62 protein-coding genes and 1 tRNA gene (1 of these 63 running past the window's edge) are annotated in these 55007 nt (G+C 69.8%); 28 read left to right on the top strand and 35 right to left on the bottom strand.

The window, feature by feature from the left end:
• The 8 genes from FIP57_RS22600 to FIP57_RS22565 form a co-directional block, all read left to right on the top strand.
• On the top strand, nt 1-20 hold the end of the coding sequence (locus tag FIP57_RS22600) for a hypothetical protein (RefSeq protein WP_148576074.1). The gene continues 283 nt to the left of window position 1, outside the view; only the last 20 of its 303 coding nucleotides appear in the window; its start codon lies off the left edge, out of view; its stop codon occupies nt 18-20.
• Between the two features lie 11 nt (nt 21-31).
• A complete protein-coding gene (locus tag FIP57_RS23470) occupies nt 32-187 on the top strand; it encodes a hypothetical protein (protein WP_162529942.1) in 156 nt (51 codons plus the stop codon).
• Nucleotides 188-368: 181 nt separating this feature from the next.
• A complete protein-coding gene (locus tag FIP57_RS22595; RefSeq protein ID WP_148576071.1) occupies nt 369-1193 on the top strand; it encodes a hypothetical protein in 825 nt (274 codons plus the stop codon).
• A 48-nt stretch (nt 1194-1241) separates the two neighbouring features.
• Complete coding sequence (locus FIP57_RS22590; protein WP_148576069.1) at nt 1242-1520, top strand: hypothetical protein; 279 nt, start codon at nt 1242-1244, stop codon at nt 1518-1520.
• Nucleotides 1521-2140: 620 nt separating this feature from the next.
• Nucleotides 2141-2746: an NYN domain-containing protein gene (locus tag FIP57_RS22585; RefSeq protein ID WP_148576067.1), complete on the top strand. Its 606-nt coding sequence runs from the start codon at nt 2141-2143 to the stop codon at nt 2744-2746.
• A gap of 138 nt (nt 2747-2884) precedes the next feature.
• A complete protein-coding gene (locus FIP57_RS22580) occupies nt 2885-3082 on the top strand; it encodes a helix-turn-helix domain-containing protein (protein WP_148576096.1) in 198 nt (65 codons plus the stop codon).
• Nucleotides 3027-3311, top strand: coding sequence for a hypothetical protein (locus tag FIP57_RS22575; protein WP_148576066.1), 285 nt, complete (start codon nt 3027-3029; stop codon nt 3309-3311). Before FIP57_RS22580 ends, FIP57_RS22575 begins: the two co-directional genes overlap by 56 nt.
• A 1961-nt stretch (nt 3312-5272) precedes the next feature.
• Nucleotides 5273-5470 (top strand): hypothetical protein, encoded by a 198-nt coding sequence (locus FIP57_RS22565; protein WP_148576064.1) that lies wholly within the window; start codon nt 5273-5275, stop codon nt 5468-5470.
• Here FIP57_RS22565 and FIP57_RS22560 read toward each other — a convergent pair.
• The 11 genes from FIP57_RS22560 to FIP57_RS24595 all read right to left on the bottom strand — a co-directional run bounded on the left by FIP57_RS22560 (nt 5467) and on the right by FIP57_RS24595 (nt 13692).
• Nucleotides 5467-6654: a hypothetical protein gene (locus FIP57_RS22560; protein ID WP_148576062.1), complete on the bottom strand. Its 1188-nt coding sequence runs from the start codon at nt 6652-6654 to the stop codon at nt 5467-5469. The genes FIP57_RS22565 and FIP57_RS22560 overlap by 4 nt on opposite strands.
• A gap of 81 nt (nt 6655-6735) precedes the next feature.
• On the bottom strand, nt 6736-9483 hold the full coding sequence (locus tag FIP57_RS23465; protein WP_162529941.1) for a phage tail tape measure protein: 2748 nt from the start codon (nt 9481-9483) through the stop codon (nt 6736-6738).
• 1 nt (nt 9484) lies between these two features.
• A complete protein-coding gene (locus FIP57_RS22550; protein ID WP_148576060.1) occupies nt 9485-9736 on the bottom strand; it encodes a hypothetical protein in 252 nt (83 codons plus the stop codon).
• A complete protein-coding gene (locus tag FIP57_RS22545; RefSeq protein ID WP_148576058.1) occupies nt 9729-10088 on the bottom strand; it encodes a hypothetical protein in 360 nt (119 codons plus the stop codon). Before FIP57_RS22545 ends, FIP57_RS22550 begins: the two co-directional genes overlap by 8 nt.
• 213 nt (nt 10089-10301) lie before the next feature.
• Entirely contained in the window at nt 10302-10919 is a 618-nt protein-coding gene (locus FIP57_RS22540; protein WP_148576055.1) for a hypothetical protein, read from the bottom strand.
• 2 nt (nt 10920-10921) lie between these two features.
• Entirely contained in the window at nt 10922-11236 is a 315-nt protein-coding gene (locus FIP57_RS22535) for a hypothetical protein (protein ID WP_148576053.1), read from the bottom strand.
• The gene (locus FIP57_RS22530) at nt 11233-11604 is read right to left on the bottom strand and encodes a helix-turn-helix domain-containing protein (protein WP_162529940.1); all 372 of its coding nucleotides are present in this window, start codon (nt 11602-11604) and stop codon (nt 11233-11235) included. The genes FIP57_RS22535 and FIP57_RS22530 overlap by 4 nt, the downstream gene beginning before the upstream one ends.
• Before the next feature lie 309 nt (nt 11605-11913).
• Complete coding sequence (locus tag FIP57_RS22525; RefSeq protein ID WP_203231421.1) at nt 11914-12996, bottom strand: AAA family ATPase; 1083 nt, start codon at nt 12994-12996, stop codon at nt 11914-11916.
• Complete coding sequence (locus FIP57_RS22520) at nt 12993-13211, bottom strand: hypothetical protein (protein WP_148576049.1); 219 nt, start codon at nt 13209-13211, stop codon at nt 12993-12995. Before FIP57_RS22520 ends, FIP57_RS22525 begins: the two co-directional genes overlap by 4 nt.
• 11 nt (nt 13212-13222) lie before the next feature.
• Nucleotides 13223-13495 carry a hypothetical protein gene (locus FIP57_RS22515; RefSeq protein WP_148576046.1) on the bottom strand — a complete coding sequence of 91 codons (273 nt, stop codon included), beginning with the start codon at nt 13493-13495 and terminating at the stop codon, nt 13223-13225.
• Nucleotides 13492-13692, bottom strand: coding sequence for a DUF6011 domain-containing protein (locus FIP57_RS24595; RefSeq protein ID WP_420846725.1), 201 nt, complete (start codon nt 13690-13692; stop codon nt 13492-13494). The genes FIP57_RS22515 and FIP57_RS24595 overlap by 4 nt, the downstream gene beginning before the upstream one ends.
• A gap of 106 nt (nt 13693-13798) precedes the next feature.
• On the opposite strand from FIP57_RS24595, the gene FIP57_RS23460 reads away from it, so the two are divergent.
• Nucleotides 13799-14071: a hypothetical protein gene (locus FIP57_RS23460; RefSeq protein ID WP_162529939.1), complete on the top strand. Its 273-nt coding sequence runs from the start codon at nt 13799-13801 to the stop codon at nt 14069-14071.
• Between the two features lie 431 nt (nt 14072-14502).
• Here FIP57_RS23460 and FIP57_RS22505 read toward each other — a convergent pair whose 3' ends face one another.
• The 7 genes from FIP57_RS22505 to FIP57_RS22475 all read right to left on the bottom strand — a co-directional run bounded on the left by FIP57_RS22505 (nt 14503) and on the right by FIP57_RS22475 (nt 19369).
• Nucleotides 14503-15519, bottom strand: a complete 1017-nt coding sequence (locus tag FIP57_RS22505; RefSeq protein WP_203231420.1) for a tyrosine-type recombinase/integrase — start codon at nt 15517-15519, stop codon at nt 14503-14505.
• Nucleotides 15488-15561, bottom strand: a tRNA-Ile gene (locus FIP57_RS22500). The genes FIP57_RS22505 and FIP57_RS22500 overlap by 32 nt, the downstream gene beginning before the upstream one ends.
• A 4-nt stretch (nt 15562-15565) precedes the next feature.
• Nucleotides 15566-15982: a tyrosine-type recombinase/integrase gene (locus FIP57_RS24590; RefSeq protein ID WP_420846726.1), complete on the bottom strand. Its 417-nt coding sequence runs from the start codon at nt 15980-15982 to the stop codon at nt 15566-15568.
• Nucleotides 15983-16096: 114 nt separating this feature from the next.
• The gene (locus tag FIP57_RS22490) at nt 16097-16465 is read right to left on the bottom strand and encodes a hypothetical protein (protein ID WP_148576042.1); all 369 of its coding nucleotides are present in this window, start codon (nt 16463-16465) and stop codon (nt 16097-16099) included.
• A complete protein-coding gene (locus tag FIP57_RS22485) occupies nt 16462-16950 on the bottom strand; it encodes a hypothetical protein (protein WP_148576040.1) in 489 nt (162 codons plus the stop codon). Before FIP57_RS22485 ends, FIP57_RS22490 begins: the two co-directional genes overlap by 4 nt.
• Before the next feature lie 420 nt (nt 16951-17370).
• Complete coding sequence (locus FIP57_RS22480; RefSeq protein ID WP_162529938.1) at nt 17371-18912, bottom strand: signal peptidase I; 1542 nt, start codon at nt 18910-18912, stop codon at nt 17371-17373.
• 70 nt (nt 18913-18982) lie between these two features.
• Nucleotides 18983-19369 (bottom strand): hypothetical protein, encoded by a 387-nt coding sequence (locus FIP57_RS22475; RefSeq protein ID WP_148576036.1) that lies wholly within the window; start codon nt 19367-19369, stop codon nt 18983-18985.
• A 931-nt stretch (nt 19370-20300) separates the two neighbouring features.
• Here FIP57_RS22475 and FIP57_RS22470 point away from each other — a divergent pair.
• Complete coding sequence (locus tag FIP57_RS22470) at nt 20301-20957, top strand: hypothetical protein (RefSeq protein ID WP_148576035.1); 657 nt, start codon at nt 20301-20303, stop codon at nt 20955-20957.
• Between the two features lie 131 nt (nt 20958-21088).
• Here FIP57_RS22470 and FIP57_RS22465 read toward each other — a convergent pair whose 3' ends face one another.
• The 5 genes from FIP57_RS22465 to FIP57_RS22445 form a co-directional block, all read right to left on the bottom strand.
• Complete coding sequence (locus FIP57_RS22465; protein ID WP_148576032.1) at nt 21089-21856, bottom strand: hypothetical protein; 768 nt, start codon at nt 21854-21856, stop codon at nt 21089-21091.
• 609 nt (nt 21857-22465) lie between these two features.
• Complete coding sequence (locus tag FIP57_RS22460) at nt 22466-23167, bottom strand: hypothetical protein (RefSeq protein ID WP_148576030.1); 702 nt, start codon at nt 23165-23167, stop codon at nt 22466-22468.
• Between the two features lie 7 nt (nt 23168-23174).
• Nucleotides 23175-23354 carry a hypothetical protein gene (locus tag FIP57_RS23835; protein ID WP_203231419.1) on the bottom strand — a complete coding sequence of 60 codons (180 nt, stop codon included), beginning with the start codon at nt 23352-23354 and terminating at the stop codon, nt 23175-23177.
• Nucleotides 23355-23868: 514 nt separating this feature from the next.
• A complete protein-coding gene (locus FIP57_RS22450) occupies nt 23869-24183 on the bottom strand; it encodes a hypothetical protein (protein WP_148576028.1) in 315 nt (104 codons plus the stop codon).
• 2 nt (nt 24184-24185) lie between these two features.
• A complete protein-coding gene (locus FIP57_RS22445; RefSeq protein WP_148576025.1) occupies nt 24186-24491 on the bottom strand; it encodes a hypothetical protein in 306 nt (101 codons plus the stop codon).
• An 83-nt stretch (nt 24492-24574) separates the two neighbouring features.
• Here FIP57_RS22445 and FIP57_RS22440 point away from each other — a divergent pair, with 83 nt between their 5' ends.
• The 3 genes from FIP57_RS22440 to FIP57_RS22430 all read left to right on the top strand — a co-directional run bounded on the left by FIP57_RS22440 (nt 24575) and on the right by FIP57_RS22430 (nt 26624).
• A complete protein-coding gene (locus tag FIP57_RS22440) occupies nt 24575-24781 on the top strand; it encodes a hypothetical protein (protein WP_148576023.1) in 207 nt (68 codons plus the stop codon).
• 350 nt (nt 24782-25131) lie between these two features.
• Nucleotides 25132-25965 (top strand): aldo/keto reductase, encoded by an 834-nt coding sequence (locus FIP57_RS22435; RefSeq protein WP_148576021.1) that lies wholly within the window; start codon nt 25132-25134, stop codon nt 25963-25965.
• A 107-nt stretch (nt 25966-26072) separates the two neighbouring features.
• Nucleotides 26073-26624, top strand: coding sequence for a hypothetical protein (locus FIP57_RS22430; protein WP_148576018.1), 552 nt, complete (start codon nt 26073-26075; stop codon nt 26622-26624).
• Between the two features lie 75 nt (nt 26625-26699).
• On the opposite strand, the gene FIP57_RS22425 is transcribed toward FIP57_RS22430, so the two are convergent.
• Both FIP57_RS22425 and FIP57_RS22420 read right to left on the bottom strand, forming a co-directional pair.
• Nucleotides 26700-28658, bottom strand: coding sequence for a vWA domain-containing protein (locus FIP57_RS22425; protein ID WP_148576016.1), 1959 nt, complete (start codon nt 28656-28658; stop codon nt 26700-26702).
• A gap of 2 nt (nt 28659-28660) precedes the next feature.
• Nucleotides 28661-30043, bottom strand: coding sequence for a magnesium chelatase ATPase subunit I (locus tag FIP57_RS22420; RefSeq protein WP_148576014.1), 1383 nt, complete (start codon nt 30041-30043; stop codon nt 28661-28663).
• A gap of 83 nt (nt 30044-30126) precedes the next feature.
• Between FIP57_RS22420 and FIP57_RS22415 the strand changes: the two genes are divergently transcribed.
• The 3 genes from FIP57_RS22415 (at nt 30127) to FIP57_RS22405 (ending at nt 32701) form a co-directional block, all read left to right on the top strand.
• Complete coding sequence (locus FIP57_RS22415; RefSeq protein WP_148576012.1) at nt 30127-30888, top strand: PIG-L deacetylase family protein; 762 nt, start codon at nt 30127-30129, stop codon at nt 30886-30888.
• A 62-nt stretch (nt 30889-30950) separates the two neighbouring features.
• On the top strand, nt 30951-31184 hold the full coding sequence (locus tag FIP57_RS22410) for a superinfection immunity protein (protein ID WP_148576010.1): 234 nt from the start codon (nt 30951-30953) through the stop codon (nt 31182-31184).
• A gap of 77 nt (nt 31185-31261) precedes the next feature.
• The gene (locus tag FIP57_RS22405; protein WP_238993683.1) at nt 31262-32701 is read left to right on the top strand and encodes an aldehyde dehydrogenase family protein; all 1440 of its coding nucleotides are present in this window, start codon (nt 31262-31264) and stop codon (nt 32699-32701) included.
• Here the strand turns inward: FIP57_RS22405 and FIP57_RS22400 are convergent.
• Genes FIP57_RS22400 through FIP57_RS22390 form a run of 3 tightly spaced genes read right to left on the bottom strand, consistent with a single transcriptional unit; the run spans nt 32698 to nt 35820 of the window.
• Complete coding sequence (locus tag FIP57_RS22400) at nt 32698-33555, bottom strand: glycosyltransferase family 2 protein (RefSeq protein ID WP_238993682.1); 858 nt, start codon at nt 33553-33555, stop codon at nt 32698-32700. The genes FIP57_RS22405 and FIP57_RS22400 overlap by 4 nt on opposite strands.
• A gap of 1 nt (nt 33556) precedes the next feature.
• On the bottom strand, nt 33557-34516 hold the full coding sequence (locus FIP57_RS22395; RefSeq protein ID WP_148576007.1) for a glycosyltransferase: 960 nt from the start codon (nt 34514-34516) through the stop codon (nt 33557-33559).
• Entirely contained in the window at nt 34513-35820 is a 1308-nt protein-coding gene (locus FIP57_RS22390) for a UDP-glucose dehydrogenase family protein (RefSeq protein WP_238993681.1), read from the bottom strand. Before FIP57_RS22390 ends, FIP57_RS22395 begins: the two co-directional genes overlap by 4 nt.
• A 163-nt stretch (nt 35821-35983) precedes the next feature.
• Here FIP57_RS22390 and FIP57_RS22385 point away from each other — a divergent pair, with 163 nt between their 5' ends.
• The 8 genes from FIP57_RS22385 to FIP57_RS22350 are packed head-to-tail and all read left to right on the top strand — an operon-like array spanning nt 35984 to nt 45270.
• A complete protein-coding gene (locus FIP57_RS22385) occupies nt 35984-37630 on the top strand; it encodes a carbamoyltransferase family protein (protein WP_148576003.1) in 1647 nt (548 codons plus the stop codon).
• On the top strand, nt 37627-39123 hold the full coding sequence (locus tag FIP57_RS22380; protein ID WP_148576000.1) for an HAD-IIIA family hydrolase: 1497 nt from the start codon (nt 37627-37629) through the stop codon (nt 39121-39123). Before FIP57_RS22385 ends, FIP57_RS22380 begins: the two co-directional genes overlap by 4 nt.
• Nucleotides 39120-40184, top strand: a complete 1065-nt coding sequence (locus FIP57_RS22375) for a glycosyltransferase family 9 protein (protein ID WP_203231418.1) — start codon at nt 39120-39122, stop codon at nt 40182-40184. Before FIP57_RS22380 ends, FIP57_RS22375 begins: the two co-directional genes overlap by 4 nt.
• On the top strand, nt 40172-41431 hold the full coding sequence (locus FIP57_RS22370) for a glycosyltransferase (RefSeq protein WP_238993680.1): 1260 nt from the start codon (nt 40172-40174) through the stop codon (nt 41429-41431). Before FIP57_RS22375 ends, FIP57_RS22370 begins: the two co-directional genes overlap by 13 nt.
• Nucleotides 41428-42078, top strand: a complete 651-nt coding sequence (locus FIP57_RS22365; protein ID WP_148575996.1) for a D-sedoheptulose-7-phosphate isomerase — start codon at nt 41428-41430, stop codon at nt 42076-42078. Before FIP57_RS22370 ends, FIP57_RS22365 begins: the two co-directional genes overlap by 4 nt.
• Nucleotides 42075-43532 carry a PfkB family carbohydrate kinase gene (locus tag FIP57_RS22360; protein ID WP_148575994.1) on the top strand — a complete coding sequence of 486 codons (1458 nt, stop codon included), beginning with the start codon at nt 42075-42077 and terminating at the stop codon, nt 43530-43532. The genes FIP57_RS22365 and FIP57_RS22360 overlap by 4 nt, the downstream gene beginning before the upstream one ends.
• Complete coding sequence (locus FIP57_RS22355) at nt 43529-44263, top strand: SDR family oxidoreductase (protein WP_148575992.1); 735 nt, start codon at nt 43529-43531, stop codon at nt 44261-44263. The genes FIP57_RS22360 and FIP57_RS22355 overlap by 4 nt, the downstream gene beginning before the upstream one ends.
• 20 nt (nt 44264-44283) lie before the next feature.
• Nucleotides 44284-45270, top strand: coding sequence for a glycosyltransferase family 9 protein (locus FIP57_RS22350; RefSeq protein WP_238993679.1), 987 nt, complete (start codon nt 44284-44286; stop codon nt 45268-45270).
• Here the strand turns inward: FIP57_RS22350 and FIP57_RS22345 are convergent.
• The 4 genes from FIP57_RS22345 to FIP57_RS22330 all read right to left on the bottom strand — a co-directional run bounded on the left by FIP57_RS22345 (nt 45215) and on the right by FIP57_RS22330 (nt 49950).
• On the bottom strand, nt 45215-46168 hold the full coding sequence (locus tag FIP57_RS22345) for a UDP-glucuronic acid decarboxylase family protein (protein WP_238993678.1): 954 nt from the start codon (nt 46166-46168) through the stop codon (nt 45215-45217). The genes FIP57_RS22350 and FIP57_RS22345 overlap by 56 nt on opposite strands.
• A gap of 167 nt (nt 46169-46335) precedes the next feature.
• A complete protein-coding gene (locus tag FIP57_RS22340) occupies nt 46336-47457 on the bottom strand; it encodes an L-dopachrome tautomerase-related protein (protein WP_203231417.1) in 1122 nt (373 codons plus the stop codon).
• Nucleotides 47454-49013 (bottom strand): alpha/beta hydrolase fold domain-containing protein, encoded by a 1560-nt coding sequence (locus tag FIP57_RS22335; RefSeq protein ID WP_148575986.1) that lies wholly within the window; start codon nt 49011-49013, stop codon nt 47454-47456. The genes FIP57_RS22340 and FIP57_RS22335 overlap by 4 nt, the downstream gene beginning before the upstream one ends.
• Nucleotides 49014-49203: 190 nt before the next feature.
• Entirely contained in the window at nt 49204-49950 is a 747-nt protein-coding gene (locus FIP57_RS22330; protein ID WP_148575984.1) for a sulfotransferase family protein, read from the bottom strand.
• 589 nt (nt 49951-50539) lie between these two features.
• On the opposite strand from FIP57_RS22330, the gene FIP57_RS22325 reads away from it, so the two are divergent.
• Together FIP57_RS22325 and FIP57_RS22320 are read left to right on the top strand one after the other, a co-directional pair.
• Nucleotides 50540-51151 carry a TetR/AcrR family transcriptional regulator gene (locus FIP57_RS22325; protein ID WP_148575982.1) on the top strand — a complete coding sequence of 204 codons (612 nt, stop codon included), beginning with the start codon at nt 50540-50542 and terminating at the stop codon, nt 51149-51151.
• Nucleotide 51152: 1 nt separating this feature from the next.
• Nucleotides 51153-51641 carry a PaaI family thioesterase gene (locus tag FIP57_RS22320; RefSeq protein WP_148576078.1) on the top strand — a complete coding sequence of 163 codons (489 nt, stop codon included), beginning with the start codon at nt 51153-51155 and terminating at the stop codon, nt 51639-51641.
• A gap of 128 nt (nt 51642-51769) precedes the next feature.
• Here the strand turns inward: FIP57_RS22320 and FIP57_RS22315 are convergent, their stop codons facing one another.
• The 3 genes from FIP57_RS22315 to FIP57_RS24375 form a co-directional block, all read right to left on the bottom strand.
• Nucleotides 51770-52744, bottom strand: a complete 975-nt coding sequence (locus FIP57_RS22315; RefSeq protein ID WP_148575980.1) for an IS481 family transposase — start codon at nt 52742-52744, stop codon at nt 51770-51772.
• Nucleotides 52745-52852: 108 nt separating this feature from the next.
• Nucleotides 52853-53674: an IS21-like element helper ATPase IstB gene (gene istB, locus FIP57_RS22310; protein WP_148575978.1), complete on the bottom strand. Its 822-nt coding sequence runs from the start codon at nt 53672-53674 to the stop codon at nt 52853-52855.
• Nucleotides 53674-53802 (bottom strand): hypothetical protein, encoded by a 129-nt coding sequence (locus tag FIP57_RS24375; RefSeq protein WP_275266194.1) that lies wholly within the window; start codon nt 53800-53802, stop codon nt 53674-53676. The genes istB and FIP57_RS24375 overlap by 1 nt, the downstream gene beginning before the upstream one ends.
• Between FIP57_RS24375 and FIP57_RS22305 the strand changes: the two genes are divergently transcribed.
• Both FIP57_RS22305 and FIP57_RS22300 read left to right on the top strand, forming a co-directional pair.
• A complete protein-coding gene (locus FIP57_RS22305) occupies nt 53801-54121 on the top strand; it encodes a transposase (RefSeq protein WP_162529937.1) in 321 nt (106 codons plus the stop codon). The two genes, FIP57_RS24375 and FIP57_RS22305, sit on opposite strands and share 2 nt — an antisense overlap.
• 8 nt (nt 54122-54129) lie before the next feature.
• Nucleotides 54130-55007: IS3 family transposase (locus FIP57_RS22300; protein ID WP_148575973.1), on the top strand; the 878-nt coding region annotated here is incomplete at its 3' end.

Below are 55007 nucleotides of genomic sequence, written 5' to 3'. Positions count from 1 at the left end.
TGAACGAGGCCCGGTCATGACGCGGCACAGAGTGTCGCTCGCGGAGCTCGAGCGCCTGGCGGTGGAGACAGGCGGCGTGATCACTATTGGCCGGCTGCAGGCCACACTGCGCCTCAGCAGCAAGGACGAGGTCGCCGCCCCCCTCGCGAAAGACCAAGTCGCCTCGAGCCAGGACGGATCGGCATGACCACCCGCCATCGCGCCGGCCGCTCCCCACCATCACCGCCCGCCCCGGGACGCCGGGCCGGGCACATCCACTATTCCCGAATCCGGGAATAGCGCGCGCTAGTGGAGGAATCTCCATTACCGCGCCGATCTTTCGGGCCGAAAGATCGGCAATCGGCCCGCCGACCAGCAGAGAGAAACCCATGACCACCACCACCGACGCCCCGGCCGTCACCGTCGAGATCATCGACGTCTCCCCCGCCACCGCCGAGGACTGGTTGTCCCGGAACGCCCGCAACCGGAACCTGCGGAAGTCGGTCATCGACTCCTACGCGCGCGACATGGTCGCCGGCCACTGGCACCTCAACGGGGAGACGATCAAGATCGACACCCGCGGGCACCTTCTCGACGGCCAGCACCGCCTCAACGCCGTGATCGTCGCGGATGTGACGGTGCCGATGATCGTGGTCCGCAACGTCCCGGAGTCGGTGATGCCGACCGTCGACGCGGGCGCCAAGCGCACCTACGCCGACGCGCTACGGCTACAGGGCGAGGAGAACACCTCCGTCCTCGCCGCGGTCACCCGCCGGGCGCTGCTATGGGAACGCGGATACCGGACCAAGGTCGGCAGCCTCTCCCCCACCCCGCTCGAAATGAACGAGTTCCTCACCGACAACCAGCGGATCCGCACCTCAGCCGACGTCGCCACCAAGCTCGCCTCCAAGGCGATGCTCCCGGCCAGCATCTTCGGCCTCTGCCACTGGCTGTTCTCCGACCTCGACACCGACGACGCGGCCTGGTTCCTCGCCCGCCTCGCCGACGGCGACGGACTTGCAGCCGACGACCCGATCGCCACGCTCAGGGCGCGCATCGTCAAGATGCGCGTCGGCGGTGGCCGAGTCAGTGAGACCGAGGCGCTGGCGCTCGCGATCCTCGCCTGGAACGCCCACCGGGCCAGCGAGCCCCGGACGAAGCTACAGCTACCGCGGGGCGGGCTGACGCAAGCGAACTTTCCGGAGCCGCGGTAATGACGGTCGCCGCGGCCGTTGTCGGTGGTCGCGATTACGGTCGAACGCATGATCATCGAGAGCCGTAAGTGGATCGGCGGGCACGAGATTAAGACCGGCGCGCGGATCCCGGTTGCGTCGAACCACAGCGAGATTCGCTTCGCTATCTATGCGGTCTGCGAGGACGCCGGGCAGCCCGAACGGTGGCACGGAGAGGTGTTGCTCGCCGGACGCCCGGTGCTAACGACGGCGCAAGTCGCGACCCACGACGAGGCGGGCAGGTTGGCCGAGCGCGGACTCGTCGACCGACTTGTCGAACTCCTCAGTGCGAGCGTCCCAGTTTCCTAAGCACCTCTGCGAGTTGTTGCTCAAGCACCTCTACCCTGTCGTCGGCAGCCGCCCACTCAGCAGGGATCGTCGGCAGCGGGTGCCCGGGCTGGGTCGGCCGCCCCATGCCGAACTCTTTCCAGATGCGCTCGCGCTTAACGATGGCGGCATCGTGTTCGCGAGCCAGCCGGTCTGCAAACTCGTGCCAGTTTTCGCCTCTACCTCGCTCTAGGATGTGCGGCCAGCAGGTACGAAGGTGCTCCGCCGCGGCGTCGTGAGGGCCGCCGAGGTCAGCGTCCTCACGGTCTCAGGACCACCCGCACCGACAGAAGGCTCGGGTGGGCGAGACGTTGAGCTGATGTCCCGTCACCCGTGTCCCCGGATACACCTGACGCGGAGGCGGACCTTCATGAGGGGCTGACGGGTCCACGGCTACCTCCCTGGTACGTCCGGAGAGACAAAAACGGCCCCCACGAGTGGGGGCCGTCGGGCCATCACCGTTGGCGCGGTGGTGGCGGGGTTGGTGTAAATATAGGCACACCGCTCAACTGGTGTCCACCGAATGGGGCGTGTCGAAGGTCATGACCTCCGACTTAAGTTACTCGTCAGTAGCACGGGGGGTGCACGCCTTGGTACAGCGCATGACCATGTACGTCGACGGCTTCAATCTGTACCACGGATTGCATGACTGGGCGCGTTGCAAGTGGCTCTGGCTAGACCTTGAGGCGCTCGGCACGCTTTTGCGCCCTCAGGCGCAACTCACCCGGGTCAAGTACTTCACGGCCCCGGTGCTTAACGACCCCGGAGGGGCGTCACGCCAGCAGACGTACCAGAACGCGCTGACATCGCATTGCCAGAACGTCACGATCATCCAGGGCCGCTATCAATCCAAGCTTCGGACATGCCGCAAATGCGGGCACACCTACACCCTGTACGAGGAGAAGGAGACCGATGTCAATATCGCCTCAGAGTTGATCTCTGACGCCGCTTCTGGCTCGTGCGACACCGCGCTGATGGTCACCGCAGACAGCGACCTGCTTCCAGCAGTACGAGCCGCAAGGCGGATCAACCCGAAGCTGTTCGTGCTCTTCGCCTTTCCGCCGAACCGACACAGTCAAGACATCAAGACGCAATTCCCCGCCTCCTTCAGCATCGGCAAGGGGCGGATCCGACAGGCCCAACTGCCGCAGTCGGTCCCGGGCAAAGCGTCAGGAAAGTCCTTCCACCGGCCCGACAAGTGGAAGTGAGCTGCCGCTAGCCCCCGGCTCTTGTCTCAATCATGATCGACTCACCCACCCGCTTTCTCACGATCCCTCAGGTCGCCGAGGAGCACGCGCACCGCGGCAGCCTGTCCGTGTCCGGCGCGCGCCACCAGCGAGGCCCAGATCACCGCCCTCGTCCGCCGCGGCGACCTGCCGGCCATCAAGCTCGGCGGCCGGGGTCAGTGGCGGATCGAGCGATCGCCGCTCGAGGAGTTCATCCAGCGCGCCTACGAGGAGACCGAAAGGGAGTTGCGAGAGCGACGCGATGGCCGCGATGGTGAGAGCGACGAGCCGAGCGGAGGCGTCGATGAGGAACAGTGAGCCCGACGTCGACCAGCTGCTTGCTGAGGAGGGCGAGGCGTCCGAGCTGAACAAGGATGCGCCGATCACCGAGCGCACCGAGGTGTCGCAGCCGAACCAGCACGCCGCCGACGTGCTACCCGTGCGGCTTACTGCCGACGAGATGCGTCGCCTGCGAGGAGCGGCCAACCTCGCCGGCCTCCCTCCCTCAACGCTGGTCCGATCGCTGATCCTCAGAGCGCTCGACTGACCTCCGAGGACTGACTGCTTCGACATCGAACCGCTCGCGCGCGGCCTCCGCGGAGGTCCCGAGCGCGGCCCCGATCACGAGCCACGAGTCGCCGGCTTTGCGGGCAGCGATGACCGCAGACCTCAGTTCCGCGTCGGCAGTCTCCCACGACTTGCGGGCGGCGATGATGCGCCGGAAGTGGCGCGCGTCCCGACCTTGGTGCGTCGATTGAGCGAGCTCGTCGAGGTCGGCGACCTCGTCCAGCAGCTCGACGGCGGGATCTCCACCTAGTTCGTGCCCCACGCATGGAGAGTAGCCGCCGGCGTCCGTGGTCCGCCCGCCGTATGCTCAGTCGGCGAAGTCGCCGAGGTCACCACGCCGGAGACGGCGCTTCTTCCCGACCTTGCGAAGGACCGTCCAGGGTTCGCGGGCTGCGCGGCCGTTGCGGCGGTTCTTGTGGGGCTTACAGAGCTGGCAGCCCTTGCGCTGCCGGTGAGGTGAGTGAGCCATCGAAGGCGCTCTCCGTCCGTGACCACACCCGCCACGGGGGGCGGGGTGGGAGCGCTCGGAACCTCACGAGTGCATCGTTGCAGAGTGAGCGCCGATGCGCGAGGTCCGGCGGAAGCGGTTTGGGCTGGCCGCTCCGGGACACCCCTACCCCACCCCACCCACCCGGTCGACTGCCCCGGGCAGGTCCCGGATGTTCGGGACTTCGCTCCCTTACGCCGTCAGCGTGCACGGACGCAATCTCAGCGGTGTTGAGGACGACCCCTGCCTGGGGGTGAGTGGGGTGGCAGGCAGGGGTCGTCGCGCACCAGCTCATGGCGTTCCTGGTCCTCCCATGCCCAGTTGAATCGAGCAGACCGAAGCCGCCTGTGGCGCGTGTGACTGATGTTTGCGGCTACCCGTCGGTAAGGCCAGGGGGCTATTGGGCGGATCACGCCCGATGGATTCCCGCACACGGGGACCGGTGCGGGAATCCATGGCGGCTCATCCCGCTGGGAGACGCAGATGCGCCATCCCCCCGGTGGCTGCACCCGCCGAGACTCACCACATCGCCCTCTTGGGGCGCTGCCGTCATGTGTACCGAAATTGGTGGGGGTATGCAACAAAGTTCCGTTGACGGACATCAGGCGTACTCAGTTCAGGACTATCGGCTCCTAGAAGCCTGCAAGCCGGTCCTTTACCTTCGAGGTCGGAAGCGGCGCCCGACCCCCCACGGCGCTGTTCTCACGGGGGCGGACGCTTCGGCGCACCCGAGAGCGCCGAGGCGTCCGCCGACCCAGGGATCGAAGGGGAGACCCGCCTCGAAGCCGGACGCCCGCGGCGGTGACGTCCGGTCGCCATCCTCTGCGACTCAAGCAGCGAACGCCGAGGCTCTGGCGAGCTTCAAGTCCCATTGCGCGGCATCCGACACTGGACTGTGAGCCCCGCGTCGTCTCCCCCGTCGGCGTGGGGCTCGCTCATGCCTGTCTAGACGCGCCCTTTTGCACGTCGCCGCTGGTGCCACCAGTGCACTAATGCGCCGTCATTACCCCGTGCTCGGGCGGGTTGCGAGCGGTGATCCGCCCATGAAGGGTTGTTGACATGACGAGGAAACCCCCGCCCATGTGGCTGCCCGCTGAAGACCTGGCAGTGGTTCGCGACGCGCTTGCCGAAGTCCTAGCGAGGACGAGTCGAACATCTCTCACAGGGCAGAACCGCAGGCACTTCCGGGCTCGCGCCGATGCCTATCTGCCAATCGTTGTGCCTCCGCTGGCCCGAATGATCGCCGGGCGATACTCGCCGAAGCCCCCGAAGGGCGACGGAACGTGGACCCCTTGGGAGGCGCCAGACGGGGGGGACTGGCTGTGGGACGCGCACGGCTCACAGTGGTTCGGCGGCCAACCGTTCGAACAGTTGTCTGACGCAGATTTCCGCGCTCGCTACCCATCCGCTCCCAAGCACCTCTGACCGTCGAAGCTGGGCCCTACGCTCCCGCTATGACCTACGTCGACCTCCGCCCCGACAACGTCCGCCCCGTCCAGGTGCAGCTCGACGACGGCCTCTGGGTCGAGGGCACGCTCGAGGTGGAGCGGAAGGTCGAGGGCGTCTGGCAGGGCTGGGTGCGATACACAGTCGCCGTCTCGGAGACCTATGTTGGGTGGTTCGAGGAGCCGAGGATTCGGTCGGGCGCCTAGTCGTCCGGCCAAGCCTCACCCGGCGGCCACGGTTCAGGGAGCCGGAAGAAGTCATAGCCGCTTCGGGGCTCAGTCTCGGTGATCACTCCGTCAACGAGCTCGACCGTCACTCCCGGCGGGCTGAAGTCTGCAGGCAGGTCATGGTGCGGGTCGGGATGCCGCCAGAAGGTCACATCCGCACGGGGCACTGAGTACGGCTGCAGCTGGTTCACCAGCAGAACCCCCGAGACGTTCCGGTGCGCCCACATCGGAGGAGCCCCGAAGAAGCCGTTTGGCTCCCTCACCAAGCGACTAATACGGGCACCCTCCAGCGTTTCCCCGAACTGCACGCCTTCGTGGCCGTACAACGCATTGGTCGAGTGGTGGTGGTCCGTGTCCCAGATGTACATGCCCACGACGATGCAGAAGGGCGCTCCGACGTCTCCATAGGCGCTCTGCTTCGTTGCCAGCGCGTCGCGGATCGCTGGCGCGTCGTTGATCATCCGCACGGGTTCGTGCGCGTAGACACCGATGGCTCGGTCACCCGGCTCAACAGGGCCCCTTGCATGCTTCGCCTTCGGCATCGCCTTGAAGGTTGCAGCCCAGTCGTCCCGCTGCCAGCGATACTCCGGCGCTTCCTCCAAGCGCGGGTAGTCGTCCGGGTTGAGTTGACTCAACCACTTGCCGAGTTCCTGGCGGAGCTTCGCTGCCGAGGGTGGGCTGGCGCCTTCCACGAGGTCATCGAGCCACAGATTGAAGTTCGGGTCGGCGAGCCGGTTGACGGTGTCGAACAAGACACCTCGCCGAGACGCGGCAGCTTGGTCTGCCGGCGCCACGCCTGGCGCTATGGCCTCGAAGTAGATCCGCTCATCGCCGCGAACGGCGAGGAAGTCAGGGCGTCGGCTTGTGCCCTCAAGCTGGGGATGGACCGTTACGTCGTATCCGGCTTCGAGCAGGCACTCATGCACATAGAGCTCAAGGAACGCGCTGCGGAACTGGTAGTCGTCCTTCGAGCGGAGCCGGGCCCGCAAGTCGTGATAGTCCTCATCGGTAACTACGCGGTCGGCCCAAGCCTGCATGAGCTCGCGTGCGGCTGCCCAGTGCTGTCCAGCGATTCGGTCGAGGAACGCATACGTCGACTCGCTATGACGTCCCGCCTCAGTGCTGGTGCGTTCCTTGGCATCGAAGATTGGCAGTCGAGTCACGAACTGCAGGCTGCCAGGCGTGTCAAGGCAGCCGTTCGCCGCATCCGCCCGGCTCTGTCCGCTGCGCTGCCGGGGCCCCGGTCAGACGCTCATCAGCGCGACCGCGTCACGCTGCCTCTCCTCGACCGCGCGAGCAACGGCGAAGGGGTCGTAGGTCGGCCCGTTGAAGTTGTTGACCACCGACACGGGGCGCGAGTTGTCGATGGTCGACGTCGAGCCGCCCGAGATCCCGCCGTTCGCGTACCGACGAAGCCCCAGGCCGAACCACGACGCCGCCTCGTTCAGGATGGCGATGTTGCGCTCCTCCATCCCGCGCTTCGCGCTGATGTACGCCTCCTTGCCTGTCTCCTGCTCGGCCCAGAGGATGTTCGCGCCGCCCCTGACGATCTGGGGTACGCGGTCGTAGTAGCGGCCATCGGACCCCCAGCCGCCATCAGCGAACGTGCGGAGGCCGTCCTTGTAGATGCCGCCATTCGCGTTCTCACCCACGACCGGCCCTCCGATGGGGGCAGCGTTAGGCGAACCGCTCGTCGTGAAGCGCGTCTCGCGGATCGTCACGATGCGCGCCGTGGCGACGTCGCCGTCGACACGGTCCAGCGCGTTCTCGACCGCGTTGACGCTGGAGATTGCCTCCGGGACGCCCTCGACCTTCACCTTGGGCTTCGGCTTCTGGTTGCCGAGGTTCTTGAGCTCACGGATGACATCGAGAACCGCCTGCTTGGCCGGCCCGTTTAGTTGGCTCGCCATCTGCTGCAACTGGCCGACGACATTGTCGACGAACCGAGCGCGGCGGATGCCGGTCAGGTTCTGAGCAACCTGGAGCGCTGACTGCCCGATGGCGTCGAGACGCGCTTGATTCTCGCGGCCCTTCGCGGTGGTGACGTCGAACGACCGGCCAGTCTCGCGCAGCCCCTTGCGGAAGTCGTCGAGGGCGGCCTCGTAGTTGCGGATCGCAGCGCGCTTGTCGAAGAAGCCGCTCAGGGCCTCCATCGCTGCGTTCAGCGCGGCGACACGATCCCTGGCCCGCTGGGCGGCCGAACTGACCTCCATCATCCCCTCGACGGCGTTGGCCGAGGAGACGTTGACGTTGCTCGCGGAGTCCCCGGCGTTCTCGAGCGCGATGCCGTACTGCTCGAGCTGGCCCATGAGCTGCGTCGCGCTGTTGCCGCCCTCGGCCGCCTTGGAAGCGAGCTGGTCGAAGATCGCGGCGGCCTGGTCGGCGTTGCCGCCCTCGACGAGGCTGGCGAGTGCCTCGTCGAGCTTGCGGAAGTTGCTCTCGGCCTGCTCGGTGGCGGTGCCGTCGCCGGGCAGCGGACGGGCGAGGGTGTCGAAGAACCGGACGTAGTTGTTGTCGAGGGTGTCGAGGTCGTTGTTGAGCCCGGCGAGATCCGCGCCCCAGACGTCTCGGATCGTGCCGAGCACTTGGCCGCGGGCCGCGAACGCCTCGAGGCTGCGGCTCAGGGTCGAGGTGTCGAGGTCACGGTTGAACAGGTCGTCGAAGGCGTCGTCGAGGAGCCCCAGCGCCGCCAGGACACCGCCGGCCATCAGCCCCTTGCCGATCAGCGACAGGGACCGGCTCGTTCGGTCCGCCTGGGTCGCCAGGGAAGCCGCGGACTGGCGCGCCCGGTCCTGGGCAGTCGTGACCTCGGTGAGCGACCCGACGACTCTGCCGAACTTCTGACCGAAGGCAGATGCCGCGACCGCCTTGTAGGACTCGACCGCCCGGGTCAACACGCCCCACGCCAGGACACCGGCCATGATCGGGCCGCCGAGGTCGGAGTCGGCGATCGTGGCGACGACGTTGGCGACCGCCTCGAGCCCAGCGAGAACAGGTCCGCCGAGAGGGGCGGCGGCCTGGGCGATCTGGATGACGGCCTCGGCCATCGCGCCGAACGTCTCGGCCACCTGCGGACCGGTCTCGCGGACGTAGGCGACGAACTCCTGGAAGCCCTCAGTCTGCGAGAGACCAGCGGCCCACTCGTCGAAGCTGCGAGAGGCGTCGAGCATCCAGTTGGAGAAGTCGTTGTTGAGCGGCGTGAAGGCCATCCACAGTTCGGCGAGCCCGTGCGTCAGGTTGCCGATCGTCTGACCGAGCGTGGTGAGCGTGCGGGGAGCCTCGGTCGCCAGGAACTCGAAGAACGCCGTCCAGCGCTCGGAGGCGAGGTCGGCGCCCGCGTCGGCTGCGAGCTCGCCGGCCGCGGAGGCGATGTTGTGGAAGATCGCCGTGACCTCGTCGCCGCGTGTCTCGAGGGAGTCGAACATCGCGATGATCCCGGGGAACGCGCCCTCTGCCGAGGCGTCCCTGAGCGCCTGCATCGCGGGGCGGAGCTCCTGCAGGCGCGTCACGAGATCCTGCGTGGCCGGGGAGAGCTGCTGCATGGCCTCGCGCGCCTTCTCGAGGTTCTCGGCCGTCGGGTTGATGGACGCCTCGTTGACCGCCTCGAGCGCGTCTCCGACGCCCTGGAAGGCCAGGACGAGGGAACCGCCCGCCAGCGCGGCGACACCGAGCTGGTTGGCGAGCCCGGTTACGGCCGGGATCCCGACGGCGCCGATCGGGAGGAGGCCGGGGCCGAGCGCGGCCGCGGCCTGCGCCATGAAGCGGAGCCGGCCCGTGAGCTGGTTGATGCTCGTGTCGGCCTTGTTGGCTGAGCGCGCGATGCTGTCGGTGTCCCGAGCGAAGTTCTTGGACACTCGCGCCGTGACGACCGACTGGCCCGAAAGGCTGTTCAGCTCGCGGTTGAGGAGCGCCGTCTGAGCGACAGCCTTCGCCATGCCGCTACTGAAGTCGTCGATGAGGCTGAGCCGCACCGCCTCGTTGCGAACGCCCATGTCAGGCCACCTGCCTTGTTGCGGCCAACGCGTCGGCCGTGGTCACGATCTGACCCAGCGCGCCGACCATCTCGGCCGCCGGGATCTGGTCATCTGGTCCTGCGACGGCCCACTCGAGGACGAGCGCGGCGAAGAACCGGCGCGCCTCGGACTTCTCGGTAGCGCTCATGCCGGCGGCGAGTCGGGCGATCCGGTGGAGTTGGTCGAGGATGGGTTCGGGGTAGGCGCTGAGCGCCTCGAGCGGGTCAGCCATGCGCCCGCGCCCATCGTGCGTGGCCGCCTGCGCGCTGGTGGTTGATCTGGGCGCCGGTGCTCTCGTCGGGAAGCTTGAGCTGCGCCAACGTGCGGTTGAGGTGTGCGCGCTGCTGGCGAGCCTCGGACAACAGCGGGTTCTCCCGCTCCTGCCCCATCGAGCCCTTAGTGATGAGCGGCTGACCGTCCATCGCCGCCTCGAGGTCGTCGAGAAGGTCAACGGTCTTGCATGCGGTTTCGAGCAGAATCAACTCGTCGAGCCGCAGTTCGTAGGTCGAAAGGACCTGTTTCCAGAGCCTCCGACCGCGCTTCTTGAGCCCCGGCGGAGGCTGCTTCGCGCGTGAATCGGTCATGGTGGGCGCCTCCTTGGGGCGTCGAAAACGGCGCTCGGAACCTGCCTCAGTGGCGATTGCTAATCGCCCCGGTCCCTTTGGAAACGGACATAGGGGGCACTCCCCACCCCTCGCGACAGTCATCGGACGCAGCCGGGTCTAGGGCTGGAGGTCGCGTGCCTCGGCGGCTTCGATCCGGCACTGCAGCCGGAGACGTTGACGCCCGAGTGACCATCACTGCAAGCCGTTCGCGTAACGGAGCCGATCGAGGCGCTGCTGCTCCGCCTCACGCTCGGCCCTCTGTCGCTCAAGGTCGGCAAGACGTTGACGCTCGTTCTCCTTCGCCACCGCGCGGCGTCGTGCGTCATCCTCCTCGGCTTCGGCCCGATAGTCCGCATCGACCAGGCGAGACAGCGTGAACAGCCCGACGCGGTGCGGCCGGTCGGTCTTCGCCTGCTCGGCTAGACGGCTCATCTCGTGAGCGACGTCGAAGGCTCGCGGGGTGTCCACGTCCGAGGCCCCTAGCTTCTTGGCTATGCCGGCGATGGCACCGGCCTCAGCGTTGTACGTCTCCATGCCCGCCCGGAGCGCACGCAGCGCCTCGAGCGCCTTGCGGTACGCGGCCTGCATCTCGCTCAAACCGCTGGTCTGCGCAACCTCGGCCCTGCCGCGCAGCACCTCGATCGCCGCCTGTCGCTGCTGCTCGGCGGTGCGCTCCGTGGCTGCCTCAGCAGCCTGGCGCTGCAGCTCCTCGAACTCCGCATCACGTCGCGCCTTGTCGAGCTGCGCGGCGGTGATGGTGTCGTCACCGTCCAGCATCCGCTGACGGAGATCCTCGTAAGTCGTCGTCATGGTCACCTTCCGAACATCCGCGCGCCGATCTCGGCGAGGGAGGTGTCGTCGTTACGGCCGGCTGGGATCGGCATCAACTGCTCGAACTTCGCCAGGTAGGCGGCCTGGGCTTCATCGGCCAGCTTCCGCGCAGCACCGTTATTGCCCTGCTTGCGGAACGCGGCGATGCGGCTGGCAGTCGAGCGGATCGATGCCGCGAACTGCTGCGGATCCTCTCCCGCTGGAACCCGAACCTGAGCGACGTCGGAGTCGTCGGGCTCCAACCCCGCCTGCACCGCAGCGAACAGCACCTCGTCGTAGGTGTTCTCGATCTTCACGCCGGCTTCCTCTCGGTCTCGAGCCCGGCCACGTAGGCATCGAGGTCAACCACGCGAATGCGAGGCATCTCCCCGACGCGAACCACCGGCAGCACGGCCTCCTGCACCAGCCGCTTCACCGTCCGCACCGAAACCGACAGCACCGCGGCAGCGGCCTCGTACGTCAGCAGTTGCGGGCTCATGACCCGAGCCTCACGGAACTCCCACAACCGCTCCAGCGCTGTCCCGCCCTGACCCTCAGTGGCCCGCAAACTGAACATCCGCTCCACATCGAGGAAGCCTTCCGGCACACGCACCGCCTGGCGTGCGGCCCACTGCCGATGACGCCGCAGCGCAACCGCCAGGTGTCCGGCGAGTTCGCGGTCCACGCAATGCACCGAAGTCATGGGGTCACCGCCCGTCCGGGACGAGGGACGAGGTACAGCTCCTCGCGGTCGCGGCTGTCACTACCTCGTCCTCGTCCCCCCTTAGGGAGGGGGACGAGGGACGAGGGTGGGTGACCCCCGTCCGGGACGAGATGGGACGAGGTCGGGACGAGGGGACGAGGTGACGTTCTGGCCAGCGAAAGGCCCAGAAGAGACGCTTGGCCGAAAGATTTGCGGCGTAGGGCGTCGGACTCGGCTTCCACACCTCGTCCCTGCGCGGGGACGAGGTCGCCAACCGCAAGATTTCCCGTTTCACGCATCACCGATGCCACCGCCATCCCAAGGTCGCAACAGAGCGTGCGGCGACCCGTCAGACACGTAGCCGTCGACTTGGAGCAGGGTCTTGGCGGTCCTGATGCTGGACGCCTTGCCCTTGACGAGCGCCTCGATCTTGGCGCCGGAGAGCGGTCCGTGCTTCTCGAGGACCGCGCAGATCTCGCCCATGAGATGGGTGGGCCGGAACTCGGTCGACGTCGTCTCGATCGGTGCCACGATCTCCACCTCGGCGAACGCCTCACTGTGCGAGGTCAGGACTAGGTCACCCATCCAGTGCAGACCACCCGACGACGCCAGTGCGTGCTTGCGGAGCTGCCCCGGACGGTCCTTCGCGATCCGGACCGTCGAGCGGCCGGTCAGCCCGACGCCGAACGAGGTGCGGTTCTCCAGCACGTAGGCGGCGCCGTCGAGGCCGTTGAGTTTGTGCACCGCTCCGAGGCTGTAGCGGCCCCGCGTCTCGTTCGACTTGGTGACGTGGTCCAGCGACACCGACGCGGCCCCTGCCGCTGCGAGCCGGCGCGGCAGCATCCGGCCGAACTTCGCCACGTCCGAGTTGTCGTTCGGCGACCACCCATGCAGCGTCATCGCCTCCGTGACCCCGTCGACCACACCGAGTGTTGGCCGGGTGTCTCGTAGCAGCGTGACGAAGTCGTCGAGATGCACTCCCCCGCCGAGGGCGTCGTCGGGACGGACGTAGTGGAACCGCCGCAACAGGGCGTCACGGTCCGCGCCGAGGGTCAGTAGCCGCCCGACGATGCCGCCCTCGTCGTCCTCGAAGTCGACGTAGACCACGTTGTTGCCGCGGCCGAGCTCGTCGAGGACCACCGAGAGCATGAACCAGGTTTTGCCGCCCTCGGACTCGCTGGAGACGGTATGCAGCTTCCCCGGGTAGAACAGCCCCACGCCGTCCGCCCTGCGCCCCACAGTGGGCGCTGGGGGCCGCCAGGACCCCTCAAGCACCTCACCCAGGTTCACCGGACGCCAGGAGCGGCGAAAGACCGGCTCTCCCGGTGGTGAGACCTCCACGTCGGGGAAGTCGTCGTAGCCCACGCCAGTCATGCGGCATCACCCGGGCCACCGGGGACTTGAGGCACGATGGCGACCGGCAAGTTGCGGTACTCGAGCGCGGCCACGACGTCAGGCAGCCGATCGGCGTCCAACACGAACCCGCCTGCAATCCCGTTGAACACGGGACGGAGCCCGGCCTCAGTCAGTAGGTCACCGACGCGCCACCCGCGGACGACGATCGTGCTCCCGCGCTCCAGGACGGTCACTCGGCGGCGGCTCACGCGACCACCGACCAGTCGCCTGCGCGCGCAGCCGACACGAAGCGCCGGATGGCCTCAGGACTCTCCCCACGGATCTCGATCGAGAGCCGGTGGTCGTGGTTGTGGAGCCAGAGAGCAACGTCCTGCGTCACGAACTCGCGACGGCCGATATCCACCACGACGCGGGCGCCGTCCGGGCAACGCTCGAGGACGTCGAGCGCTTGGCGATCGCCGCTGCCGTAGACGTCCGGCTCGCGGGTGAGGTCTACATAGAGGCAGCCGGCGATCATGCGACCACCGCTTCAGCGATTTCGAGCCGGCGGCAGACGGGACCGACGCCCAAACGAATCGACGACTCGACCACCAGGACATGGCCGCACCGGCGGCATCGCTCTAGAATGTCGTCGTCCGCTTCGCCAGCAGTGACATCCAGCGCCTCGGTTGCCCGACCGGGGCGCTCACTGTTTCCTGGGTTCTCAGGCAACATCGGCGTCACCCGCCTCGGCGAGCTCGGCCTCGGCCGCTTCTGCAGCTTCGGTCAGCTCACGAGCCTTTCGCCGCGCGGTCCGTGCGGCTAGGGACATGCGTAGCATGTGAGCACGCACGAGCTGGTCGACGCGGCGCTCGACTTCGGCTGGATCGAGGACGCCGTCTGGGTCTATCTCTCGAGCGAACTTGGCTCGGAGGCCAGCACGCGCGGGCGCGGTAGCGGCTGTGCGGTCGTGGGTTCGCCCCCACCGCTCGGCGGCGGCGATCTGAGCAACGAGGGAGCGATCCTCGGCGGTTCGAGCGGCCATGCGGAATCAACCTCACTTCGAGGTCCTCCGTGGCGCTCATCTCCACGGTTCCGCGGCATTGCCGACTAGCCGTTGTGCCTCACACTAGTGCATAGAGGACGCGAATGCGCTCTAGGTGGATTGCGGAGCGTCGCCCGACTTTCGGAAGATCGTCATCTTGTGCGGCAAGATCCACGACACTCGTCGCTCCAGCTGCGAGAGCAGTCGGTCTCGAGGCAGAGACCAGGATCCGCATTTGCTTCGCAACCACTCTTCCCGGAAATCCTCGGGATCGTCGATATTGACCAAAGCGGCGTGAACGGGGGTCGCTCCATAGCCGTAGATGTGCCGGGGCAGGCAGAGGACCCTGTGGCCGTCGATACTGAACACCTTCGCAAGACGGTGCTTGTGGTCTGCGCACCACACCTCGCTGACCGTGGGTCGAGATGACTTCCAGAGCGCAACGGCCAAAGGGGAGTCCCCAGGGCACCCCTCGTCGCAGGTTTCGAAGCAGCCCGCGTTCACAACTGGTCCCCAAGTGCCATGCGACGGTGGGCATCACGCGCACGCTCATCCGCGGCGGACGCGGCGTAGCGGCCGACCATCTCGCGAGAGCGCCAACCGGCGAGTCGCATGAGGTCGGTTTCCTGGCCCCCGGCGGCGAGCCAGCGATGGGCCATCGTGTGCCTGAACTGGTGAGGGTGGATGGGATCGAGACCGGCGTCCTTGCAGCGCCGCTCGAGCATCTGCCGCACGCCCGAGTCGGTCATCGGTCCCTTCTTTCCGATCCAGAGCGCGTCGGCGTGCTTGCCGGCCGGGTGACGGGATCGCTCCCGGAGGTAGCGGCGCAGAGCGTCGGCGGTCTTGGCGCCGTAGGGGCAGGCTCGACCGCGGCCACCCTTGCCCATGACGAAGGCGACTGATTGTTCACGGTCGATGTCGTCCACCCGGAGTCCGATGAGTTCACCCGCGCGCATTCCCGTGTCGAGAAAGAGACGGATGATCGCGGTGTCACGGCGGTTCTCGAAGGTGTTGCCAGCCGCGCTCTTGAGGAGCTTGCCGAGGTCGTCGACGTCCAGGACCGGGACGGGTTGGTCGGGGACGGACGGCGGGCTCATGTTCTCCATCGGTGAGCGGTCGAGTTCTCCGTCGACCACGAGCCACCGGAACAGTTGTTGCAAGGAGCGGTAGTGCTTAGCGACCGTGGCGGGCGAGACCCGCTCGTGCATCTCGGCGAGGTACTGCTCGAGAGTTGCCTTGGTGATAGCGGTGTGCTCGCTCGGACGGCCGCTGACGTCGAGCCAGGCACAGAGTGCGCGCCCCACCGTCAGGTACGACTCGATCGTGCCGCGCGAGCGGTTCCGCGCTCGAAGATGGATCGCCCAGTCGTCGAGGAAGCCGCTGAGTGGTTCCCCCTCGGCGGGTGGTTGACGTGGTGGCACAGAGCCAGAATACTCCTCTGTGCCACCGTTGTGCGGGATCGAATCCCCGCGTTTCCGCAGGTAGTAGGGCGGGTGGGGCTCGAACCCACGACCCAAGGATTATGAGTCCTCTGCTCTGACCGGCTGAGCTACCGCCCCTTGTTCACTGTTTCCGCAGGTCAGGGCCGTTTCCGGCCCCTCCGAGGGGCACAGTCTGGGGAGCATTCGCGCCGTCAGTCCTCATCCAGTCCGCACGAGCTGCCAGAGCGACCTCCCCAAGCCGGTCGACGTACTCATGCGCGTCGCCCGGGTAGGGGTGACCATAGCGGTCCAGGGTGATGGCCACAGATGCGTGTCCCAGCATGGAGGACAAGACCTTCGGCGGAGTCCCGTGCTTGATGTGCAGTGATGCACACGTGTGCCTGAGATCGTGGGGACGGAGCAGGTCCCCCGGCTTCTGCTCGGCGATGCCTGCCCGTCGTACGGCTGGGTCGACGACCCTCCCTCGCCAGTTGCCGAGACGAAGCGGCCCTCCCTCAGCGGCAGTGAACAAGCGGTTCACTGGGCCCTTGCCGCCCATCAGTGGCGCCATTTCGTCGAACAGCCACGCGGGCACGGGGAAACGTACGGACGGAGCCCTCTGTCTTCGGTGGCCCTTCCACAAGCCGTCCACCAAGCTCGGACAGCGTCGCTGTCACGCGAAGCTCTCGACGCAGCATGTCGAAGGAGCGCACACGCAATGCCGCGAGTTCGCCGAACCGCCGGCAGCGACGGCGAGGATGCGCCTCTGTGCGTTCCTGATCCGCTCTGGGGCCGTGCCGAGGTGACTGGCGTCCTCCAGGAGCGAAGCGATGGTGCGGCCTGCGTAGGAGCCACTCAGTTCGGGCGAAGCGGCGTAGATCTCGGCGGTGTTGAGTCGCCGGCCGAGAACGTTCTCCCCACCGATGAAGTTGAGATAGCCGTCAGTGCGGGACTGGATGCCAGCCCTGCTGGCAGCACCCGGGATGACGAAGCGCAGAGGACGAACCAGCCCGGTGAGCCGGTCAGCTTCCTGACCGGTCATCTTGTCGATGATGTTCTCTCGAGACGCCTCGTCAAGCTTGCGATAGTGAACGCCTGCCTATAGGCCCCGGCCGCCTTGCCGATGACGATGTCGGGGTCCAGGTACCAGCGTGCGCCCAAGTCCGAGGTGCCGGACCTGAGACTCGCCAGCATCGGCGAGGACTCGCGGAACTCCTTGTAGGCGTCCGGGTCCAGCGGGTCCATCGTGCCGCCGATGATGCCGCCGACACCCCACGACTCGGCGGTGCGCTTGACCTGGCGGTTGACATCGTCGCCAGCGAGGCCACGGAAGGCGTTGGAGCCGGTGAGCGCGTACGCCTGACCCGTGCTGCGGGTCTGGGCGATCTCGTACGCCTGAGCCCAGGTCTCCTCGTCAAGCACGTGCCCGATGTTGCGGGGGTCGTAGGTGGCCTGACCAAGCACCGTGCCGGTGGTGGACAGCGACTCAGAGACACCCTCGCGGTAGAGCCACTCCAGGCCCTCCATCGTCGTGCCGAAGGTGTAGCCGGTCCAGGTCTCCTCGTTGCCGAGGGGTCCAGGATGCCGCCGCCGCGGCGAGCAGCCTGGCGATCAGCCTCCCGGGGTCGTCGTGTTGTCATCGAATGGTGCGGTGGAAAGGTCGAATACGAGTCCCGCTGGCGCCGCCACGGCGCCACCCAGGCTCATGGGGGTCTCGGAGAGACCGCGCCAGAAATCAGACATGAGCAGCCCCTCGATGAGTGGCGGGTCAGTAGGCGAAGAGAAGGCCCCTCATCATTCACAACCTCTTAGTTGATGGTTCCTCCTGGACACACGCTCCACGAGCTGCCGCTGCCAGTGTGCTAGCAGCGATCCCGATCTCGTCGCTGTGCTCTTCGACTGGACGACGGAGCCCTGGGCTGTTTCCAGCCTTCCCGTGCGCACCGATCAAGTGGCGGGACGGCCATGACTGAACGCTTCTTCCTGAGACGACGGATCTGGTTCGGGAGCGGTGCCGCAGCGGTAGCGGTAGGTGACACCTTGGTCCTGCACCACGTAGGTATCGACGTCACTGCGCAGCCAATGCAGCACCAGCAGGTCATACCGTTCAGCCAGGCGAGCCAAGGTCGCGAAGTCGACCACGTCGATGACCGGCCGCCCCGTTGGAGTCGGCATGGGACCAACTTCGACCAGCATCCGACCATAGCGACGGTCGATGGCGGACCTGTCGCTGATCGGGCGGCGGAGTCGGCCGCGCGTGACGATGAGCACCAGGCCTGCCAGGGCTGCAAGCACCAGGAGCACCGAGGCGGTGCGCGCCGATGCCACTGACAGCTGCAGACCAGCGACGTCGAGGCTTCGTGCGTCCGGAGCCGTGCTCGTGGCTTCCGTGGTGCTGGGGTTGGTCTTCTCTCCGGTCAATGAGAGCTGGAGCGGCGTCAACGTGAGGTTCATGGCTGGAGAGAAGGTCGGAAGGCCGTCGGAGGTGACCTCCGGGATGACCGCGATCTCGGTCTGGCTGGCCGGAATGCCGGTCGCAGCCGCGGCAGCATCGGCCCGGGCCTCTAGAGCGTCCAGGTCTAGGCGTAGCGTCCCGGTGTAGTCGGAGTCCACGACGTCCACGGGCGGCCCTAGAGGCACGGTGGAGTGCCATCCGCTGGCGGTGGAGAGCTTCGCGACCGGCGTAATGGTGGCGGGAGCAGCGCCCGTGTAGGTGTAGTTGATCCGGAGGGTGTCGACCAACTTCCGGAAGACGGTGTCCGGAGAGGAGACGGTCGTCCCGTCATAGGCCGGCGACCGGGGCACCGTCGCGCTGTAGGAGAAGGACATCCGCTGACCCGAGTCCTCACCTGAGCTCGCCTTCTCGGTGGTCGGACTGGCCCAGGCCGCGACGCCGAGGCTCATACCCACCAACGCCAGGACTGCGCAAGCAGCGATGGAACCCTGGACCCGTGCTGGGAGCTGGCTGAGCGAGGAGCTTGCTCGGCGGGCCACGGAGGGGGAGGACATAGTGCGTCTCCTGTGACGGTGTCGTGCGTGCGTGGTAGCGCCGCCGGCCAACAAGGCAACAGCGAACAAGGCAGCGAGGAACATCGGCTCCGTCATCCGCTGCAGCCAGTGGCCGCCTTGCGGGACGCGCAGAGCGAGCTTGCCGATGAACTCGGATCGGGTGGGGTGTTCGGGGTCGAGCCACGAGTTGTTGTCGCCGCGCAACGTGTAGCGACCGTTCTGCACCGCGACGATCCGGTGCATGACAACGGTGTCGAACATGTCGCTGCGGTAGGCCGCCACGTCGCCGGCGTTGTAGTCCTCGACCGGACGGAGGACGGCCAGGTCTCCCGTCCGGAACCCGGGCTCCATGCTCGTGCCGTGGGTGGACACGTAGGCCGTCGCACCGCCCAGCTGGGTCGGCCACAGAAAGAAACCGGCAGCCAGAAGCGCGAGCAGGAAGAATCCCAGCGAGGCGGTTCGCTTGGTGGACGCTGTCATCTGGCCTCCGAGCGAGCATGGACGGCCCGACCGGGCGAAGCCAGGCCGTCCATCGGATCCAACCCTGACGTCAGTCGACGAAGACCGCGGTCTTGGCCAGGTCGCTGACGGCGAAGCCCCCAGCCGCGCAGGTGTACGCCGTCTGGGTCTCGACCTCGTCATAGGTACCGACGCCGCAGGTGGTCGGCGCCGCGTCGTTGAAGGCGAACTCGACGGTGGCGCCGGTCGTGTCACCGTCCAGCACGAGCAGGACGTTGTCGATGCCGCTCTTCGGCACGTCGTAGTCGTAGGACAACGAGTTCACCACGGCTCCAGAAACTGTGGTCGCGCCATACCCGACCGTGTCGGTTGCGGGCAGGCCGGTGTTGCTGGCGGTGAACGCGGTGCCTCCGGCGACAACGGCGAGACCGGCGACAGCCAGGACGCCGGCGAAACCCTTGTTCGAACGCTTGCGCATGAGAAGGATGCCTCTCTATCGGGTGAGCCTTCGGGACGCCTCGGTCCCGACCGGCGCAACGGTCCGCGGATGCGGACCTATCGGAGTGATCGATAGGGATTTCGGCCCCGCAAGGGTGGGACTTAAGACCCATAAAGGACTATTTGATGTGAGCTGCGCCACCTCCGTCTCGTGCGCCAAGGCCGCCCGACTCACGGCGGCGACGACGGGGCGGACGTGGCTGCGTCTCGACTTCGGCGCCTCGCCCGGCTCAGATCGCGAAGGCCAGTTGAGATCGGATTGCAAGCCTTCGTGAGACCTCGGCCGTTCTCGACATACCGTTGGGAGTAGTACTGGCGCTTCACTCAGCGAGCTGCGTCACAGCACCAGCGCTCAAGCTTCGTCGCAGGATGCCGATCACTACCGACGAGCTTGGGTCACACCGCTCGCGTGCTCATACCGGTGGTCCTGGAAGCCGACGGATCGGCGCCGCCGAGATGGGACGACACACACAACAAAGCCCCGCGTGGTCACGACCACGCGGGGCTTGCGTCGCGGTCAGGGCGCCGCCCGGACGCCGCCACCTCCACGGGTCTGCCGGTGGTACACCGTCTGTACAGCAGGTGGATTCGGCACGCAAACGGCTTGATGCGCATGTCTCGAGGGGCGGGGGAGACTGTTTAGCACCGGAGGCCCGCGAGGATGACATCCGGTCGCCATCCTCTGTGGTTCAAGCAGTCGGACGCCGAGGCTCTGGCGAGTCTCAAGTGCGGCCGCGCGGGTGCCGATACTCGTCTCAGAGCCCCGCGTCGTCTCCCCCGTCGGCGCGGGGCTCGTCACGCCAAGACCCGACGATGACTAGCCAGCGAGGAACGGCGGCGATCCACCGCCACTGCTGTGACGAACCTCATCCGAGACGAGACCTTCTCGCTTCGCGAACCTGGAGGTTCCCATGCACCGACTCGCACCACGCCCAACCTTCGTCGGCAGCGCCTTCCTGGCGTCAGCCGCTCTGACCGTCGCCTTCCTTCCCAGCAGCGCCACGGCGACCGACGACGACCGGCACCACGAGGGAACACGAACCCTCGCCTACCTGAACTCCCTGAACAACTCAGGAGCGACCGGAATGGCTTCCGCCACCGTCAAGGGCCGCAAGGTCCGCGTGAAGGTGAAGGCCCACGGTTTGGCCAAGGGATTGCCGCACGCTCAGCACATCCACTTCGGCGAGCAGGCACGAAACGAGTGCCCCACGGCCGGCAAGGACGACAAGAACGGCGACTTCCGCATCGAGACTGGCGAAGGGCAGCCCGCCTACGGTCCGATCAGGGTGTCCTTGACTAAACGAGGCGACACCAGCCCCGCCAGTGGTCTGGCCGTGAACCGGTTCCCAACAGCACCCCAGGGCCACGTCCACTACAAGCGTTCCACCCACACGAAGCAGGACGTCGCGAGGGCCATCCGCCGCGGCGAGGCCGTGGTCGTCATTCACGGCATCGACTACAACGGCAACGGCACCTACGACTTCAAGAGCGCCGGGAAGAGCGACCTCGACCCGAACCTCCCGTCGGAGGCGACCGACCCGGCAGTCTGCGGCGTCCTTCACCGCTGACCATCCCCTGGACGGGACCCCGCGCCACCTCCCAGTCGGCGCGGGGCTCGCTCATCTTCTGGTGCCGGCCGGCTGATCGCCGTTCTACGCCCCTGCGTCTGCGGCAGCTGTCGGCAATCGCCCCGGCGCGATCAGTTCGCACTTCTCCCGGGCGCATACTGCCGCGGCGGCTTGTAGGGCGTGCCCTGTCGCACGATCGTCTGCAGCAGGAAGTCCTTCGCTTCGGACCGGCCGCTCTCGAAGCGCAGCTGGACGAACGTACGGCCCCCTTCTGAGCGGACGGTCTCCACAACTGTGCCGAAGGTGACGGGGCGGTAATCGAGTGTCAGCGTCACCGAGACCGCTACTCCGACGCCGGGTCCCTCGAACGGTGCGGCGTCGCGAGTGATGCACCCGACGGCGCTTGTGCTCAAGTGCACCGAGTCCAACCAGGCATCGTGGTGAGCCCATTGAAGCCGGGCGAAAGATCGAAATTCGACGGTGCGTGTCAATCGGCGATCGAACAGGAGCATCGAGTTGTCGCCCATCGACGCGGTGGAGTCCATCCCCAAGTCCGGCGCCGCCGCCTTGGCCATCGACACGCCGTGCGGATCGGCCGTACAGTCAGCAGCGCCCTTCGGCTCCGCACTGTCGGTCCTCCCCTCGGAAACGAAAGCTCGGAGGTCTTCCACGGACCGCCCATCTGCGGCATCAAGGTCGAGGGAGTCGGCCCCGGATGAATCCGTTACCTCATCCGGTTGCTCCTGATCCGGTTGCGCTTGGCGAGCCACACCCTCGCCGGAGGCGACCCCCGCCTCCTCTTGTTGGGGCGCAACCTCACCGGCTGGCTCGCCGACCCCGTCCGACTCCGGCGAGGCACCGCTGCGGCGCCGAAAGTGCAGCACGTAGGCGACGAGCACGAGGGCCATCATGGCGATGAGGGCGACCGCGATCAGGGTGCCGCTTACCGTCTCTGCGTTAGTGCTCCTCCGCTGAGATCCGGCCGCCCGAATTGTGCCCCCGATGGTGCCCCGCTGAGGGCCGGCCGCTGGGTGCCCGCCAGGCTGCTGAACCAGATCAGCCCTGACTGCCGGCCGCGGCTCGCTCAATCGAAGCTCCTCGCCGCCTAGCTGCGCCCATACTCCGAAGGACCACAGGATCAGAGCAGTTAGCAGGAACCCCAATTCTGCTCCCATGTGGAAGACGTCACGTTGGAGCCAAATGGATCGCGCCGCGAACAACCGACGCAGGCGGCCTTCCGACCCGCCGCTACCGCGGCCTGACAACGGCATGCCTCCCAGATCAGTCGACGGAAGTGGCGCGGGCGGAGTGGCCGCTTACGGTGTATCGACCAAACTCTGTCGGGACTTTAGTCCCGAGTCAGACATGCATTGATCAGCCGTCCGTACAAGTGCGGCTCGACGACGGTTCAGGACAGGGCCAGCAGCGCGACGTCCCGCTTCCCGACCCGAAAACCTGCGTCTGCGACCACTGCTGAGCAAGGGAACCCCCGGGGGGGCGGGCACAGGTCAACCGCAGTAGGACTCCCACAGTCCCTCAGACTTCAGGTAGTCGCGAAGCTCAGGTCCACACAGGATGCTCGTCGATTCACTTCGCCCCTTGCTCTTCCGGCGGTGCGGGGTCCCGAAGGCGCCGTACGTCGCATTCAGCTCGGCCTCGTACTCCCTGGCGGACTCCATGATCTCGTCAGGCGTCACGTAACTGTCCCACGCCCTCAGGTAGGGCCGCTCGCTTCGAGTCCCGTCCGTGCAAACGACGTCGTTGTGCCAGTCGTTGTCGTACGTGGGCGAGTAGGTGCACGTCCACAGAGAAGACATCTTGATCTTCGGCACCCGATGACGGGCCTCCCGCGCTGGGTTCACCTCGACCGGCTCTCGGATCGGAGGCTCGTTGCCATCCACTTCGCCGGTGGCGATGCACCCGCTGGTCGTCAGGGCGACGCATGCGGCGGCGACGATAGTGACGCGCAAGCCCCCGATCATGGCCGAACGATAGAGCCTGCCGCTGGACTGGTCGACCTGTGTCAGCCCCGTCCAGGTGTGGCCGTTGCTGTCCGAAACCCCGAAGGACACGCCGGAAGCGGCTCCGGCCGCGGCTACCAGGACCAGCGCCTCTCCGGGGACGGTCGTGGCAACTGCTATGGCGCGGGAACTTGTGACGCCAGCGGAGGACTCGTACTCGCAGACGAATGTCGGCGCGAAGACTGCCATCGAAGGCTCAGACGATGGCCACCGTGGCGATGCCACCGGGGGCCCAAGTGATCTGGAACGTGCCGTCCGTGGTCGACACGTCCTGGCCGAAGTCCACGTAGCACAGCAGCGGGCTGGTGGAGCTGGTGCCTGTGCTGACGTAGATCACCGCGTAGCGGGCCGTGATGGTCGAGCTCGACCACGACACGTCGGCGGCGTCCAGGGCGAGGGTGTTGGTGCTCCCGGTTGTAGGTGAGGGTGGGCGAGGTCAGCGTGGCGCCACCGGCCGTGTAGCCAGGGCCGGTCACCTCGTCGGTGACATCGTTGAAGTAGTCGTGCGAGTCCTGGTCAGGGGTGTAGGACGACGTGCAGAGCGCCACCTTGACGGTGTCGCTGTTGAAGTCCACCTCCTTGTTGAACGCCGCCTTGAAGGCGTTGCCGTACCACTTAGCGGAGACCGCCATTACTGCTCCTTCTGAGGATGGGCGAGGATCGCGGATCACCGCGACGATCTGCTCGGGGCGCTTCCCGCCGCTCCTGCGGCTGGCGCTGCGCAAGAGGGCTCTGGATGTGCCTAAGAGCGCGAGACGGAAGACCGCCTCACTTACTCAAACCCCTTTAGGTGGCACGCCCTCAAAGGTTGAGCAGCCGGGCTTCACTGGGCTGTAGCCCTGAAACCTCGACAAGAGGCAGCCGAGCGACCACCTCCGACCGACCGCTCCTCAGCGTGCCGGCACCACCCTCAACATCTCGTGCTCGAGGGCCGAAAGTGCTAGAGCCTTGAGTGGATGCTTCGCCGTGTCGTGCCCGTCCCGAGAACGTGCCGCTCGCTCGGTGAGTCTGCGGATGTTCTTGTCGGCGGTCTCCGCCTTCGTGACGAGAGCGGCCACGTTCTTCTCCAAGCGACCCTCTTCCACCACGAGCTGTCGAAGCCGCGTGTCCGAGCCAGCGTCGTCGCTGCGGAGCTCGTCCGCCAAAGTCATCGCCTCGACCACCGAGGGCAGGTTGAGTCGCGTTGAGATGGCCTTGTGGAGCACCGTCAGCGTCTCCCAGCTCGCTTCTGGGTCAGCAGTTCGTGCGCGATCACAAGCAGGCACCGCTGCCCGGTCACGGTCACCTCTACCTCGGCGAGGAGCCCCTCAAAGCTGTCCGTCAGGTACTGCAGGAAGGCGTCGGCCGCCGCTACGTAGGCGGACCGACGTGTCTGCTCGACCAGGCCCTGGGAGAAGCAGCCTCGGCACGTCTCCCGGTCACCCCTGCTTGGGACGTAGGCCCATCCGAGCTCGTCGCCGGGGCAGTCGACGTTGTGCTCGTACCGCCCGAGATCGTTGGGCCGGTCCGCCAAGCTCCCCCAAGGGTTGGCCAGCGAGGCACGGGCATCCTGCTGCGCTACAAAGGCTCGGTATGCCTCGGTGCTCCAGACCGCCCTTGCGCGGTCGCCCGGACGCGTTTCGACTCCTGCGCCGTGCGCTCAAGCCGAAGAAGACCAAGCGTTGGGTGCGGCACTACGAGCTGCTTCCGTACGGGGATGTCTACCCGGGCGACGTCCGCGAGGGTCACACCGCCGGCGTCCTCTGGTTGTTCCGCATTCCCGAGGGGCCCGAGGGGCTCGAGGGGCTCGAGGTGCTCGAGTAGGAGCAGCACCTACCGGCAGAGGGCTCAGGGCTACGACCCTGCACGGCGCTCCTTGGCCGCTCCGGTGCATCGAGAACGCCTCTTGCCGGCCAGCGGGACCTCAGTCCGCAAATAGTCCGCAGGCGCACCGGAACAGGCGCGAACGGACCGCATCGAAATCCGCACCATTCTGCTCAACTGAGGGGCCCCACGACCTCGACCTCGGACCTTCCGAGAGGACTGACGAAACTGTGAGTCCTTCGCTCTGACCGGCTGAGCTACCGCCCCCAGGTGCGGCACGACCCTAGCGGCCCCGGCCGGCGCCGCCGTCACGGGTCGCCGCGGGTGGCCACCGACGTACGTTGGGGCCCATGATCCCGACGCACACCCTCAACGACGGCCGCACGATCCCCGCCATCGGCTTCGGCACCTACCCGTTGACCGGCGACGACGGCACGGCGGCGATCGTCAGCGCGATCGATGCCGGCTACCGGCTGATCGACACCGCGGTGAACTACGGCAACGAGCGCGAGGTCGGCGAGGCGCTGCGCCGGTCGGGCGTCCCGCGCGAGGAGCTGTTCGTCACCAGCAAGCTGCCGGGCCGCCACCACGGGTACGACGACGCCGTCGCCAGCACCCGGGAGTCGCTGGAGCGGCTCGGGCTCGACTACCTCGACCTCCACCTCATCCACTGGCCCAACCCGTCCGTCGGCAAGTACGCCGAGGCGTGGCGGGCGCTCGTCGACCTGCAGCGCGACGGGCTGGTCAGGTCCATCGGCGTCTCCAACTTCACCGAGGCCCACCTGCGCCGCGTCGTCGACGAGACCGGTGTGGTGCCGGCCGTGAACCAGCTCGAGCTGCACCCCTACTTCCCGCAGCGCGAGATGCGCGAGGTCAACGCGGGGCTCGGCATCCTCACCGAGTCCTGGAGCCCGCTCGGGAAGCGGCAGGCGCCGTTCGACGAGCCGCCCGTCGCCGAGGCGGCCCGGGCCCACGACGTCTCCCCGGGCCAGGTGATCCTCCGCTGGCAGGTCCAGCTCGGCTGCATCCCGATCCCGAAGTCGTCCACCCCGGAGCGGCAGCGCACGAACCTCGACGTCTTCGGCTTCGACCTCACCGCCGACGAGGTGGACGCGATCACCGCGCTGGGTCGGCCGGACGGCCGCCTCTTCGGTGGAGATCCCGACACGCACGAGGAAACGTAGACGCGACAAGAAAGGATGCAACCTCCCGTGCAGGGGCTGCGTCTTGGGAGGGTCCGGCACTCGCCGGAGCACGGCACCACCGGTGCCCCGACCCAGGAGAAGAGACCATGCCCCGCACTGCCGGACACGCCCCTGTCGCTGCCATCGCCCTCGTCGCCGCCGGCCTCACGCTCGGCGCCGCCGTCGTCCCCGCGCACGCCGAGGCGGTCGTCTACGAGACCAAGAACGTCGAGGCCACGCACCCGGAGGGCGGTGTCGAGTGGGCCTCGCTCGACATCCCGACCGGATACGAGAAGCAGCGGCTCAACCGCCACTCGGTCGCGTTCGTCGAGCAGAACGGCGCGGGCCGGACCATCAGCATCCACCTCGACCCGAAGGTGGACACGCTCGGCGAGCTGAAGAAGGAGCGCGCCGCGCTCAAGAAGCGCTACGCCGACAGCTACCGGGAGTTCGCCTTCCGTGTGAAGGACCGCGACTCGAAGGTGCGGGCCACCTGGGTCTACACGTTCGAGGCGGAGGGCACCGACGAGACCGAGCCTTGGATCAGCGTCTCGCTGGTGCGGCACAACCAGGTCCGCGTCGTCGGCAAGGTGTCCGAGCGGCAGCACGTGCGCCGCATCCGTGACCACGTCGTGCGCTCGGTGCAGGTCCCGAGCTGACGACCTTCCCCGGACCGCCCCGTCCGGTGGCGCAGCCGGTCTCTCCCCCGAGGCCGGCCGCGCCTCATGTCCGGGTCAGCGCCGCCCGCGCCGGGCCCTGAGGTAGTCGGCCACGACGTACTCCCCCAGCCGCCCGATGTCCGGGGTGAACGTCCGTCCCCCGGCCCGGCGTGCGATCGCGTCGACGAACCGGGCCAGCCCCGGGTCGTCGCCCAGCATGAAGAAGTTCAGCGTCGCGCCCCACCGCACCAGCTCGTCGACCTGACCGACGGTCGCGCGCAGCGTCGCCGGCCGCGTCGGCCAGTCGAAGAACGGGGTCCCGTCGCTGAGCAGGTGGGCGGTCGGCTCGCCGTCGGTGACGACCATGACCACCGGTTCGGCGTCCGGGTGCCGGCGCAGGTGGCGACCCGCGATCATCAGCGCGTGCTGGAGATTGGTGCCCTGCACCCACTCGGGCTCGACCTCCGCGAGCTGCACCGGGGCGAGCCGGCGGGCCACGAGGTTGAACCCGATCACCTCCAGGGCGTCCTGCCGGAACCGGGTCTGCACCAGGTGGGACAGGGCCAGGGCGGTCTGCTTCATCGGGCCCCAGCGCCCCTCGTGGACCATCGAGTAGGAGAGGTCGACCAGGAGCGCCACCGCGGCGCTGGTCCGCCGCTCGGTCTCCACCACCTCGAAGTCCTCGACCAGCAGCGTCGGGGCCGACCCGCCCCCGGGCCGCACCCCACCCCGGCGTACGGCGTTGGAGATGGTGCGCACGGCGTCGAGCGGCAGGTCGTCGCCGAACTGCCAGGCACGGCTCCCGCCGGTGCGCTCGTCGGCCGCGCCCGTCCGCCGGTCGTCGTGGTCGCCGGTGCCGGCGGCCTGCATCTGGTCGAAGACCCGGCGCAGCGCCGTCTCGCCGAGCCGGCGCACCGCCCGCGGCGTCAGCCGCAACCCGTCGTCGCCTGAGGTGACGAACCCCTGCCGCTCGAGCTCGCGCTCCAGCTCGCGCAGCGCCTCCAGGTCGGCCGCCGCCTCCCCGCCGAGGTGGCGCTCCAGGGTCTCGACGTCGACGTCGTCGAGCGGCGAACCGGCCGACGACTGGGCGAGCTGCTGCTCGAGCGCCTCGAGATCGGCCACCTCCGACACCGCCTCGACGGCGGCGCTGTAGCCGAGCTCGTCCTCGCCCTGCATCCGGACCGGGCCGCGCTCGAGCCCGGGCCGCAACGCTCGGAGGTTGTCCGAGAGCTGCGCCATCTGCGAGGCGAGGTCCGGGTCGCCCAGCGCCTCGCTCATCAGCTGGGCCAGCTCCTGTCGCTGGTCGGGCCGGAGCGAGCTCATCATCCGGTCGGCGGCCGCCTGGCGCCGGGCGAGCGCGTCGATCAGCTCGTCGACGTCCTGCGGGTCCTCCGGGAACAGGTCGCCGTGCTTGTCCATGAAGTCGGCGAACCGGTCGGTGGTGTCCTCGCCGCGGGCGTGGGCGGCGAGCAGCTCGTTGAGGTCGGCCAGCATGTCCTTGACCGCCTGCATGGCCTCCGGGTCCCCCTCCTGGAGGAACCGCTTCATCCCGGCGAACTGCGCGTCGAGGACCTCCTGCTGGAGCAGCTGCCGGACCGCCTCGAAGGTCGCCCGGGCCTCGGGCGAGCGCCACTCGTACTGGTCCAGCGCCCGGATCGCCCCTGCCGGGTCGTCCGGCACGGTGTCGAGCTCCATCTCGGCGAGCCGGGCGCCGTCGCCGTCCATCCCCGCCAGCGTCTCCCGCTCCGCGGCCATCGCCTGGTCCAGCGCCGCGCGCACCTGGTCCAGCGCGCCACCGAGGTCGCCCCGCCGCTCGGCGGCCTTGCGCAGCTGCCGGGCGCGCTGGCGCAGCGCGTCGATGCCGCGGCGACCGTCGAACCCGCGCCGCACCAGGTCACGCAGCGCCTCGCGCAGCGAGCCGCCCGCGAGGACGTCCTCGCCGACCTCGTCGAGCACCTTCCGCAGGTCGTACGGCGGCTTGAGCGGGTCGGGCCCTCCCCGCCACGCGCCGTACCGGAACCTCGGGTCGACCACGGTCAGCTCCCGTAGACCGTCCGGCCGCCGATGCTCTCCTTGTCGATCCGCCGGGTCAGGTGCATCCCCTCCAGCACCAGCTCGACGGCCGACGCGACGTGGCCGGGGCCGGCGCCGTCGGCGAACCCGAGCCGGTCGAGCACCTTGGCGAGCCCCGCCACGGTGCCGAGCTGGCCGAGCACCTCGCTCGCGGGGACGAGCTCGCCGGTCTCGACCGTGCCGCCCTCGGCGAAGACGGCGGCGAACCCGGACAGGTCCAGCCCCACCAGCCGCTCGCGGAAGGTCTCGGCCACGGCGACACGGAGCAGGTGGTGGACCACCTCGACCTCACGCCCCTCCTCGCCCATCTCGAACTCGAGCTTGCCGAGCAGCGTGGGGATCACCGTCGGGACGTCGCACACCCGGGCGACCGCCTCTTCGTCACCGGTGCGTGCGGCACGGCGCAGCGCTGACGCCGCGACCCCCTCGGCGGCCGCGATCGCGAAGCGGGCGGAGACACCGGCCCGCTGGTCGACCGACGAGGAGGCGCGCAGCCCCCGGGCCAGCCGGGCCAGGACCTCGAGGAGGTGCTCGGGGACCTCGGCGACGAGGTCGGCCTCCTGGGCGATGACCGCGACCTCTTCGGCGACCTCGACCGGGTAGTGGGTGCGGATCTCCGCGCCGAACCGGTCCTTGAGGGGCGTGATGATCCGGCCTCGGTTGGTGTAGTCCTCGGGGTTGGCGCTGGCCACCAGGAGCAGGTCGAGCGGGAGCCGCAGGCTGTAGCCACGGACCTGGATGTCGCGCTCCTCCAGCACGTTGAACATCGCCACCTGGATCCGCTCGGCGAGGTCGGGCAGCTCGTTGATCCCGAAGATGCCGCGGTTGGTCCGCGGGATCAGCCCGTAGTGCACGGTCTCGGGGTCGCCCAGCGTCCGGCCTTCGGCCACCTTGATGGGGTCCACGTCGCCGACCAGGTCGCCGACGCTGGTGTCGGGGGTGGCCAGCTTCTCGACGTACCTCTGGTCGCGGTGGAGCCATGCGACCGGCAGCGCGTCGCCGAGCTCGGCGGCGAGCCGGCGGCACCGGGTGCAGACCGGGGTCGCCGGGTCGTCGTTGATCTCGCACCCCTCGACCACCGGCAGCCACTCGTCGAGGAGAGCGACGAGGGTGCGCATCAGTCGGGTCTTGCCCTGACCGCGCTCCCCCAGCAGCACGAGGTCGTGGCCGGCGAGCAGCGCTCCCTCGAGCTGCGGCAGGACCGTGTCGTCGAACCCCACGATCCCGGGGAACGCCGGCCGGCCGGACCGGAGGGCCGTCAGGAGGTTGTCGCGGAGCTCTTCCTTCACCGAGCGCGAGCGGTAGCCCTGCTCGCGCAGCTCACCGAGAGTGGCAGCGCGCGTCATGCGCTCACTGTAGGTCGGTGCTCCCAGGGGGCTCCGCCGCCGTGGCAAGGTGACCGCAGAGCCGAAGCCACCAGGAGGTGCCCGTGGAGAAGCCGCCGCCGCTCAAGGCGTTGCCCGAGGACTGGTCGAAGGCGCTCGCGATCGTCGCCCACCCCGACGACATGGAGTTCGGCGCCGCCGCTGCCGTCGCGCGGTGGACCGGTCAGGGCAAGGACGTCGTCTACGTCATGGTCACCAGCGGCGAGGCCGGGATCGACGGCCTCGCCCCCGACGAGTGCCGCGTCGTGCGCGAGCGCGAGCAGGTCGAGTCGGCGCGGATCGTGGGCGTCTCCGAGGTCGAGTTCCTCGGGTTCCCCGACGGCACGGTGGAGTACGGCCTGCCGCTGAGGGCGGCCGTCGCGCTCGCCGTACGACGTCACCGGCCGGACGTCGTCATCACGGGCAACTTCCGCGACACCTTCGGGCCGGGAGCTCTCAACCAGGCCGACCACATCGCCGTCGGCCGCGCAGTGCTCGACGGGGTGCGCGACGCCGCGAACCGGTGGATCTTCCCCGAGCAGCTCACCGACGGGCTCGACCGCTGGGACGGCGTACGCGCGGTGTGGGCGGCCGGCTCCCCCGACGCGCGCCACGCGGTCGACACCACCGACACCTTTCAGGTCGGCGTCGAGTCGCTGCGCGCCCACCGCGCCTACATCGACGGGCTCGGGTGGGAGGACTTTGACGAGGAGGAGATGCTCGAGGGGTTCAGCCGCCCGGTCGGTGCCCGGATGGGCGTCACCTACGCCGCACCGTTCGAGGTCTACTCGCTGCGCTGGGGAGGCGGCGACGAGGACGAGCTCTGACCTCGCCTCGTCAGGCGACCGCCTCGCCGCGCGGGCCGCCACGCCCGACGTACGCTGCACGCATGACCAGCTACCTGACCGACCAGCGCGATCGCCCGGTCAGCGCCTTCGTCGCCGTCGTCGTGGCCCTCCTGACCGGCGGTTACATGCTGCCGTGGGCGGTCGCCGCCCTTCGCGGCAAGTCGAACCACTGGACGATCTTCTGGATCAACCTGCTGGGCGGCTGGACGGTGGTCCTGTGGATCGTCGCGCTCGTCATGTCCTTCAGCGCCCACAAGCCGATCTACCGCTACTGATCGCGCGCCCGCGAAGACGCTCATCGTCTGGTACGACAGCAGGGCGCACCGCGTCCCAACGATGCCCGGAGGCTCACGTGCCCCTGACAGACCTCACCAGCATGCCCACCGAGGAACCCACGACAACCAACGCGAACCCGAAACTGGTCCGTGTCCTGGACCCCGCCGACGGCAGCCTGGTCGGCGAGCACGAGGTGGCGGGTGAGGACGAGGTACGCGCCGCGGTGGAGGCCGCGGTGCGCGCGGCGCCCGGGTGGGCCCGGACGGCGCCGGCCGAGCGCGCCGCGATGGTCGCCGCGGCCGCCGACCGCGTGGCCGCTGCTGCCGACGACCTCGCCCTCCTGACGACGCGCGAGATGGGCAAGCCGCTCGCGGACGCCCGCGGCGGAGTCGACGCCGGCGTCGGAGCGCTTCGGCAGTACGCCGAGCTGGGACCGCTGCACCGCGGCCGGTCGCTCCAAGGTTCCTGGGACGCCACCGACCTGATGGTGCACGGCCCTCGTGGCGTCGTCGCCGCCATCACCCCCTGGAACGACCCGGTCGCCGTGCCGTGCGGGCTGCTCGGAGCGGCGCTCGTCACCGGTAACACGGTCGTCCTCAAGCCGTCGGAGCGCACCCCCGCCACCGGCCTCGAGCTCGCCCGGCTGGTGGCTGCGGAGCTCCCCGCCGGGGTGCTCGAGGTCGTCGTCGGCGACGGTACGACGGGCGCCGCGCTCGCCTCGTCGGAGCACGTCGACGTCGTCGCCCACGTCGGCTCCACGGCCACCGGCCGCGCGATCGCCGCGGCCGCCGCCCGCACCGGCGCCAAGCTGCTGCTCGAGAACGGCGGCAACGACCCGATGGTGGTCGATGCGGGGGTGGACCCGGAGTGGGCGGCCGAGCAGGCGGCCCTCGGCTCCTTCGCCAACGCCGGGCAGATCTGCACGTCGGTCGAGCGGATCTACGTCGTCGAGGAGGTCGCCGAGCAGTTCCTGGCCGCGCTCGTCCGTCGGGCCCGGGAGCGGGTCATCGGCCCGGGCACCGCGCCGGCGACCGAGCTCGGCCCGCTCGTCGACGAGCGGATGCGCAGCACCGTCCACCAGCAGGTCTGCGACGCCGTCGCCGCCGGCGCCGAGCTGCTCGCCGGGGGCCAGGTGCCCGAGGGGCCGGGCACCTTCTACCCGGCCACCGTGCTGAGCGGCTGTCGGTCCGGCATGGCGGTCGTCGACGAGGAGACCTTCGGTCCGGTCGCCCCGGTCACGATCGTCCACGACTTCGACGCCGCCCTGGCGGCGGCCGCGGCCGGTCGCTACGGGTTGGCCGCCGTGGTGCTCACCACCGACATGGAGCACGCGCAGCGGGCGTGGCGCGAGCTCCCGGTCGGCACCGTGAAGATCAACGCCGCCTTCGGCGGGGCACCGGGTGGGGCGGCGCAGCCGCGCGGTGCGAGCGGCACCGGCTTCGGCTACGGCCCCGAGCTGCTCGACGAGATGACCACCACGAAGGTCGTCCATCTCGGGCTGCCGCGCAGGGGCTAGTCCAGGGACCTGCGCGCGGCCTCGACGTGCGCGGGCAGCCGGCGCCGGCGCCGGAGGGCGCGGGGCAGGGCCGGCAACGCCTGGCGAACCGCCAGTCGGCCGGCACGGCCGGCGCCCAGGTCGTGCACGACCTCACGGGCGACGACGGGCCATGGGCGGCGCATCACCGTGGTCAGCAGCCGGTTGCGAGCGGCGCGTGCGCGTTGCGCCTCCGGCTGCCGAGCGGGTGAGGGATGGTGATGGGCGACCACGTCGGCGTCGTAGGCCAGCCCCCACCCCATGGCGGCGAGGTCGAGTGCCAGCCGCTCCTCCTCACCCATGAAGAAGACCACGTCGTCGAACCCTCCCGCGTCCAGGTACGCGTCCCGCCGGACCGCCGCACCGCAGGCCAAGAACCCCAGCACCGAGGGGCCGGGCAGGTCGGGCTCCCGGGCCAGCGGCGAATCCGCCATCAACGCGCAGACGGGGTCCTCGCGCTCATCGGGTCCGACGAGGATCCGGGCGGCCAGCACCGCCAGCCGCGGGTGCCGGTCGAGGATCGCCACGGCCTGCTCCAGGCACCCTGGCGCCCACCACGAGTCGTCGTCCGCAAATGCAACGTACGGTGTGGTCGCGCGCTCCACGCCGACGTTGCGGGCGACCGAGCCGCGATTCGTGCCGAGCTCGATGACGTCGACGTGCGGGAAGTGGCGCCGGACCAATTCGGGGGTGCCGTCGGCCGACCCGTTGTCCACCAGGATGACCGGCGCCGCGTGGCGTGGCAGGGTCTGCTCGAGGTCGGGCCACCGGTCACGCGTCATGACGACCACCGTGATCCGGTGGGCGCTCGGGTCGACGCGTCGGTCGGCGGCCACGTCAGCCGAGCGACCTAGCCGCTGCGGCAAGCAACCGCTCGTCCCAGTCGGCGAGGAACCGCTTGAGCCCGTACGACGCGAGGGCCGCTTCACGGGCCGTCGCTCCGACGGCACGGGCCTCCTCGGGATCAGCGACGAAGCGGCGCACCGCCGCGACCAGCTGCTCGGGACTGTTGGTGAGCACCCCGGCACCGGGTGGCACGGCTCGGGCCGCCTCCGTGACGTCGAGCGCGACCACCGGCATCCCGAGGTGCATCGCCTCGAGCAGCGACAGCCCCAACGACGTCCATCGGGCGGTGTGGATGTAGACCCGCCGGCGGGCCAGCTCGGCGTGCATCCGCTCCTGCGGGAGGTCCTCGAACGGCGTGACGCCGTCGAGGTCGAGCTGGTTGACGCGCATCCCGAAGGCGTCGACCGGAAGCGCCTCTGCGAGGACCGGAAGCAGGTCGGTGCCGACGGCCCGTCCCCTGCGCACGGGATCGTTGATGGCCACGGCAGCGTGGGGCAGCTCGCCGGTGTAGCGATGGCCCGGGTCGACGATCCCGTGTTCGACGACGTCGGTGGGGGCGCTGCCGCAGTCCCAGAAGAGCCGGTTGAAGTGGGTGACGTGGATGATCGGCACCTCGCGCTGGTCGGCCATCGGATGGCGGGAGTACGGCACGTCACCGCCAGGGGTGTTGTGCTCGACGTACACCGCCGGAACGTCGCGGCCCGGGCGCCGTCCCGTCCACCGCTCACAAAGCACGGCCTCGTGCGGCCGCTGCAGCACCACGACGTCGAACTGGGCCTCCGCAAGCCGGTCGACAGGCACCTCGACAACCGATGACGGCCAGTCCCAGGTCAGGGCCCGGCCCAGCCCGGCGGGCCCGCGGTCCGGCGTGACGGGGAGCAGGTAGTCGTGATCGCCCTGCACGAACGAGGTCGTCCAGGAACCGTGCACGTGCCACAGCAGCACTCTCACCCGCCGTCTCCCCTGCCCAGCGCGCGGAACAACCATCCCGCGGCGCGCCACTTGTCCGGGTCGAGCGCAAGCCGGCCGTCCACGACGCGCGGCACCTCGACGACGTCGGTCAGCGCCACCGGGTCGAGCCCCCGGAACTCCTCCCAGTCGGTGAGCACCATGACCAGTTCCGCGCCCCGGCAGGCGTCCTCCACCGACACGTCGACGGCCAGATCGCGGTGTTCCCGCCGAACCCGGTGGCCGGCCTCCGGGTCGTAGACGTGGACGTCGGCGCCCGCGCGGCTCAGCCGCCCCGCGATGTCGAGCGCCGGGGAGTCGCGGACGTCGTCCGAGCCGGCCTTGAACGCTGCCCCCAACACAGCGATCCTCCTACCGGCGGCGTCGCCCGACAGCAGCCTGAGGGCGAGCTCGACGGTGCGGGTCCGTTGCCGTGTGTTCACCGCATCGACCTGCCGCAGCAGACCGGCGGGCTCCTCGAGGCCGAGCTCCTCGGCACGCGCGACGAAAGCGCGGGTGTCCTTGGGCAGGCATCCGCCGCCGAAGCCGATCCCGGGACCGAGGAAGCGGTCCCCGATGCGGGTGTCCAGGCCGAGGATCGTGGTGAGGTCGGCGACATCGGCGGCGGCCTGCTCGCAGACCTCCGCAAGGAGGTTCACGAGAGAGATCCGGGTCGCCAGCATGACGTTGGCCGATACCTTCGCCAGCTCGGCGGTCGCCAGATCGGTGCGGATGACCGGGACGCCGGCATTGAGGATCGCCGCGTAGACGTCACGCAGCAGCTGGTCAGCCGCGTCGTCCTCGACCCCGAACACCAGGCGGTCCGGCCGTAGGGAGTCCTCCACCGCATGTCCCTCACGAAGGAACTCAGGGTTCCAGGCGATGCCCACATGGCGCCCCGCCGGTGCGCGCTCCCTGAGCCGGGCACCGAGTCGGGTGGCGGTTCCGACCGGCACCGTGGACTTGCCCACGACAAGGCTGTGCGGCGTGAGCAGCGGGGCCAGCGCGTCGACCACCGACTCGAGAGCGGTGAGGTCAGCGGCCTGGCTGTCCGCCCGTTGTGGGGTTCCCACGCAGAGGAAATGGACGTCGGCGTCCGTGGCGGCTTCCAGCGTGGTGGAGAAGGTGAGCCGGCCTTCCTCGACGCCATCGAGCAACAGCGCGTCGAGCCCCGGTTCGTGGAAGGGAGCGCGGCCGGTGCGGAGCACGTCGACCCGGTCCTCGCTGGTGTCGACTCCGATCACGGAGTGACCCAGCGATGCCAGACAGGCTGCATGGGTTGCGCCGAGGTATCCGGTGCCGATCACGGAAACGCGCACAGGTCAGCGGGTACCCACTTCGCTGGCACCAAATCCGACTTCCTCTTGACATTCGGAGAGCCACTTCCCTCATGCGTTTCGAAGCGTCTCTCCGCGGGAACGAGACTCGCCATGGGCTAGTACTTCTCAGGCCCGGACGAGAGGACGACGGGTGAAGGTTCTCGGGATCAACGCGCTCTTCCACGACCCCGCTGCGGCCCTGGTGATCGACGGCGAGACCGTCGCGGCGGCCGAGGAGGAGCGGTTCTCGCGGAGGAAGCACGGCCACCGCCCGGTGCCCTTCGCCGCATGGGAGCTGCCCGAGCTCGCCGCTCGCTGGTGCCTCAGGCACGTCGGTCTGGACATCTCCGACGTCGACGCGGTCGCCTACTCCTACGACCCCTCGCTCGCGCGCCCCGCCGACGAGCTGGGGCTGGACGACCCCTGGGACCACCTCCGGCAGACCTATGCCCAACGCGCTCCGGGATTCCTGGCCTCCGCGCTTCCAGGGCTCGACCCGGCCGCGGTCCGCTTCGTGCCGCACCACGTGGCGCACGCCGCCTCGGCCGGCCTCGCCTCGCCGCACCACGAGGACGCGGACGTCCTCGTCCTGGACGGGCGGGGCGAGTCGGCCAGCCACCTGGCCGGCCACTACGCGGCGGGGCAGCTCGAGGTGTTCCGCACCCAAGAGCTGCCGCACTCGGTCGGGCTGCTCTACGAGACCGTGACCGAGCACCTCGGATTCCTGCGGAGCAGCGACGAGTTCAAGGTCATGGCGTTGGCGTCGTACGGCAAGCCCCGGTTCATCGACGAGCTGCGGCGGGCGGTGTACACCACCGGCGACGGCGGCTTCCGGACCGAGCGCATCGACTGGCAGTCGCTGGTGAAGAGCCGGTCTGCCGACGAGGAGTGGACCCAGGACCACGCCGACCTGGCGTGCAGCGTGCAGCAGCGGCTCGAGGAGGTCCTGCTCGAGCTCAGCAGCTGGCTCCACGGCCAGACCGGCAGCCGCGCCCTCACGCTGGCCGGCGGCGTGGCCCTCAACTGCGTCGCGAACACCACGATCTTCGAGGAAGGCCCCTACGACCACGTCTGGGTCCAGCCCGCCGCGGGCGACGCCGGTACGGCGCTGGGCGGCGCGCTCCACGTCGCACGGGCCGAGGGGGACGTCACCGCGCCGATGCCCGGCGCCGACCTCGGCCGCGGGTGGAGCGACGACGACATCGAGGCGTGGCTCACGACGGCACGGGTCCCCTTCGAGCGGCCCGACGACGTGGCCGAGGCGGTCGCCGAGTGCTTGGCCGGGAACGGGGTGGTGGCCTGGTTCCAGGGGCGCAGCGAGTACGGCCCACGCGCGCTGGGCCGGCGCTCGCTGATGGCCCACCCCGGCCACGAGAGGAACCTCGAGCGGCTCAACGACGTCAAGGGGCGTGAGCAGTTCCGACCAGTCGCGCCGATGGTGCTGGCGGAGCGGGCGCCGGCGATCTTCTCGAGGGGTCCGCTGCCCTCGCCGTACATGCTCTTCGTCCACGACGTGGCCAAGGAGTGGCGCGACCGGATCCCCGCCGTCGTCCACGTCGACGGCACCGCCAGGGTGCAGACCATCGACGACGAGCAGGAGCCGCTGGTCGCGCGGACGCTGCGGGCGTTCGAGCGGCGCACCGGGCTCCCGGTCGTGATCAACACCAGCCTCAACACCGCCGGCAGGCCGATGGTCGACGATCCGAGGGACGCGCTGGAGTGCTTCGGTTCCGCCCCGGTGGACCTGCTCGCCATCGGTCCGTTCGTCGTCCGCCGTCCTCCGATGGTCACCCCATGAGCGAACCGCTGACCTCGATCGTCGTGCCGACCGTCGGCAGGCCCAGCCTCCGGGCCCTCCTGGAGGCCCTCACCTCGGGCACGCGGCCGGTCCCCGGCCCGGTCGTGGTCGTCGACGACCGCCGTGACGGACCCGACCTGGCCACCGAGCTCGACGACCTCGCGATCGACCTGCGCGTGGTGCGCTCGGGAGGCGGGGGGCCGGCCCGGGCGCGGAACATCGGCTGGCGCCACGCCCGCACCCCGTGGGTCAGCTTCCTCGACGACGACGTGGTGACCGACCCCGACTGGGCCGAGCGGCTCTCCGAGGACCTTTCCGCGGTGCCGTCCTCCGTCGCCGGCAGCCAAGGGCGGGTCCGCGTGCCGCTGCCGCTCGACCGGCGCCCCACGGACTGGGAGCGGACGACCGCCGGACTGGTCACGGCCCTGTGGATCACCGCCGACATGAGCTACCGCCGCGCGGCGCTGGTCGCGGTCGGCGGGTTCGACGAGCGGTTCCCGCGGGCCTTCCGTGAGGACGCCGACCTCGGGCTCCGGATCACCGGGACGCAGGGCGAGATCGTCCGCGGCAGCCGGTGGATCACCCATCCGGTCCGCCCTGTCGACGACCGGGTCAGCGTCCGCGTCCAGGCCGGCAACGCCGACGACTTCCTGATGCGCGCGCTCCACGGCCGTGACTGGCGTGCTCGGGCCTCCGCCCCCCGGGGGCGCCGCGGGCGGCACGTCGCCATCACCGCTGCTGCCGCCGTCGGGGTGGCCGGTGCGCTCACCGGCCACCCGCGTCCCGCCGTCGCCGGTGCCGCCGGTTGGCTCGCCGGGACGGCCGAGCTCGCGTGGGCGCGCATCGCCCCGGGGCCACGGGACGCCTCGGAAGTGCGCCGCATGGTGCTGACGAGCGCCGTGATCCCGGTGGCCGCCACCTACCACTCCGTCCGGGGCGCCTGGCGCCACCGCGGTGCCCGACCGTGGCACGGCGTGCCCGACCTCGTGCTCCTCGACCGTGACGGGACGCTCGTCCACGACGTGCCCTACAACGGTGACCCCGCCAAGGTCAGCCCCGTGGACGACGCCCGGCAGGCGCTGGACCGGCTCCGCGGTGTCGGCGTGCGGGTCGGCGTGGTGAGCAACCAGTCCGGCATCGGCTCCGGCCTCCTCACCCACGACCAGGTGCAGGCGGTGAACACGCGGGTGGAGGAGCTGCTCGGGCCGTTCGACGTCTGGCGGTATTGCCCGCACGACCGTGACGAGGGGTGCGACTGCCGCAAGCCCGCGCCCGGCATGGTCAAGGCGGCGTGCGATGAGCTGGGCGTCCCGCCCGAACGCACCGTCCTCGTGGGGGACATCGGCTCCGACGTGGCCGCCGCCGAGGCGGCCGGCGCCCACGGACTTCTCGTCCCGACGCCGCACACCCGGGCCGAGGAGGTGACCGCTGCCGACCACGTCGCGACCACCCTGACCGACGCCGTCGACGACCTCCTGGCGGGGAGATGGTGAGCGCCTCCCTGGTCGTCCGCAGCGACAACGCCGGCGACGTGTTCCTGGCCGGACCCGCGGTCCGGGCGGTCGCCGCCGGCAGCGACCGGGTCACGGTCCTCGCCGGGCCGCAGGGACGCGCGGCGGCGGCGCTCCTCCCGGGCGTCGACGAGGTGCTCGAGTGGCGGGTGCCGTGGATCGACGCCACCCCGGACGCGGTCCGCCGCGACGACGTCGACGCGGTCGTCGACCTGCTCGCGGGGCGCCGGTTCGACCGCGCCCTGGTGCTCACCTCGTTCCACCAGTCCCCGCTCCCGATGGCGCTGCTGCTCAGGATGGCGGGCGTCCCGTGGATCGGCGCGATCAGCGTCGACTACCCGGGTTCGCTCCTCGACCTGCGCCACCACGTCGACGAGATGCTCCCCGAGGCCGAGCGGGCGCTCTCGCTCGCCGAGGCGGCCGGGTTCCGGCTGCCGCCCGGGGACACCGGCGCCCTCGCCGTACGCCGTCCGCTGCCGGACGTGAACCACCTGGTCCCGCAGGAGCCGTACGTCGTCCTCCACCCCGGGACCTCCGTGCCGGCACGGGCGTGGCCCGCCGAGAGGTACGGCGAGGCCTGCTCGCTGCTCCTCGCCGCCGGCCGGGCGGTCGTCGTCACCGGAGCACCGTCCGAGTCCGCGCTCACCGCTGCCGTCGCCGCACCCGGCGCCGTCGACCTCGGCGGCCGCACGGGGCTGGCCGAGCTCGCCGCCGTGCTCGAACGTGCCGAGGCGGTGGTGGTCGGCAACACCGGCCCCGCGCACCTGGCTGCCGCGGTCGGCACGCCGGTGGTCTCCCTCTTCGCGCCCACCGTGCCGGCGGCGCGCTGGGCGCCCTACCGCGTGCCGACGGTGCTCCTGGGCGACCAGCACGCGGCGTGCCGCGACACGCGGTCCACGACGTGCCCCTTCCCGGGACACCCCTGTCTCTCCTCGGTGGGGGCCGACGACGTCGTCCGTGCGGTCCGGGAGGTCGCGGGCGACGAACGGTGGGGGCCGACAGCCGCCGGCACGGGTGGAAGGAGCAGTGCATGGGCTCGGTGAACGACCCGGTGAACGCCATGAACGTCGCCCTCGTCTCGGAGCACGCGAACCCCCTCGCCGCCGTCGGCGGCGTCGACGCCGGAGGGCAGAACGTCCACGTGGCCGCCCTGGCAGCGCAGCTGGCCGCACGCGGCCACGGTGTGACGGTGTTCAGCAGGCGGGACGACCCCTCGTCGCCGGTGCGGGTGGAGACCGACGGGTACGTCGTGGAGCACGTGCCGGCGGGTCCGCCGTCGGAGGTCCCCAAGGACGAGCTGCTCCAGTACATGCCCGCCTTCGCCGACCACCTCCGCGACCGGTTCCTCCAGGAGCGCTTCGACGTCGTCCACGCCCACTTCTGGATGAGCGGCGTCGCCTCGCTCGCGGCGGCCCGGACGACCGGCGTCCCGGTCCTGCAGACGTTCCACGCGCTGGGGTCCGTGAAGCGGCGCCAGCAGGGAAGCCGGGACACCAGCCCCGCGACGAGGATCCCCCACGAGCGGCGGCTCTGCCGGAGCGTCGACCACGTCGTGGCGACCTGTCGCGACGAGCTCCGCGAGCTCTACCCTCTCGGGCTCGCCCCGAGCCGGGCGTCGGTCATCCCCTGCGGGGTGGACACCTCCCTCTTCCGGCCGCTCCCCGCGCAGCGCAACGGTCGGCCCCGGCTCCTCGTGATCGGGCGGCTGGTGGAGCGGAAAGGCGTCGGCAACGTCATCGAGGCGGTCGCCGCCCTTCCGGGGGTCGAGCTCGTCGTCGCCGGAGGTCCGGCCGCCGACCTGCTCGACACCGACCCCGAGGTCGGCCGGCTCCGGCGCCTCGCTCGCGACCTGCGCGTGGCGGACCGCGTCACCTTCACCGGTGCCGTGGGCCGGGCCGACGTGCCGGCACTCATGGCAGCGTCCGACGTGGTGGTCGCGGTGCCGTGGTACGAGCCGTTCGGCATCGTTCCCCTCGAGGCGATGGCCTGCGGCAGACCCGTGGTCGGCTCCGCCGTGGGCGGCTTGCTCGACACCGTCGTACCGGGGGTGACCGGCGAGCTCGTCGCACCCCGCCGGCCCGACCTCCTCGCCGACGTCCTGCGTTCCCTGCTCTCCGACCACGCCCGCCGGGCCGCCTACGGCCGTGCCGGACGGCGCCGCGCCGTCGCGACCTACCAGTGGAGCCAGGTCGCGGCGGCCACCGAGGAGGTCTACGCCAGCGTCGCCGACCAGGTCGCCGCCACCCGACCACGTCCCACGCTGCACCTGCGATCAGGAGCGAGCCGATGAACGACAGCCACGTGCACACCACCCCGAGCTCGCGTCGCCACCTCGACGAGCTCATCGAGGCCGCGCACGCCTTCGAGCCGTGCGTCGAGGTGGCCGACTCGTGGGGGACCCGGTTGGCCAGCGTCCTCGACGCCGGGGGCCGGCTGCTCGCCGCGGGCAACGGCGGCAGCGCCGCGCAGGCCCAGCACCTCACCGCCGAGCTGGTCGGCCGCTACCGGGACGACCGGCCTCCGTTCAGCGCCATCTGCCTGACGGCGGAGACCTCCAGCCTGACGGCGATCTGCAACGACTACCCGCCCGAGGAGCTGTTCGCCCGCCAGGTCGAGGCCCACGGCCGGCCCGGCGACGTGCTGGTGGTGATGTCCACGAGCGGACGCAGCCCCAACGTGGTGGCCGCCGCCGAACGGGGCCGGAAGGTGGGCATGCAGGTCTGGGCCTTCACCGGACCGCGCCCGAACCCGCTCTGCGAGGTGGCCGACGAGGCCCTGTGCGTCGACGCACGGTTCACCGCGACGGTGCAGGAGCTCCACCTGGTCGGGCTGCACATCATGTGCGCAGGGCTCGACCGCGAGCTCGGCGTGATCCCGGCCCAGACACCTCGCCAGCGGTCGTTCGCCGCCGACGCACTCCCCGGGTGGGTGTCGTGAGCCGCCCGCTCGTCGTCGTCGGCGACGCGCTGCTCGACGTGGACCTGGAGGGACGGGCCACCCGGCTGACCCCGGACGCACCCGTCCCGGTCCTGGACGACCTCGCCGAGCGTCCGCGGCCGGGTGGGGCCGCCCTCGCCGCCGCCATGGCCGCCGTCGACGGCCACGAGGTGGTCCTCGTGACGGCGCTGGGCGACGACGACGCCGGCCGCGAGGTCGAACGGCTGCTCAACGGCGTCACCGTCCACCGGCTTCGTCACGACGGACCCACGCCGGTCAAGAAACGCGTGCGTGCGGCCGGTCAGTCACTGCTCCGGCTCGACACCGGGACCACGCCAGGCACCCTGGAGGACGACGTGACCGGCCTCGAGCCGCTGCTCCGCTCGGCGTCGGCGGTGCTCGTCTCCGACTACGGCCGCGGCGTCACGTCGCTCCCCGCGCTGCGCCGGCTGTTGACCGACCTGCCTCGTCGTACGCCCGTGGTCTGGGACCCACACCCCCGGGGCAGCGAGCCTGTGCCCGGCGTACGGCTCGCGACCCCGAACGAGGCGGAGGCGGCCGCGTTCGCCGAACGGCTGGACGTCGCCGCAGCCGGCGGGTCCCCTCTCGCGGCCGCCGGGCGACGGGCGGACGCGCTGGTGGCCGGCTGGCAGGCGCAGGCGGTCGCCGTCACCCTCGGCTCGCGCGGGGCCCTGCTGTCGTACGGCGAGGGCGCCCCCGTCGTGACTCCGGCACCGGAGGTCGTGGGGCTGGACCCCTGCGGGGCAGGCGACCGGTTCGCCTCGATCGCCGCACTCGGCCTGGCTGCCGGGAAGGTCACGACCGAGGCGGTGCAGGACGCCGTCCTCGGGGCGGCCGCCTACGTCGGTGCGGGCGGCCCCGCGTCGCTCCTCGGCGCACCGCCGCCGACGACTGACGCCGGCCGTGGCGCCGAGGAGCTGGTGGTGACGGTGGCCGCACGAGGCGGGACCGTCGTGGCGACCGGCGGGTGCTTCGACCTGCTCCACGCCGGTCACGTCGCCACCCTGCGCGCGGCGCGGCGGCTCGGGGACTGCCTGGTCGTCTGCCTCAACAGCGACGACTCCGTGCGCCGGCTCAAGGGGCCCACGCGGCCCCTGGTCCCCGCCGCCGACCGGGCCCGGGTGCTCGAAGCGCTGGAGTGCGTGGACGCCGTGGTCGTCTTCGATGAGGACACTCCGGTGGAGGTGCTCCGACGACTGCAGCCGCACGTGTGGGCCAAGGGAGGCGACTACGCCGGCGCCGACGTCCCCGAGGCGGCGGTCCTCCGGGAGTGGGACGGTCAGGCCGTCGTCCTGCCCTACCTCCGCGGCCGCTCCACCACCGGCCTCGTCGAGACGGCGGTCGCCACCCGAGCCGTGCCCGACCCCGACATCGACACCCACACCCACACCCACACCGAAACCGTCATCGACCCCGAGGAGAGCCCTGCATGAGCGCACCCGACACGTCAGCCCCGCGCACCGGTGCGCCGTCCGCCCCGCCGGCGCTCGGCACGGTCCTGGTCACCGGAGGAGCCTCCGGGCTGGGGCGGGCCGTCGCCCAGGCCGTCGCCGAGGAGGGCGGCAGGCCGGTGGTGCTCGACCGGGTCAAGGCCGACCTCGACGTCGAGCAGGAGATCGTCGACCTGACCGACCCGCGCGCTGCCGAGGAGGTCGTCCGCGGGGTCTCGCAGCGCGTCGGCGGCATCGACGCCGTCGTCACCTGCGCCGGTACCGACGCCTGCGGACGGCTCGAGGACGTGGCGCCCGAGGAGTGGGACCGCGTCGTGCAGGTCAACCTCATCGGCACGGTGGCGGTGGTCCGGGCCGCGCTGCCGGACCTCCTCGAGCGCCACGGCCACGTGGTCACCGTCGCCTCGACGCTGGGGCTCAGGGCGCTCAGCGACGCGACGGCCTACTGCGCCTCGAAGTTCGGCGTGGTCGGGTTCAGCCGTGCCCTCGCTGTGGAGACGCAGGGGCGCATGGGAGTCACGATGCTGGTCCCCGGAGGGATGCACACGGCCTTCTTCGACGGCCGCGCCGACCAGTACAAGCCGCCCGCCGACGCCAAGCTCAACCAACCGGAGGACGTCGCCCGGACGGTGCTGTTCGCGCTGCGTCAGCCGCCCGGCTGCGAGGTACGGGAGCTCGTCGTCACGCCGTCGCTCGAGGGGTCCTGGCCCTGAGCGACCCGATCACTGGCTCCGTGACGAGGACCGGCCGTCGCCGGCTGCTCGTCCTGCGCGCGCTCGGGCTGGGGGACCTCCTCGCCGGCGTCCCGGCGCTACGGGCGCTCCGCCGTGCCCACACCGACCACGAGCTGGTCCTGGCCACGCCCCGGTCGCTGGAGCCCCTCGTGCGGCTCGTGGACGCCGTCGACGTGGTCCTGGACGCCTCGGGGCTCGAGCCGCTCCCTTGGACGGGTCCGCCGCCCGCGCTCGCGGTGAACCTGCACGGCAAGGGGCCGGAGAGCCACCGGGTGCTCTCGTCCCTGCAACCGGGGCGCCTCGTCGCGTTCGGCTGCCCGGAGGCAGGGCATGCCGGACCGAGGTGGCGCGCCGAGGAGCACGAGGTGCACCGCTGGTGCCGCCTGGTGGAGGAGGCGTTGGGCGTCGACGCGGACCCCTCCGACCTGCTCCTCCCCCGGCCACCGGAGCCGGCCGTGCGATCCGGCGTGGTCGTCGTCCACCCGGGCGCGGCGTACCCCGCGCGCCGGTGGCCGGTCGACCGCTTCGGCGAGGTGGCCGCCTGGCTCGCCGAGCAGGGGTGCGACGTCGTGGTCACCGGGGGCCCGCAGGAGCGGTTCCTCGCCGAGGAGCTCCGCCGCCGTGCGGGCCTGCCGCCCGGCGCGGTGGTCGCGGGCGAGACCGACCTGGCCGAGCTCGCGGCGCTGGTGGCCGCTGCCCGGCTCGTGGTCTGCGGGGACACCGGGGTGGCCCACGTGGCCTCCGCGTACGGCACCCCATCGGTGCTCCTCTTCGGGCCCACCTCGCCTGCTCGGTGGGGACCGCCGGGGCAGGGGCCGCACACGGTGCTCTGGCACGGCGACGGCACCGGGGACCCGTGGGGTTCCGAGCCGGACGCGTCGCTGCTGCTGATCACCGTCGAGGAGGTGGTGGCCGCGTGCCGGCCGCTCCTCAGGAACCCGACTGCGTGCGGGTCGTCTGGGCGAACCACTCCAGCGTCCGCTTGAGCCCCTCCTCGAGGATGGTCCGCGGCTGCCAGTCCAGGAGCTCCGCGGCAAGCGTGGTGTCCGGGCGGCGCAGCTTCGGGTCGTCGACGGGCAGGTCGACGAACTCGAGCGGCGAGTCGGACGCGGCGAGCGCACGGACCTGCTCGGCCAGCTCACGCATCGTCAGCTCGTCGGCGCTGCCGATGTTGACCGGCCCCGGGTGGCCGCTCGCAGCCAGGGCGAGGATCCCCTCCACCGTGTCCTCGACGTAGCACAGCGACCGCGTCTGGCTTCCGTCACCGGCGACCGTGAGGGGCCGGCCGGCGAGGGCCTGCGACATGAAGGCCGGGATGGCGCGGCCGTCGTCGAGCCGCATGCGCGGCCCGTAGGTGTTGAAGATCCGGACGATGGTGGCGTCGACCCCGCGCTCCTTCCGGTACGCCGTGGTGAGCGACTCGGCGAACCGCTTCGACTCGTCGTACACGCTCCGCGGCCCGATCGGGTTGACGTTGCCCCAGTAGGTCTCCGGTTGAGGGTGTACCAGCGGGTCGCCGTACACCTCGGAGGTCGAGGCGAGCAGGAAGCGGGCGCCCCGCGCCTCGGCCAGCCGCAGCGCGTTCCAGGTGCCCTCGCTGCCGACCCGGAGCGTCTCCAGGGGGTGCTCCAGGTAGTGCACGGGCGAGGCCGGTGACGCCAGGTGCAGGACCACGTCCACCTCGCCCTCGACCTCCAGCCCGGCGCACACGTCCCGCCGGACGAGGCTGAAGCCGGGCTCGTGCTCCAGGTGGCGGACGTTGTCCGGGGTCCCGGTCAGGAAGTTGTCGACGGCGACGACCTCCGCGTCGAGATCGATCAGCCGCTCGCACACCCACGACCCCACGAACCCGGCGCCGCCGGTGACGACGACACGCCTGCCCACCCAGTGTTCTCTCATGTGGCACTCACAGGTCTTCGGTACCCAATGTCGGCGGGTTTGAGCGTCGAGTGCTGTCGGCATCAACCGGTCAGGCGGTCAGAGAACAGCCAGCCGGCAGGCGGCCAGGGAGGCATGGGAAGTCCGTGGCCAGGTCCCGCGTCGAGGCCGGATCACCGCAGCCGGACCCTGCCTGCCCCGATCGGTGTGCGGAAGAGGACGTAGGGCTTGCGGCGCTCGTCCCGTCCGGCGTGGTACCTCGCCTGCCGGTAGAGCGGGTTGGCCGTCACGTACAGGTAGCCGTCGGCGGCGACCGACATGGTGTCCGGCCAGAGCAGCCGCTCGTCGTGGACGACCGGCTCCCAGGAACCGTCAGGGAGCCGATGGTGGATGGCGTTGTGCTCGCCGTCGGTGACGTAGAGCCGCCCCTGGTCGTCGGTCTCCATCCCGTCCCCGGCGGAACCCTTGTCGCCCTCGTCCACGACGGTGGCGGCGACCTCGTCGTCCGACAGGGATCGGTCGACGAGGGCCTCCGTGGCGACGCTGTACCAACGGCGCGACGAAAGCGGGCAGTAGTACAGCCGGGAGCCGTCGGCGGCGATCGCGATGCCATCGGCGCCCATCAGCACCGGTGCGGTGGAGCCGTCCTCGGACCGTTCGCAGAAGTCGACTCCTTCGACCACCATGCGCAGGTCGGGAGGGTGCAGTGCCTTGGTGCTCGGATGGTCGTGGAGCCGGCGCCATGACTCGCCGGTGGCGAGGTCGACCACGATGATCCCGTTCGGGCCGGAGTCGGAGGAGTCGGTGATGTAGGCGATGCCGGCCTCGCCCCAGCCTTCGCCGGGGCGCAGGTCGAAGCGGACGTCGTTGAGGTACGTCGTCGGCAGCGCGACGGTCGGCGAGATGGTGATGACCTGCTGCACCGTGTCGGTGTCCAGGTCGACGCAGACCAGCTTCGGTCCACCAGGCTTCGTCTCGGCGAACATCGGCGCACCGGTGTCCAGCACCCAGAGCCGGTCGGCCGGGTCGACCACGATGCTCTGCACCGACACGAACGCCGACGCGTCGTCATCCCCGTTCGGTGAGTTCCACGCCTGGCTCGGGTACGGCACCTCCTCACCATCGCGAAGCTCCACGACCGTTGCGGCCACGTCGTCACCCCACTGGGGGAAGTTGACGAAGACCCGGCCCCGGTCCGACACGCTCACCCCGGTGGGCATCGGGCCGGTGAAGGTGTGCACGACCTCCAACGAGCCGACCGCCTCGTCGACCGCGGGCTCGCCCGGCGCGGTCACCCGCTGGTTCCGGCGAAGGCCGCGGTCAAGTGCCGAGCCGCCGCCTGCTGGGCGTCCTCGGCCTTCTCCAGAACTGCGGCGGCGCCGAAGAACTCGTGCATGACGCCGTCGTAGTGACGCACCTCCGTGGGCACTCCAGCGGCCTCGAGCCGGCGGGCGAGCTCCTGTCCCTGGCTCCGGAGGACGTCTCGGTCTGCGGTGATCACCAGCGTGGGCGGCAGTGCTGCCAGTCGCTCCACCGGGACACCGAGGAGGTCGACGCGCGGGTCCTTCGCGGCCTCCGGCTTGCCCTCGAAGGCATGCATCGCCATCCACGACAGCAGCGCCCGGTTGAGCGGCCGGCCATCGGCGGCGTCGTCCATCGAGTCGCCGTACTGCTCGGCCGTCGTCAGTGGGTAGACACAGACCTGCGCGGCAGGCAGCGGCTCACCGGCCTCGGCGAGCTGGAGGCAGGTTGCCGCGGCCATGGTGCCCCCGACCGACTCGCCTCCGATGCCGACCCGCGCCGGGTCACCGCCGAAGGAGCCGGCGTTGGCCACCACCCAGCGGTAGGCGGTGAGCACGTCGTCGTGGGAGGCGGGAAAGCCCGCTTCGGGTGCGCGCCGGTAGTCCGGTGACACGACGATCGCGCCGGTCTTGTTCGCCAGCCCCCGACAGGAGGCGTCGTAGGTGTCGATGTCGAACAGGACCCAGCCACCGCCGTGGATCCACATGATCACCGGACGCGGCCCCGGCCCACCCGACTCGGGGGTGTAGACCCGCAACGTCTGCTCGCCACCGCCGGCGTCCGGGATCCTGAGGTCGTCCACCGAAGCGACCGGCTCCGGGCCGTCGATGCCCCGCTCGGCCATCACCTTCTTCACCGCGGCGTCCGGGCCCGGCTGCCTGCGCGCCTGGTCAGGCTCCAGGATCTCGAAGGGCAACGGGCCCAGCGAGGAGTGCGCATCGACGATCGCCTGGGCCTCCGGGTCCAGCAGCCCCGAGGCGTCCGTGGCCATCTCCTTCTGCTTCCCGGAGAGCATGTCGCGGACGCGGTCGAGCGGCTTGGCGAGCATCCCGGCAATGTGCTCGGCAAGACCCTCGTCCGGCGCATGCGGATGCGGACGCGTAGGCGCTCGCCGCTTCGCGGCGAGGAACTGCTTGCCGAGCTCGGCCATCCGTTCGGCTCCCGCCTTGGCCCGGAACTCCGGGAGCTCCTCGTCCTCCTCGTCGTGGACGTGGTGGCGGACGACCTCCATCAACCGAGCGAGAGCCTGCTCGAACTCCTGCTCTCCGGGTTCCGTGCGCCCGAGCACCACCAGCAGCTCCTTGATCTGCTGGTGCTCGTGCTCGGCGTCGTCGTGCTCGTCCTCCATCCCGACCTCGGGCCAGTCCGGGTAGAGCACGGTCTCCTCCGCGAAGGCGTGCAACGCCAGCTCGAAGGAGATCTGGTCGACCAGCACCCGCCGGTTGCCGCGGCCGGCTTCCAGGTGCTGGAACTGCCGCTCGACGATCGCGTGGTCGTCGGCGATCAGATGGTCGATGTCACCCGGTCGGGTCGGGTAGGACAGGGCCACGTCGGCCTCCTCGTCTCGATGGTTCGACCACCTCAGCCGGTGGTCGCAGGGCAGTCAGCCGGCACGAGCATCGGAGTTCACCGTCTCGGCAGGACGAGTGCACGCATGCTTGGCGCGTACCCAGCTCTCGACGAGCCAACGCGTGCTTCGACGCCCACGAGCGTTTCGGCGACGACCGAGAGGGTCGACGCTAACCCCACTCCGGGATCGCGTCGCCGAGCAGGCCCCGCAGCCGATCGACGTCCTCGGCGACACGGCCCCAGAACCTCCGGCGCACTGCTGGGGCGATGGCCACGTTGCCGGATCCGACGTGGTGGCGCGCGCCGTGGCACTCCTCGTCCCAGTAGGGAGGGGCGCCGACATGGTCGTACAGCGCAGCGATCTCCCGACGCCGCTGGTGCAGCAACCTCTCCTGCACGACGATCCTGAGCGCCGCGCGGGGGAACACCTCCAGGAACGGCTGCAACCGGGAGAAGTACCGGCTGCGGGCGACGTACTGGCTGTCGGGGTCGAGGAGCGCCTCGGACATCGTCCGACGCTCCGTCCCCTCCCGCCGGTGGTGCTCGAACTGGGACACGGCCCGCTCCACGGGATCCCGGACGAGGTAGACCAGCCGCACGTCCGGGGCGACGGACGCCATCCTGCGTGCCACCTCAGGGAACGTGGGCGAGGTGTACGCCGGGGAACACTCGCCTCGGATCGGCGCGCGGTCGTCGAACTGCGCGGCGTACCAGCCCACCCCACGGTGCCACTGGCCGGACCTCCACCAGGTCTCGGACTCCCCGTGCGGAGCACGCTCGGGGCCATTGAAGAAGTTCAGCTCCTTCAACCGCGACATCCTGATGTCAGGATGGGCATCCAGGTAGGCGTGCACCGCAGTGGTCGCGCACTTCATCGCGCCGATCACGATCACTTCCGGCGGCCGGCAACTCTCCACGACACGGGTATACCTCAGGATCCGGCGTCCTCCGGGCTCGCTCGTCACCAGCCACAGCGGCCGGGTGGCTCCACCTCCCGCCGTCAGCCCCAGGTCGGAACAGGAGAACCCCGCCTGACGCGTTTCCGCAGGTCAGACGGGGTTCGGTGGCTCCCCCGGTTGGACTCGAACCAACAACCCTCCGGTCGCACGTGAGTCGCGTTCTGGCCGTGAGCAGTCGAGCGCTCCGACTTAGGCGGATGAGTGCACGGGTGCGCGGACTTGTGCTCTGACCTGCGGGAATGCCACCCACCGCGGGTGATCCCAGCCCACTCAACCGTCACTAGAATTTCCCCACCACTGGTCGCTCTTGTGCCGTCGAGCGTACGCTTCCGCGCGGCAAAGTTGTCACAAAGTTGTCACTGCTCGAGTGCCGAGCACCGCCGAACTGACGGGCAGCGGTCGTGACCGGCAACTCGAACCATCGGGTGCCTTCCCGCTGCCAGGTCCCGAGCTGGCCGCGAGGCGCATCAGAAGGCATCGCAGCGCAGCACACCCGGCTGGCCCGCCCTTGCCTACATACGTTCACGCACGCATGTAACCTCGGCACATGCCGGTGCAAGTGAGACGACAAGAGGAGCGTTCGGCCGCAACGCGCCGGGCCCTGCTGGACGCCACGGTGACCTGCCTGGCCGAGCTCGGCTACGTGGGCACGACCAGCGCTGCGGTGGCGGAGCGGGCTGGTCTGTCGCGCGGGGCGCAGTTGCACCACTTCGGCACGCGTGACCAACTATTAGTGGCAGCCGTCGAGCACCTGGCGCAGAAGCGCCTACGGCGAGTGCGAGATCAGATGTCTCGATTGGGACGCTCAGATGGCCGACAGGAGAAGTCGTCGACCACGCAGAACCCTGAAACAGCACTCAGGCTATTGGCAGAGGCCCTGTCCAACCCGCTGTACGCGGCGAGTCTGGAGCTGTGGGTGGCCGCCCGCTCACACCGCGCCTTACGGACGGAGCTAGTTCCCGCTGAGGACCGCGTCAACGCCGAACTCGCCGAGATCTGCCGCACCTACGTCACTGACGACTCGATCGAGATCAGGCTGACGTTGGACCTCCTCCTCGGTCGCGGAGTCAGCGGTCTGCTCGCGCCACATTCCAGCCGCCACCAGGCGGAGGCCCTGAACGCTTGGGCACGGCGCCTGCGCGGAGCTCCCCGTGGTTGACATGCGAGCCTTGATCGCCACTTGGGCGCAGAAGTTTGGTACGCACCCTGATGGCGCCGAGCTGCCGGCCCACCACGCCCACTGCCTGGGGTGCGGGCCCGACAATCCGCACGGCCACCGGTTGAGCGTGACTCGCCAGGGCGACGGCGTGCAGGCGTGGCACACCTTCGACGACCGTCACGTGGGCGCGCCCGGAATCGTCCACGGCGGCGCGGTGGCCACAGTGATTGACGACTTCTATGGGTTCCTCCTTTACCTTGAGGGCGGACCAGCGGTTACCCGTCAGCTGTCCATTGAATACTTGGCGCCGGTGCTCATAGGAACGACGTACAAGCTGGAAGCTCATGTGACCCGCCGTGAAGGACGGAAGCTTCTCGTGGCTGCCAGCGCGAGCGGTCCCGGTGACCGACCAGTGGTGTCCTCGACCGCCGTGTTCGTGAAGGTAGGAGTGGAACACTTCGCCCGAGCGGCGGACGCTCCGAGCACGTGAGTGGCAAGTCCACATCAACGCACTGCCCCGGAGACGCCGCCTGCCGCACGAGTCCACGTTGAGGGCGACGCTCAAGGACCGTAGGAACCCGCGGCAGGTCAGACTCAGCGCCTAGCTGTACTCGGCCGTCAGGTTGGTGACAGTCGGGTCGTCGGCGGAAGTCCGCCGAGCGCGGTGTGGCGGCGTTCAGTGTTGTAGTGCTCGAGCCAGGGGGCAAGCGCGGCGCAGCGGTCGTCGTTGCTGAGGAAGACCTCCCGGTAGGCCCACTCGACCTGCAGGGTGCGGTTGAACCTTTCGACCTTGCCGTTCTGCCAGGGGCAGTGGGGTCGGATGAACTTGTGCTTCGCGCCAAGTGCGGCGATGGCATTGCGGACGTCGGTGGAGCGTCGGTAGGACCAGTGATTGTCGGTCATCACCCGCTCGATCTGGTCGATGCCGTGCGCAGCGAACTGCTCGGCGGCGCGCAGCATGAACGCCGCGCAGGTCGGACCGGTCTCGTCAGGAAGGATCTCTGAGTAGGCCAGGCGCGAGTAGTCGTCGACCATCGAGTGCACGTAGTCGTAGCCGATCTTGGTTCGCTTGTTCCTATGGGTGCCGGTGACTTCGCGCCCGAGGGCTTTCCAACCGCCTCCGTCGGGGATCTTGCCGATCTTCTTGACGTCGACGTGGACCAGCTCGCCGGGCTGGTCGCGTTCGTAGCGCACCGCGGTGGTCTTCGAGGATCGGATCACCTCGCCGGTCAGCGGGTCACACTCGCGCAGATAGGGCAGGCCGTGGCGGCGCAGAATCCGGGACACCGTGCGGGCCGGCACGCCGAGCTCGGGACCGATCCAATCCTGACCACGGCGCTGCTCGCGGCGCATCGCCACGACCGCTTCCGCGACCTCGACCGTCGTCTGGGACGGGCAGTGGTGCGGGCGAGAAGAACGATCGTGCAGACCGGCTTCGCCTTCCTCGCGGAAGCGGTTGATCCAGCGGTGCGCACACTGCCGAGAGACACCCTGGGCCTTGGCGGCATGGGCGACCGCCCAGCCCTGCTCACAAACACGCTCGACGAGTAGTTGCCGGCCACGCACGTTCAGGCGGGCATTACGGTGGGACACGAGGACCTCCGGACGGTAGGCGACTTAGACACTCACCCACCGCACCCGTGTCAACGGCGGCTGAAAACTGACCCCTTTCCGTCGGTTGAAAGTTGACCCCCTCGGGTTCTAGTTCTCCTCGTTGACGGCCGCAGGGACGCGGCCGAGTTCTCGGTTCTTCAGCCGGTAGGAGTCGCCCTTCAGCGCGATGACTTCGGCGTGGTGGACGAGTCTGTCGATCATGGCGGCGGCGACGGTGTCGTCGCCGAAGACCTCGCCCCAGCGGGCGAAGTTCTTGTTGCTGGTGACGATGAGGCTGGCGCGTTCGTAACGTGATGAGACGAGCTGGAAGAACAGGTTGGCGGCTTCTGGTTCGAAGGGGATGTAGCCGACCTCGTCGATGACCAGGACCGGGTAGCGCACCAGGCGACGGAGTTCGTCTTGGAGTCTGCCGGCGTGGTGGGCTTCGGCCAGGCGGTCGACCCATTGGGACGCGGTCGCGAACTGGACCCTGTGTCCGGCCTGGCAGGCGCGGATCGCCAATCCGGTGGCCAGGTGGGTCTTGCCGGTGCCGGGCGGCCCGAGCAGGACGACGTTCTCCTTAGCGGCGACGAAGTCCAGGGTCCCCAGGTGGGCGATGGTCTCCCGCTTCAAGCCGCGGGCGTGGTCGTAGTCGAAGTCCTCCAGGCTCTTGCGAGCGGGGAACCGGGCGGCCCGGATCCGGCCCTCGCCGCCGTGGGACTCACGGGCTGAGACCTCGCGTTGCAGGCAGGCGGCGAGGAACTCTTCATGGGTCCAGGACTCCTCCCTTGCTCGTTCGGCCAGCCGCTGGATCGAGTCGCGCAGCGTCGGTGCCTTCAACGCCCGGGTGAGGAACTCCAGCTCTGAGGTGACGTCGCGACCGGTCTTCGCGCCCGGGGTTCGAGGGCTGATCGTGGTTCGGGTGGCCATCAGACGACCTCATCCTCGACGACGTCGACCAGCCCCAGTGCCCGGTCATAGGAGCCCAGGGAGCGGATCTCTGAATCGCCCCGGGTCTGATGGAGGCTCTCAATCCTGGAAAGGATGATGAGAGTCATGGCTGCACCGAGGAAGTACAGCGCGGAGTTGCGGGACCGTGCGATCCGGATGGCGCTCGACGCCCGACAAGACCCCGAGACCCGGACCGGCGCGATCAAGCGGATCGCCGATCAGCTGGGGATCCACCCCGAGGCACTGCGGACCTGGGTCCGCCAGGCCGAGGTCGACGGCGGTGTTCGACCGGGCACCAGCACCGATGACTCGACTCGGATCGCCGAGCTCGAGCGCGAGGTCCGCGAGCTGCGTCGGGCGAACGAGATTCTGAAGACGTCCGCAGCGTTTTTCGCCGCAGCGGAGCTCGACCGCAAGATCAAGTAGCCCGCGAGGTGCCGGTCGCGGTGGTCGTCGACTACATCGACGCCCACCGCGACCGCCTCGTCGAAGGCAAGAAGCTCGGAGTCGAGCCGATCTGCACCGTCCTGTCCGAGGCCGGCGTGCAGATCGCTCCGAGCACCTACTACGCAGCCAAGACCCGGCCGCCGTCGGCCCGCGCGGTCCGCGACGCCGAGCTGGTCGAGGACATCAAGGTCGCCCACAAGGCCAACCTCGGTGTCTACGGCGCCCGCAAGATCCACGCCGAGCTCAACCGCGAAGGCGTCAAGGTCGCCCGCTGCACCGTCGAGCGGCTCATGCGCGCAGAAGGGTTGCGGGGGATCCCGCGGGAGAAGACCCGCAAGACCACCGTCGGCGACGGCGCGGAGACCGAGAGGCCCGAGGATCTGGTCGACCGCAAGTTCGCCGCCACGGCACCGAACCAGCTCTGGGTGGCCGACCTGACCTACGTCAGAACGCACGCCGGCTGGAGCTACGTCGCGTTCGTCCTCGACGTCTTCAGCCGGATGATCGTGGGCTGGCAGGTCTCCACCAGCCTGCGCACCGACCTGGCACTGGACGCCCTCGACATGGGGCTGTGGGCCCGGCAGCGAGCCGGGCAGGACGTCACCGGCCTGATCCACCACTCCGATCGCGGAGTTCAATATCGAGCGATTCGCTACACCGAGCGGCTCGCCGAGGCCGAGGCGGTCGCGTCGGTCGGAAGCCGAGGCGACAGCTACGACAACGCGATGGCCGAGGCGCTGGGGGTGTCAGATGAGCTGTGTAAACGGTCGGGCTCGTCGGCGGGCAGGCTGTGCCTGCTCGTGGAAGGAGACCTACCGGTATGTCAGAGCAGAAGCCGACCTCGAAGTCCAAGTCCGCGCGGGTG

It is taken from the genome of Nocardioides caldifontis (assembly GCF_008087345.1).
GTDB classification, from domain to species: Bacteria; Actinomycetota; Actinomycetes; order Propionibacteriales; family Nocardioidaceae; genus Marmoricola_A; species Marmoricola_A caldifontis.
The sequence above is the reverse complement of the archived record's forward strand: the minus strand, read 5'-3'. Positions and strand labels throughout refer to the sequence as shown.

Bases quoted from the DNA above. Each gene is read 5' to 3' on its own strand.
- FIP57_RS23465 (WP_162529941.1), bottom strand. From the start codon at position 9,483: ATGGGCGTTCGCAACGAGGCGGTGCGGCTCAGCCTCATCGACGACTTC.
- FIP57_RS22590 (WP_148576069.1), top strand. From the start codon at position 1,242: ATGATCATCGAGAGCCGTAAGTGGATCGGCGGGCACGAGATTAAGACC.
- FIP57_RS22460 (WP_148576030.1), bottom strand. From the start codon at position 23,167: ATGGCAGTCTTCGCGCCGACATTCGTCTGCGAGTACGAGTCCTCCGCT.
- FIP57_RS22430 (WP_148576018.1), top strand. From the start codon at position 26,073: ATGCCCCGCACTGCCGGACACGCCCCTGTCGCTGCCATCGCCCTCGTC.
- FIP57_RS22490 (WP_148576042.1), bottom strand. From the start codon at position 16,465: ATGACCGGTCAGGAAGCTGACCGGCTCACCGGGCTGGTTCGTCCTCTG.
- FIP57_RS22305 (WP_162529937.1), top strand. From the start codon at position 53,801: ATGGCTGCACCGAGGAAGTACAGCGCGGAGTTGCGGGACCGTGCGATC.
- FIP57_RS22420 (WP_148576014.1), bottom strand. From the start codon at position 30,043: ATGACGCGCGCTGCCACTCTCGGTGAGCTGCGCGAGCAGGGCTACCGC.
- FIP57_RS22585 (WP_148576067.1), top strand. From the start codon at position 2,141: ATGACCATGTACGTCGACGGCTTCAATCTGTACCACGGATTGCATGAC.
- FIP57_RS22565 (WP_148576064.1), top strand. From the start codon at position 5,273: ATGACCTACGTCGACCTCCGCCCCGACAACGTCCGCCCCGTCCAGGTG.
- FIP57_RS22575 (WP_148576066.1), top strand. From the start codon at position 3,027: ATGGCCGCGATGGTGAGAGCGACGAGCCGAGCGGAGGCGTCGATGAGG.
- FIP57_RS22380 (WP_148576000.1), top strand. From the start codon at position 37,627: ATGAGCGAACCGCTGACCTCGATCGTCGTGCCGACCGTCGGCAGGCCC.
- FIP57_RS22435 (WP_148576021.1), top strand. From the start codon at position 25,132: ATGATCCCGACGCACACCCTCAACGACGGCCGCACGATCCCCGCCATC.
- FIP57_RS24595 (WP_420846725.1), bottom strand. From the start codon at position 13,692: ATGTTGCCTGAGAACCCAGGAAACAGTGAGCGCCCCGGTCGGGCAACC.
- FIP57_RS24375 (WP_275266194.1), bottom strand. From the start codon at position 53,802: ATGACTCTCATCATCCTTTCCAGGATTGAGAGCCTCCATCAGACCCGG.
- FIP57_RS22550 (WP_148576060.1), bottom strand. From the start codon at position 9,736: ATGGCTGACCCGCTCGAGGCGCTCAGCGCCTACCCCGAACCCATCCTC.
- FIP57_RS22515 (WP_148576046.1), bottom strand. From the start codon at position 13,495: ATGATCGCCGGCTGCCTCTATGTAGACCTCACCCGCGAGCCGGACGTC.
- FIP57_RS22355 (WP_148575992.1), top strand. From the start codon at position 43,529: ATGAGCGCACCCGACACGTCAGCCCCGCGCACCGGTGCGCCGTCCGCC.
- FIP57_RS22370 (WP_238993680.1), top strand. From the start codon at position 40,172: ATGGGCTCGGTGAACGACCCGGTGAACGCCATGAACGTCGCCCTCGTC.
- FIP57_RS22470 (WP_148576035.1), top strand. From the start codon at position 20,301: ATGCACCGACTCGCACCACGCCCAACCTTCGTCGGCAGCGCCTTCCTG.
- FIP57_RS22475 (WP_148576036.1), bottom strand. From the start codon at position 19,369: ATGCGCAAGCGTTCGAACAAGGGTTTCGCCGGCGTCCTGGCTGTCGCC.
- FIP57_RS24590 (WP_420846726.1), bottom strand. From the start codon at position 15,982: ATGGGCGGCAAGGGCCCAGTGAACCGCTTGTTCACTGCCGCTGAGGGA.
- FIP57_RS22595 (WP_148576071.1), top strand. From the start codon at position 369: ATGACCACCACCACCGACGCCCCGGCCGTCACCGTCGAGATCATCGAC.
- FIP57_RS22410 (WP_148576010.1), top strand. From the start codon at position 30,951: ATGACCAGCTACCTGACCGACCAGCGCGATCGCCCGGTCAGCGCCTTC.
- FIP57_RS22325 (WP_148575982.1), top strand. From the start codon at position 50,540: ATGCCGGTGCAAGTGAGACGACAAGAGGAGCGTTCGGCCGCAACGCGC.
- FIP57_RS22320 (WP_148576078.1), top strand. From the start codon at position 51,153: ATGCGAGCCTTGATCGCCACTTGGGCGCAGAAGTTTGGTACGCACCCT.
- FIP57_RS22480 (WP_162529938.1), bottom strand. From the start codon at position 18,912: ATGACAGCGTCCACCAAGCGAACCGCCTCGCTGGGATTCTTCCTGCTC.
- FIP57_RS22485 (WP_148576040.1), bottom strand. From the start codon at position 16,950: ATGGAGGGCCTGGAGTGGCTCTACCGCGAGGGTGTCTCTGAGTCGCTG.
- FIP57_RS22525 (WP_203231421.1), bottom strand. From the start codon at position 12,996: ATGACTGGCGTGGGCTACGACGACTTCCCCGACGTGGAGGTCTCACCA.
- istB (WP_148575978.1), bottom strand. From the start codon at position 53,674: ATGGCCACCCGAACCACGATCAGCCCTCGAACCCCGGGCGCGAAGACC.
- FIP57_RS22365 (WP_148575996.1), top strand. From the start codon at position 41,428: ATGAACGACAGCCACGTGCACACCACCCCGAGCTCGCGTCGCCACCTC.
- FIP57_RS22545 (WP_148576058.1), bottom strand. From the start codon at position 10,088: ATGACCGATTCACGCGCGAAGCAGCCTCCGCCGGGGCTCAAGAAGCGC.
- FIP57_RS22540 (WP_148576055.1), bottom strand. From the start codon at position 10,919: ATGACGACGACTTACGAGGATCTCCGTCAGCGGATGCTGGACGGTGAC.